The organism is Granulicella sp. S156 (assembly GCF_009766105.1).
Classification (GTDB): domain Bacteria; phylum Acidobacteriota; class Terriglobia; order Terriglobales; family Acidobacteriaceae; genus Granulicella.
On the sequence record NZ_LMUH01000005.1, the window covers coordinates 272,315 to 329,985 of the forward strand.

General features: G+C 59.4%; 49 protein-coding genes and 1 tRNA gene (1 of these 50 cut by a window edge). 27 read left to right on the forward strand and 23 right to left on the reverse strand.

Translation table 11 applies throughout. The features are described 5' to 3' along the window. Positions 1-10: 10 nt before the first annotated feature. Together GSQ91_RS03350 and GSQ91_RS03355 are read right to left on the reverse strand one after the other, a co-directional pair. Positions 11-880 carry a DUF1003 domain-containing protein gene (locus tag GSQ91_RS03350; protein ID WP_158819837.1) on the reverse strand — a complete coding sequence of 290 codons (870 nt, stop codon included), beginning with the start codon at positions 878-880 and terminating at the stop codon, positions 11-13. A gap of 81 nt (positions 881-961) precedes the next feature. After that, the gene (locus GSQ91_RS03355) at positions 962-2,980 is read right to left on the reverse strand and encodes a glycosyltransferase family 39 protein (RefSeq protein WP_254064342.1); all 2,019 of its coding nucleotides are present in this window, start codon (positions 2,978-2,980) and stop codon (positions 962-964) included. Positions 2,981-3,051: 71 nt separating this feature from the next. Between GSQ91_RS03355 and GSQ91_RS03360 the strand changes: the two genes are divergently transcribed. Then, complete coding sequence (locus GSQ91_RS03360) at positions 3,052-4,170, forward strand: Rieske 2Fe-2S domain-containing protein (RefSeq protein ID WP_254064343.1); 1,119 nt, start codon at positions 3,052-3,054, stop codon at positions 4,168-4,170. Between the two features lie 359 nt (positions 4,171-4,529). On the opposite strand, the gene GSQ91_RS03365 is transcribed toward GSQ91_RS03360, so the two are convergent. The 5 genes from GSQ91_RS03365 to GSQ91_RS03385 form a co-directional block, all read right to left on the reverse strand. Further along, positions 4,530-5,399 (reverse strand): TIGR03435 family protein, encoded by an 870-nt coding sequence (locus tag GSQ91_RS03365; RefSeq protein ID WP_158819839.1) that lies wholly within the window; start codon positions 5,397-5,399, stop codon positions 4,530-4,532. Between the two features lie 141 nt (positions 5,400-5,540). After that, the gene (locus tag GSQ91_RS03370; RefSeq protein ID WP_158819840.1) at positions 5,541-8,084 is read right to left on the reverse strand and encodes a DUF3536 domain-containing protein; all 2,544 of its coding nucleotides are present in this window, start codon (positions 8,082-8,084) and stop codon (positions 5,541-5,543) included. Between the two features lie 363 nt (positions 8,085-8,447). Continuing rightward, entirely contained in the window at positions 8,448-8,879 is a 432-nt protein-coding gene (locus tag GSQ91_RS03375; RefSeq protein WP_254064344.1) for a DUF2809 domain-containing protein, read from the reverse strand. After that, positions 8,876-9,259: a DUF4406 domain-containing protein gene (locus GSQ91_RS03380; RefSeq protein WP_158819842.1), complete on the reverse strand. Its 384-nt coding sequence runs from the start codon at positions 9,257-9,259 to the stop codon at positions 8,876-8,878. The genes GSQ91_RS03375 and GSQ91_RS03380 overlap by 4 nt, the downstream gene beginning before the upstream one ends. A gap of 1 nt (position 9,260) precedes the next feature. After that, positions 9,261-9,881, reverse strand: coding sequence for an NUDIX domain-containing protein (locus GSQ91_RS03385; protein WP_216845047.1), 621 nt, complete (start codon positions 9,879-9,881; stop codon positions 9,261-9,263). 58 nt (positions 9,882-9,939) lie between these two features. On the opposite strand from GSQ91_RS03385, the gene GSQ91_RS03390 reads away from it, so the two are divergent. Next, positions 9,940-10,695 (forward strand): DeoR/GlpR family DNA-binding transcription regulator, encoded by a 756-nt coding sequence (locus GSQ91_RS03390; protein WP_158819843.1) that lies wholly within the window; start codon positions 9,940-9,942, stop codon positions 10,693-10,695. Between the two features lie 24 nt (positions 10,696-10,719). Here the strand turns inward: GSQ91_RS03390 and GSQ91_RS03395 are convergent, their stop codons facing one another. Then, the gene (locus GSQ91_RS03395; protein ID WP_158819844.1) at positions 10,720-11,436 is read right to left on the reverse strand and encodes a DNA-3-methyladenine glycosylase; all 717 of its coding nucleotides are present in this window, start codon (positions 11,434-11,436) and stop codon (positions 10,720-10,722) included. Positions 11,437-11,476: 40 nt separating this feature from the next. Here GSQ91_RS03395 and GSQ91_RS03400 point away from each other — a divergent pair, with 40 nt between their 5' ends. From GSQ91_RS03400 to GSQ91_RS03460, 13 genes are all read left to right on the forward strand, one after another. Beyond that, positions 11,477-11,740: a hypothetical protein gene (locus GSQ91_RS03400; RefSeq protein ID WP_158819845.1), complete on the forward strand. Its 264-nt coding sequence runs from the start codon at positions 11,477-11,479 to the stop codon at positions 11,738-11,740. A gap of 372 nt (positions 11,741-12,112) precedes the next feature. Continuing rightward, entirely contained in the window at positions 12,113-12,982 is an 870-nt protein-coding gene (locus GSQ91_RS03405; RefSeq protein WP_158819846.1) for a cytochrome c3 family protein, read from the forward strand. Continuing rightward, positions 12,979-16,170 (forward strand): TAT-variant-translocated molybdopterin oxidoreductase, encoded by a 3,192-nt coding sequence (locus GSQ91_RS03410; protein WP_158819847.1) that lies wholly within the window; start codon positions 12,979-12,981, stop codon positions 16,168-16,170. The genes GSQ91_RS03405 and GSQ91_RS03410 overlap by 4 nt, the downstream gene beginning before the upstream one ends. A gap of 1 nt (position 16,171) precedes the next feature. Further along, positions 16,172-17,620 carry an NrfD/PsrC family molybdoenzyme membrane anchor subunit gene (gene nrfD, locus GSQ91_RS03415; RefSeq protein ID WP_158819848.1) on the forward strand — a complete coding sequence of 483 codons (1,449 nt, stop codon included), beginning with the start codon at positions 16,172-16,174 and terminating at the stop codon, positions 17,618-17,620. Further along, positions 17,620-18,162, forward strand: a complete 543-nt coding sequence (locus tag GSQ91_RS03420; protein WP_158819849.1) for a DUF3341 domain-containing protein — start codon at positions 17,620-17,622, stop codon at positions 18,160-18,162. Before nrfD ends, GSQ91_RS03420 begins: the two co-directional genes overlap by 1 nt. Before the next feature lie 41 nt (positions 18,163-18,203). Beyond that, a complete protein-coding gene (locus GSQ91_RS03425) occupies positions 18,204-18,959 on the forward strand; it encodes a cytochrome c (RefSeq protein ID WP_158819850.1) in 756 nt (251 codons plus the stop codon). 42 nt (positions 18,960-19,001) lie between these two features. Next, positions 19,002-20,354, forward strand: a complete 1,353-nt coding sequence (locus tag GSQ91_RS03430) for a hypothetical protein (RefSeq protein ID WP_158819851.1) — start codon at positions 19,002-19,004, stop codon at positions 20,352-20,354. Next, the gene (locus GSQ91_RS03435; protein WP_158819852.1) at positions 20,344-21,033 is read left to right on the forward strand and encodes a hypothetical protein; all 690 of its coding nucleotides are present in this window, start codon (positions 20,344-20,346) and stop codon (positions 21,031-21,033) included. Before GSQ91_RS03430 ends, GSQ91_RS03435 begins: the two co-directional genes overlap by 11 nt. A 54-nt stretch (positions 21,034-21,087) precedes the next feature. Continuing rightward, positions 21,088-22,017, forward strand: coding sequence for an SCO family protein (locus GSQ91_RS03440; RefSeq protein ID WP_371417078.1), 930 nt, complete (start codon positions 21,088-21,090; stop codon positions 22,015-22,017). Between the two features lie 9 nt (positions 22,018-22,026). Beyond that, positions 22,027-23,088, forward strand: a complete 1,062-nt coding sequence (gene coxB / locus GSQ91_RS03445; protein ID WP_158819853.1) for a cytochrome c oxidase subunit II — start codon at positions 22,027-22,029, stop codon at positions 23,086-23,088. After that, positions 23,085-24,767 (forward strand): cytochrome c oxidase subunit I, encoded by a 1,683-nt coding sequence (gene ctaD, locus GSQ91_RS03450; RefSeq protein ID WP_158819854.1) that lies wholly within the window; start codon positions 23,085-23,087, stop codon positions 24,765-24,767. Before coxB ends, ctaD begins: the two co-directional genes overlap by 4 nt. Further along, on the forward strand, positions 24,760-25,521 hold the full coding sequence (locus GSQ91_RS03455; protein ID WP_158819855.1) for a cytochrome c oxidase subunit 3 family protein: 762 nt from the start codon (positions 24,760-24,762) through the stop codon (positions 25,519-25,521). Before ctaD ends, GSQ91_RS03455 begins: the two co-directional genes overlap by 8 nt. Before the next feature lie 34 nt (positions 25,522-25,555). Continuing rightward, positions 25,556-25,903: a cytochrome C oxidase subunit IV family protein gene (locus tag GSQ91_RS03460; protein WP_158819856.1), complete on the forward strand. Its 348-nt coding sequence runs from the start codon at positions 25,556-25,558 to the stop codon at positions 25,901-25,903. Positions 25,904-25,989: 86 nt separating this feature from the next. Here GSQ91_RS03460 and GSQ91_RS03465 read toward each other — a convergent pair whose 3' ends face one another. Together GSQ91_RS03465 and GSQ91_RS03470 are read right to left on the reverse strand one after the other, a co-directional pair. Continuing rightward, positions 25,990-26,778 carry an RNA methyltransferase gene (locus GSQ91_RS03465; RefSeq protein WP_158819857.1) on the reverse strand — a complete coding sequence of 263 codons (789 nt, stop codon included), beginning with the start codon at positions 26,776-26,778 and terminating at the stop codon, positions 25,990-25,992. Between the two features lie 100 nt (positions 26,779-26,878). After that, positions 26,879-27,907 carry a YXWGXW repeat-containing protein gene (locus GSQ91_RS03470; protein ID WP_158819858.1) on the reverse strand — a complete coding sequence of 343 codons (1,029 nt, stop codon included), beginning with the start codon at positions 27,905-27,907 and terminating at the stop codon, positions 26,879-26,881. A gap of 191 nt (positions 27,908-28,098) precedes the next feature. Between GSQ91_RS03470 and dnaG the strand changes: the two genes are divergently transcribed. Beyond that, positions 28,099-29,892 (forward strand): DNA primase, encoded by a 1,794-nt coding sequence (dnaG, locus tag GSQ91_RS03475; protein ID WP_158819859.1) that lies wholly within the window; start codon positions 28,099-28,101, stop codon positions 29,890-29,892. Between the two features lie 218 nt (positions 29,893-30,110). Here dnaG and GSQ91_RS03480 read toward each other — a convergent pair whose 3' ends face one another. After that, complete coding sequence (locus tag GSQ91_RS03480) at positions 30,111-31,289, reverse strand: tRNA (adenosine(37)-N6)-threonylcarbamoyltransferase complex transferase subunit TsaD (protein ID WP_158819860.1); 1,179 nt, start codon at positions 31,287-31,289, stop codon at positions 30,111-30,113. Positions 31,290-31,502: 213 nt separating this feature from the next. Here GSQ91_RS03480 and GSQ91_RS03485 point away from each other — a divergent pair, with 213 nt between their 5' ends. From GSQ91_RS03485 to GSQ91_RS03495, 3 genes are read left to right on the forward strand one after another with little or no spacing between them, the layout of a single operon-like run. Then, positions 31,503-32,888, forward strand: coding sequence for a CCA tRNA nucleotidyltransferase (locus GSQ91_RS03485; RefSeq protein WP_158819861.1), 1,386 nt, complete (start codon positions 31,503-31,505; stop codon positions 32,886-32,888). Positions 32,889-32,925: 37 nt separating this feature from the next. Beyond that, a complete protein-coding gene (locus GSQ91_RS03490) occupies positions 32,926-34,485 on the forward strand; it encodes a hypothetical protein (protein WP_158819862.1) in 1,560 nt (519 codons plus the stop codon). A 21-nt stretch (positions 34,486-34,506) separates the two neighbouring features. Next, complete coding sequence (locus GSQ91_RS03495; protein WP_158819863.1) at positions 34,507-34,989, forward strand: nucleoside deaminase; 483 nt, start codon at positions 34,507-34,509, stop codon at positions 34,987-34,989. A 272-nt stretch (positions 34,990-35,261) separates the two neighbouring features. Here GSQ91_RS03495 and GSQ91_RS03500 read toward each other — a convergent pair whose 3' ends face one another. Then, positions 35,262-35,777, reverse strand: a complete 516-nt coding sequence (locus GSQ91_RS03500) for a cupin domain-containing protein (RefSeq protein ID WP_158819864.1) — start codon at positions 35,775-35,777, stop codon at positions 35,262-35,264. Between the two features lie 296 nt (positions 35,778-36,073). Between GSQ91_RS03500 and GSQ91_RS03505 the strand changes: the two genes are divergently transcribed. Further along, a complete protein-coding gene (locus GSQ91_RS03505; protein ID WP_158819865.1) occupies positions 36,074-37,381 on the forward strand; it encodes an NCS2 family permease in 1,308 nt (435 codons plus the stop codon). Between the two features lie 134 nt (positions 37,382-37,515). Then, complete coding sequence (locus tag GSQ91_RS03510) at positions 37,516-37,941, forward strand: OsmC family protein (protein WP_158819866.1); 426 nt, start codon at positions 37,516-37,518, stop codon at positions 37,939-37,941. Positions 37,942-38,032: 91 nt separating this feature from the next. Here GSQ91_RS03510 and GSQ91_RS03515 read toward each other — a convergent pair whose 3' ends face one another. From GSQ91_RS03515 to GSQ91_RS03535, 5 genes are all read right to left on the reverse strand, one after another. Beyond that, entirely contained in the window at positions 38,033-38,776 is a 744-nt protein-coding gene (locus GSQ91_RS03515; RefSeq protein ID WP_158819867.1) for a YIP1 family protein, read from the reverse strand. A 74-nt stretch (positions 38,777-38,850) separates the two neighbouring features. Further along, positions 38,851-40,227 carry a flavin monoamine oxidase family protein gene (locus GSQ91_RS03520; RefSeq protein WP_371417079.1) on the reverse strand — a complete coding sequence of 459 codons (1,377 nt, stop codon included), beginning with the start codon at positions 40,225-40,227 and terminating at the stop codon, positions 38,851-38,853. Further along, on the reverse strand, positions 40,193-41,548 hold the full coding sequence (gene pelA / locus GSQ91_RS03525) for a pectate lyase (protein WP_158819869.1): 1,356 nt from the start codon (positions 41,546-41,548) through the stop codon (positions 40,193-40,195). Before pelA ends, GSQ91_RS03520 begins: the two co-directional genes overlap by 35 nt. Positions 41,549-41,665: 117 nt before the next feature. Then, complete coding sequence (locus tag GSQ91_RS03530) at positions 41,666-42,451, reverse strand: septal ring lytic transglycosylase RlpA family protein (protein ID WP_158819870.1); 786 nt, start codon at positions 42,449-42,451, stop codon at positions 41,666-41,668. Continuing rightward, the gene (locus tag GSQ91_RS03535; protein ID WP_254064345.1) at positions 42,448-42,702 is read right to left on the reverse strand and encodes a hypothetical protein; all 255 of its coding nucleotides are present in this window, start codon (positions 42,700-42,702) and stop codon (positions 42,448-42,450) included. Before GSQ91_RS03535 ends, GSQ91_RS03530 begins: the two co-directional genes overlap by 4 nt. Before the next feature lie 293 nt (positions 42,703-42,995). Between GSQ91_RS03535 and GSQ91_RS03540 the strand changes: the two genes are divergently transcribed. Beyond that, positions 42,996-43,871 carry a hypothetical protein gene (locus tag GSQ91_RS03540; protein ID WP_158819871.1) on the forward strand — a complete coding sequence of 292 codons (876 nt, stop codon included), beginning with the start codon at positions 42,996-42,998 and terminating at the stop codon, positions 43,869-43,871. A gap of 665 nt (positions 43,872-44,536) precedes the next feature. Here GSQ91_RS03540 and bamA read toward each other — a convergent pair. From bamA to GSQ91_RS03555, 3 genes are all read right to left on the reverse strand, one after another. Next, the gene (gene bamA, locus GSQ91_RS03545; protein ID WP_158819872.1) at positions 44,537-47,503 is read right to left on the reverse strand and encodes an outer membrane protein assembly factor BamA; all 2,967 of its coding nucleotides are present in this window, start codon (positions 47,501-47,503) and stop codon (positions 44,537-44,539) included. 375 nt (positions 47,504-47,878) lie between these two features. After that, positions 47,879-49,480, reverse strand: coding sequence for an exosortase J (gene xrtJ, locus GSQ91_RS03550; protein WP_254064359.1), 1,602 nt, complete (start codon positions 49,478-49,480; stop codon positions 47,879-47,881). 52 nt (positions 49,481-49,532) lie between these two features. Continuing rightward, a complete protein-coding gene (locus tag GSQ91_RS03555) occupies positions 49,533-49,727 on the reverse strand; it encodes a PExPT-CTERM protein (protein WP_158819874.1) in 195 nt (64 codons plus the stop codon). Positions 49,728-50,087: 360 nt separating this feature from the next. Here GSQ91_RS03555 and frr point away from each other — a divergent pair, with 360 nt between their 5' ends. After that, positions 50,088-50,672, forward strand: coding sequence for a ribosome recycling factor (gene frr, locus GSQ91_RS03560; protein WP_158819875.1), 585 nt, complete (start codon positions 50,088-50,090; stop codon positions 50,670-50,672). A gap of 61 nt (positions 50,673-50,733) precedes the next feature. On the opposite strand, the gene folP is transcribed toward frr, so the two are convergent. Further along, positions 50,734-51,711 (reverse strand): dihydropteroate synthase, encoded by a 978-nt coding sequence (gene folP / locus GSQ91_RS03565; RefSeq protein ID WP_371417080.1) that lies wholly within the window; start codon positions 51,709-51,711, stop codon positions 50,734-50,736. Between the two features lie 177 nt (positions 51,712-51,888). Here folP and dacB point away from each other — a divergent pair, with 177 nt between their 5' ends. Continuing rightward, entirely contained in the window at positions 51,889-53,553 is a 1,665-nt protein-coding gene (gene dacB, locus GSQ91_RS03570) for a D-alanyl-D-alanine carboxypeptidase/D-alanyl-D-alanine-endopeptidase (protein ID WP_158819876.1), read from the forward strand. Positions 53,554-53,646: 93 nt separating this feature from the next. Here dacB and GSQ91_RS03575 read toward each other — a convergent pair whose 3' ends face one another. After that, positions 53,647-53,901, reverse strand: coding sequence for a hypothetical protein (locus tag GSQ91_RS03575; protein ID WP_158819877.1), 255 nt, complete (start codon positions 53,899-53,901; stop codon positions 53,647-53,649). Positions 53,902-54,179: 278 nt separating this feature from the next. Here GSQ91_RS03575 and GSQ91_RS03580 point away from each other — a divergent pair. Next, positions 54,180-54,266 (forward strand) — tRNA-Leu (locus GSQ91_RS03580). A gap of 137 nt (positions 54,267-54,403) precedes the next feature. On the opposite strand, the gene GSQ91_RS03585 is transcribed toward GSQ91_RS03580, so the two are convergent. After that, a complete protein-coding gene (locus GSQ91_RS03585) occupies positions 54,404-54,820 on the reverse strand; it encodes a DUF2251 domain-containing protein (protein ID WP_158819878.1) in 417 nt (138 codons plus the stop codon). Between the two features lie 168 nt (positions 54,821-54,988). On the opposite strand from GSQ91_RS03585, the gene GSQ91_RS03590 reads away from it, so the two are divergent. Continuing rightward, positions 54,989-56,191 carry a glycosyltransferase family 39 protein gene (locus tag GSQ91_RS03590; RefSeq protein WP_158819879.1) on the forward strand — a complete coding sequence of 401 codons (1,203 nt, stop codon included), beginning with the start codon at positions 54,989-54,991 and terminating at the stop codon, positions 56,189-56,191. Positions 56,192-56,413: 222 nt separating this feature from the next. After that, on the forward strand, positions 56,414-57,671 hold the 5' portion of the coding sequence (locus GSQ91_RS03595) for a murein L,D-transpeptidase (protein WP_158819880.1). The gene runs 569 nt beyond the window's last position; only the first 1,258 of its 1,827 coding nucleotides appear in the window; its start codon is at positions 56,414-56,416; the stop codon falls past the right edge of the window.

Below are 57,671 nucleotides of genomic sequence, written 5' to 3' on the forward strand. Positions count from 1 at the left end.
ATTTCCTGCCTTACCCCTGCAGATCATCCTCACGCCGAGCCTCATTCGGCCCCCGCAGATGGTCGTCGATGTCCCCAAGCTTCTCGGTAAGAAAGTGGATCTTGCGCGAGAGTGCCTGAATCTCCGTTTCAGCGCGGCGATTGACTTCGAAGTCGAGCTCACTGCGCAGGCGGTCCTTGGTGTCCTGCCGGTTCTGGCTCATCATGATGACCGGCGCCTGAATCGCCGCGAGCATCGAGAGAAACAGGTTGAGCAGGATGAAGGGGTAAGGATCCCACGACTTGCCGTGCATCGCTACGAGCACGATGCTGAGAATGACGTATCCGATCATCGAGCTCAGGAAGAGGATGATAAAGGTCCACGACCCGCCAAAGCTGGCGACGATGTCGGCAATGCGTTCTCCGAAGGTCTCCTGCTCGTCGATCAGCTCATTGGCATTACGCATGGCGCGGGTGCGGATGACGCCCTGTGCGGAGTGGATGTCGCGCGCCAGTACCGTCATCATATCCAGGCCGGCCATCGGCTTCTTGGTGAGTAGAGCCTCGATGTCGTTGCGGTCGACTTCGAGGCAGGTGGTGGCCTCGGTCGCGATAGCCGTGGTCTGGTGGGTCGTATTTTCCAGCATGGAGGCGAAGCCGAAGAAGTCGCCGTGGTGTGGCTCGGAGAACAGAACTTCCTGACCGTCCTCGTCGATCAGCGTAACCTCGACAGCGCCCGAGAGCATCACGAAGGCACGCGTACTCGGTTCGCCGGCTTTATAGATACGCTGCTTGGCCGTGAAGTCGCGCAGTTCGACCTGCTGGGCGAGCACAGCGATCTCGTCGTCATCGAGCAGGGAGAAGAGTGGAACGTGGCGGAGTTCGTAAGGTTTGCAGGCCATAGGTATCGATCAAGGGTGAAACGTGAAAGCAGAATAAAACAGGAGATAAAAAAGCAGAACAAAACGGAAGATAATTTGAGACTACCGGTTCGGCTGGTTGCTGACGATCTCCTTCCCGCCATTTTTCACGAGAATGTAAACAGGCCCCGGCAGCGCGGGCAGGTTGCGAGGTTCGTCGGTAAGCGACTGCCATAGGAAGATGCGCTGCGACCCCGTCCACTTTTGCGCGATGGATTGCGGCGTCTCAAAGATTGGCGGAGCGTCAGGAAAGAAGCTGCCGTACCAGAGGTTGGAGCTGCGGCCCTCGAGGATGTGGAGATCGTCCCTCTTGAGATAGAACCCAAGTGTCGATCCGGACTCATACTCTCCGTGGATCGCAATCATGTCCTGCGACCGCACCTGTGGCGCTATAGCCTTCGCCAGCTCTGCCGAACCGATCACTGGAGCGAAGGTCTGCAAGCCGAGATGAGCGGCAAGCAGGAAGCCAAAGGCTCCCCCAGTCAGTGCGAGGTTCGCGGAATGGAACTTGGACTTCTTATGCAGGAGCAGCGCTACGAGTGGCCCCAGGAAGAGACTCAGCGCAGCCAGCGCAAGCGGTATGCGAAACAGCCCAAGCGCCTGCGTATTGAGGTCGAGAAAGTGACCCATACTGAGAGCGTAATCACCGGGGTTTTGCTGCAGAAGCTGCGCCAGATCGGTGTTGGGCGCGGGCGCTTTCGTGTGGAACAGAAAGTAGACGCTGGCCGAGGAGAAGATTGCACCCAGGACGAGCAGAGCCGCGAGGCAACGGTTGGCTGAGCGCCGATGAGCCTGAGCCTCTGGTTTCGTGGGCATCTGATAGGCGAGCCAACCGGCAATGAGCATTGCGACCGCCGGAAGAGCGGGCAGCACGTAGTACTCCTGCCGCGTAGAAAGTGAGAAGAAGAGCAATACAAAAGCTGCCCACACGGTGCAGAGCAGAAGCCCCCTTCGCCTCAGTGGCAGGTCATGCCTCCGAAGCTGGCTCCGCCATTTGTCGTTTCGCCAGGGGAGCGCCCATTCGGCAGCCTTGAACACGAACGCCGACCACGGCATCATCCACACGAAGCACAGGCCCCAGAAGAGCCACAGCGGCGCGGTGTCGTAGTCGTGAGGCACACGCAGGTTCAGATAGCGCAGCACATGCTCGTTCATGAAATAGAACCAGAACCAGCCGCGCACATTGCCGTCCGTAGGCAGCGGGACCTGCCAGTGACCGTTGACGAAATGAAACGGCGTCGGGTGCCCCTGCGTAGGGTTTGCGAGTCCCGCGAGGATGTGCCACGGCGCGGCGATCAGCAGAAACGCCTCCAGAGAGGCCCACGGATGCAACTCGCGCAGCCGGCGCAGCGTTCTCCGCACTCCACGCGTCAGCAGCAGGTACACCAGCACGATGCCTACCGGAAAGACCACGCCGATCAGACCCTTGGTCAGCACATTGAGCGCACAGGCCGCAGCAAAGCCTCCACAGAACAGGCGTAGAGGTTGAGCGTGCGTCGCCTCGAGCTCCTCGGTGCGCCAGAAGCAGTAGAGCGCGAGCGAGATCCACAAACATACCCCGGCATCGGGGATGGTGATGCGTGTGAAGATGAAGATGCCGAAGCTCGAAAGCAGAATCAGCGCCGCATACAATCCCGCACGTGCGCTGTGCAACAGCCTCCGCGCAAAAGCCTCGAGGAGCAGTGCCAGTGCCAGCATGGCAAGCGCCAGCGGCAGCCGTGCGGCAGCGGCTGATACCCCAAAGACCTTCATGCTCGCCGCCATCGACCAGTAGAGCAGCGGAGCCTTTTCCAGATACCGAATCCCATTGGCGTAGAGCGTCACATAATCATGGCGCAGCAGCATCTCCCGCGCGACTTCGGCATGTACGGAGTCGGCGTCATCCAGCAGCGGCGGCGCGAACAGCGTGAAGCTCGCATAGAACGCCAGCCACAACAGCAGCACGCTGAACAGGGTGGAACGCGGTCGCGGGGTCACCTGAAGCATCGCCTCAAGTGTAAGCTGTGGGGCCACAGCATTTCTCCTGAAGGTATATCCGGGGCTGACGGTGTTCGCGCCGTTTTCCTGCGAAGAAAACGGCATTCACGAATCTTTCTGAGGCTGCAGCATCAGGAGAAATGCTTGGTCAGTTAGACTGAGGCCCGATGAGTAATATGCGGCCAATCCGTGCAGGACAACAGTTAGTGCAGCTCGCAGGAGCCCCAGCCAAAGACGGCCCACCTGCCGAGCTGATCTTTGGCGAGTGGTATCCAGCGCTGCGCGCGGACACGCTCCGGCGTGAAGACACGGCTGTGACGATGCTGCTAGGCATTCCCCTCCTGCTCGGCCGCAAGAGTGATGGCCAGCTCTTCGCCATGCGCGACCTCTGCCCGCACCGCGGCATACCGCTTTCGGCGGGCTGGTTCGACGGCGAGACCGTGCAGTGCAAATACCACGGCTGGCGCTTTGAACCCTGTAGCGGCCAGTGCCAGGAGATCCCTTCGCTCACCTCGCACGATTCGCTCGAGCCGACAAAGATCTACGCGAACTCATTCCCGGTAGCCGAGCGCGACGGTTATGCCTGGGTGTATGTGCCGGAAGCCGGCGCTGGCCGTGTGACCGACGAGGCCGCCTTGCCTCCTGTCCCGGAGCTCCCAAAGTTCGGCCCCCGCTTTCGCAGCGCCCATCTGCAGGCCGAACTGCCCTGCAACGTGGACCACGGCATCATCGGCCTCATGGACCCGGCACACGGCCCCTTTGTGCATCGCGCGTGGTGGTGGCGCAGCGCGGCGAGCATCCACGAGAAGACCAAAAAGTTTGAGCCCATAGAGAACGGCTTCAGAATGTCGCCGCACGCGCCGTCCTCCAACAGCGCGCCGTATCGCCTGCTGGGCAAGCCGGTGACGACCATCGACTTCGTCCTCCCCAACCGCCGCTACGAGACGATCCTCGCAGAGAACGCGCGAGGCAAAAAGCGCTGGTTCGCCTCACTGACGACAGTGACGCCGATCACAGCATCCACCTGCCGCATTGACGTCATCGCAGCCTGGGACATCGCCTACCACGTACCCTTCATCACGCCGATAGCCCGTTACTTCGGCGCAAGATTCGTCCAGCAGGACCAGCAGACGATGATCGAACAGGCACGCGGCCTACGCTCCAACCCCGGCCTCATGTTGATCGACGACGCCGACAAACCAGCCAAATGGTACTTCGCTCTCAAGCAGCGCCGGCTGAAGGGCATCGGCGAGCATCCGCTGCAAGGCCCAGTCGAGCTGCACTGGCGGAGCTGAGGACGGACAGCTCTTGCCGTCGCTCTTGGCGGGGAGGCCGGCGTTGCTTTTGCTTTTCTTTTTGTCATTCCCGTAGGGAATCTGCTTCTGTAGTTGTCGTTGCTGTTGCTGTTGCTGTTGGGAGTAGCAGCGGCCTTTAGGCCGCGGAAACAGAGCAAAACTCTCTTGGGCTTCAGCCCCGGGTTTTGCTTTTGTATCACCCCAAAATCGTCATCCTGAGCGAAATAGCCCGCGCACTTTGCGGGCTATGTAGTCGAAGGACCCCGAAGGACTTTACGTCACCTCAGCGGATTGCACCTTTTCGACCGATGCCTCCGTGGTGCTGGAGCAGCAAGAGTCTCTTGATTTCGCATAGGCTGTCAGTTCGGCGTGGGTGTCTGGACGTGATCGACAACGAACACGCTGAAGGATTCTTTATGAGGAACAAGCTTAAGACCAAGCTGCTCTTCTACTGCGCTAAAAATAGGCGGGGCGTCGGAGGGGCTTGAAGACGCATCCCCATCCGCGCGCAGGTCTGTTCGGGCCCACTGTAGATCGATATCGTACGTTCCCGCTAAACCCGTTTTGTCTAAGACCGGTCGGCCCAACATGGCCTGCAAAGAAGCTGCGAGATCCTGGATTGTTCTCGCTCCACCTGAAAGCCACGTCCGTGTGGTGAGCAGGTTGCATATAGGCCGTTTCCCCGTGACCGATACGGGGCTCTTCGGTATTCCATCGACCTCTGGACGGCCATTTGTGGCCCAGGCCGCGCAGTCCATGTTGGACTTATGAAGCTGTGGCCCGAGATGCTCGTCCTTCCTTGCGAGAACAAGGTCGTACGCTGGGATGACGCGTTGCTCCGCATGGAGCTTCAGGTCGAATCGCTCGGCGAGCAGTTGTTGCTCCATCAAGTGAACGTCGTGCAGTTGCAGGTTTGCCGTTGGAAACGTGCCGATGACGTCATAGGACTTGTCCCAAATCCAGTCTGGCGCACCGATGAGCTGATGAGCTTTGATCTCATAAGCATCCAGAATAAGAAAACCTAGGGGTACGTTCGATGCGATGAATCGATCCGGAAGCCGATGATTGAGGTTGGAATCGGTCGTCTCTGAAGGGTTCGACTTTACCGAGGCGACCTCGAACTGGGGCGTTGTGCTGGGGGATCGTGCCTGCGCCCCGCTTGGCAGCGTACTGAACCAAGCGAGCGAGTACACCGCGATGTGAGAAAGAGGGACTAATAGCTTTCGCATCGAAGTCTGCTCCAACAAACGTGAAGTTCGCGAAAATGGATGCCGATTTCCACTCGCAATTATCCCATCGGCGAAACTTACTTTTCGGGCAACGGCCACCCCGAAGACGCATGAGGACATCCATGCGTCTCAGCTCAGAAGCTAAAACGCCCGCACACCCTCTTCCACCACAAGATCATCCACGGCGATATTCAGCGCCAGCCCCAGCTTGCGAAAGCCCTCGCGCCACTCACGCGACCAGTAGTTGCTATCGCTGCGGCGCAGCAGGTCATTCCAGATGTTCTGCGCCTGCCACAGGTTTACCTCCATCGGCAGCGTGCGCAGGCTCTCGGCAATCGTGACGGTCTCATTCAGCACCGCCGTCGTCTGCTGCTCGACCGCACCCTCCAGCCGAATCATGGTGCGCTTCATGCGCTTGTCCGCCGTAAAGCCCAGCAGTTGCGCGTCGAGCTTTACCCCATCGAGCTCCGCGCTGCGCAGCAGCCGTGCAACCTCAGCCGTATCGTAGCTCTCCGCTTCGAGCGCCTGCCGCAGCCCTGCATTGAGCGCGAATCTCGCGGTCAATGCCAGCGCCGGCGGTGCGGCTACATTCGACTCCGCGAGGAAGTGCAGCAGCGTGGCATGTTCCTCGTAGATGCGTGTCAGCGAACTCTCCACCTCCGAGAGTGTCTGATCCAGAATGCTCTTCAGGATGCGGTGCTGCTCGTCGGCGAACAGCGAAGCCAGGGAGTAGAGCGTCCCGCCGAAGTAGCTGTCCATCAGCCGAATCAACTCCGGCAGATTGGCGCGCTGGACGGTCGCGCTCCCTTCTTCGACGAACGCCGTCCACGCCGCTTCGTCTTCGGGGACATACCGCTTCACTGCGGCAGAGAGGTTCTGGTCGCCGAGATGCAGCACCGCGAAGCAAACCTCTTCGGTCTCTTCGGTAATTCTGGAGCGCAACGCAGCCCTGCCCAGTGCGACTCTGCCTCGACCCGAGGTCAACAAGTCGTAGCTGTGGCGATGGATGTCGAAGCAGAAGAGATCGCCGGTGTCAGGATAGTTGCGGAACATCGAACTGATGGCGTAGTGCGCGCCCACATGTTCGAGATCCAGCCGCGAGCCGATGACGTAGCGGTTGTAGACCTCGGCACCGTCGCCAATATCCGGCACATTGCTCTTGGCGCGCGCGAGAATGGCAAGGAACTCGGCTTCGAGCGCGGCGGCGGATTCACCAAACAGCTGAGTGGCGAGCTGAATCACGCGTCCGGCATAGGCGATGATCTGCACGGTTTCAATGCCCGAGATGTCATCGAAGAACCAGCCGCAACTGGTGTACATCAATTGGGTATGGCGTTCGAGCTCCAGCAGCTCGAACGCGGTAACCCGCTCGGCGACCGTCAACTCGTGTTCGGCATGTTCGTCGAAGAACCTGTCGATGTTGGCCGAACTGCGCTCCAGCACGACCTTGATGTAGGCATCGCGAGCCTCCCACAGGTCTTTGAACAGCGGCTTCGCGACAGTCTCGGCGAGCGGCGCGGTCTTGTCGCGCAGCAGGTCGAGCGCTTCGCGCAGTGGGCCGCGCCACTGCTGTTGCCATCCCTGCCTGCCTCCATTGCAGCCGCAGTTCGAACGCCAGCGCTCGACGCCATGCGCGCAGCTCCACGAGGTGTTATCGACGACCTCGGCCTCCCACTGCGGCGGATACTTCGCGAGAAATTCGCCGTAGTTGGTGAGCGTGGCGAGCTTGTTCTCCTCGATCCAGTGCAGCGCGTAGCTCAGGGCCATCTCGCCGTGTTTGTGATGGTGGCCGTAGCTCTCGCCGTCGGTGGCGACATGCGCGAGTTGCGGCTCATTGGGAGCTTTATCTTTGCGCAGACCGCCGGCCAGGCGTCGCCCGAACTCTTCGCCGGAGTTCAGCAGACCCTCAAAGGCAATGGCGCGCGAACCTGGGCCGTCGTAGAAAAAGACTGCGATGGAACGGCCTTCATCGAGCTGGATCAGGTACGGATGGGTTGGGTCGACGATGGCGTTGGGCGTTTCGGTCCACGGCACGCCGGTCGCTTTGAAGAGGGCGGCTTCCCCTAACCTCCGCACCCGCGCGCACTGGTGCGGTGCGAGCACGGTGTACTTGATGCCCTCCTGCGCCATCAGGTTGAGTACGGAACGGGACACGGCGGTCTCAGCCAGCCACATGCCCTCGGGTTGGCGGCCGAAGCGATGCTCAAAGTCGGCGATGCCCCAGCGGATCTGGGTCCGGGCGTCGCGCTCGCTCGCCAGCGGCATGATGATGTGGTTGTAGACCTGCGCCAGGGCGGACCCGTGGCCCGAGTGGTGCTCGGCGCTGGTGCGGTCGGCGTCCTGGATCATCCGGTAGGTGCGCGGTGCGAAGTCGGCCAGCCAGCTCAGCAGCGTGGGGCCGAAGTTGAAGCTCATCCGCGCGTAGTTGTTCAGGATGCGAACGATCTCATGCTGTCGATTGGTAATCCGCGAGGCTCCGTTGGGGGCATAACACTCGCTGGTAATCCGCTCATTCCAATCGTGGTACGGAGCGGCAGAGTCCTGCACCTCGACCGTCTCAAGCCAGGGATTTTCGCGCGGCGGCTGATAGAAGTGGCCGTGTACGCAGACGTAATGTGGCGGCGGTGTAGAGATCTGGTCCTTGGGGTCGGTGGAACTCTGGATACGAGCCTTTGGCTTGGTCATGGCTCTGCTAAGGATATCGCGGGAACGTGCTCCATTTGTAGAATCAAGCGCATGAATCGTCGCTCGTTTATGGCTACTGGTGCTGCGTTGGTGGGGAATGAATTTGTCCGTCCAGGAGATGTCTTGGGTGGAATAGCTGTGGAAACAGAAGCCGCTGGGATCCCCATGAAACCGGTAAACCTCCTCGTGTCCACATTTGGGCCGATGGCCTCCTACTTGCTTATGGCAAAGACTTGGCGGTCGATTGCAAGCGGTGTGAGTGTTGGTTGTCTGTAAGGTTTCCAGTGTCGTGACCGGATAAAAGTTTTGTCGTTGTCGTTGTCGTTGCTGTTGCTGTTGCTGTTGCCTTTGTTTTTCTAGTTGTCATTCCGAGCGTAGCGAGCGAACCTGCTTCCTCCCGCTTTTCGCTCGTGCCACCACAAACGCATCGAGACAGACCGCAACGACAATCGCCATCCAATAAACCGCAATATCCTGCACCGAGAAAACCCGCCCCAGCAGCAACTTCCCCGCAAGCGTAAGCCGAAACGCATCAAGCCCCGGCGAGTGATACAGCTTGAAGCACTCAACCACCGCCGCTACGGCCGCTGCCAGCAATCCCAAAAAACGCGGTGCTTTTTGAGGCAGCAGAAAAGCAACAAGCCAATAGACCATAACGGCCCACAACGCCGAGCCACCGTACTTAACAAGGACCGCGGGAAGACCAAGCGGCGCCATCCTCCAGACCAATCCACAGACGACTGTGACGAGTGCCAAGACCCCGCAAACGACCCGACGATGTGTGACTGGCGTCACGATCTGCTTTCTTCGCATCCCGGAACGTCAGCCAGACTCTCAAACACCATCAGACCCCGCTCCTTCGCAAGACGAACATCTTCATCGGCTCCCTTCGAGGCGCCTGGAAGTCTCAGCACGGCATCACACCGGCTCAATAACCGGTTCGCGATCGGATACAGGATCTCATCGTAGACAGCATCCCCAGGCCGTTCCGAACCGGCTTCGCGAAGCAAAGGCAGAGCAATCCACTCCCCAATCATCGGAATGTGCCCCGCACGATAAAGCGGCAATGCAACAGACTCGAGCGCGCGAAGGTTTTTCGCCATCCGTTCGGGATCGTCACCAGTACCGGAGCGGTAGGGACCTGCGATGAGAATCATGAGCGAGCGTGCAGCCATGTTATGCGGCCTTTCTCGTTGGTTCGAACAGGTGAATGCAGGCGTACTGCAGTAGCATGATCGTTTTGCCGTCGACGATGTCGCCGCTCTCGATAGCCTTCATCGCGCTCTCCATAGAGAGCTCAAGAACTTCAATGTCCTCGCCCTCGGCATGTTTGCCTCCACCGAGACTGGTCTTATCGCCGCTGTCGTATTCAGCAACAAAGAAGTAGAGCTTCTCGGTGACAGAGCCAGGACTCATGAACGCTTCGAAGACCTTCCGCACGTGGTCCACGCGATAGCCAGTCTCTTCTTCCACCTCGGCCTTGATCCGTTCTTCTGGAGTGGCCTCATCCAGGAGACCCGCCGGTGTCTCAATCAGCAGGCCCGGATGACCGTTCGCAAACACCGGAAACCGGAACTGGCGGACAAGGACAACGGTGCGCCGCGTCAGGTTGTAGAGCAGGATCGTCGCGCCGTTGCCCCTGTCATACGTCTCTCTGCTCTGCTGCTGCCAGGTTCCGTCTCTGCGTTGAATCTCAAACGTAGTTTTCTTGAGTACGTACCAATCGTCAGCGAGCGTTTCGACCTTCTTGATTCGCAGGCGCTCTTGCATCGATGGCGGAACTAACGAGTTCGTCATGCTGTCGACAATATCGTGCAATTTCGTGCAAGGTCAAGTATTATCGTGAATAGCGCCTATGTTAACCACTCATCGAAAGCAGCAGATCCTATCGCTCCTCAAGCGAAACGGGCAGGTCATCGCGAAGGATGTAAGCCAGTCCATGGGCGTGTCGGAAGACACGATTCGACGCGACTTGCGAGAGCTGGCGCAGGAGGGACTCCTCCAGCGCGTCCACGGCGGAGCTCTCCCCTCATCCCCCGCCATCGCGGATTTTGCAGGACGTGAGCAGCTCACCCCGGACGGCAAAATCGCGATCGGCCGCGCGGCAGCAAAGATGATTCAACCCGGACAGGTGGTGATCCTCGACGGGGGTACGACGGCAAGGCAGGTGGCCCGGCACATCCCGTTGGACTTAAAGGCAACGGTCGTCACGCACAGCCCGACGATTGCCCTGGAGCTCGTGAATCATCCTGACGTGGAAGTCATCCTCATCGGCGGGCGCATGTTCAAGCATTCTGTCGTTGCGGTCGGAGCGGTCGCCATCGAGGCCATCGCCCAGATCCACGCCGACACCTACTTCATGGGAGTCACCGGCATACACCCGAAGACCGGCTTGACCACAGGCGACTACGAGGAAGCCGCCGTGAAGCGAGCCCTGAGCCATGCTGCGGCAGAGACGATCGTGCTGGCATCCTCTGAAAAACTCAACGCCGCCTCGCCGTATGCCGTTATCTCCCTCGCAGAGATCAGCGGCATCATCACCGAGCAGGGCGCAGCCGCAGCCCTGACACGGCCCTACGAGAAGCTGAAGATTGTTGTCACCCGAGCTTAGCGATCCAGTGATTCCACGTGAGGCTTACTCCGGCTGCACCGTCTTGCCTGCCGCAAGGTCGCAAGCTCGATACATATACCAGCTTGCGACCGAGCACCACGGAGCCCACTTCTTCGCCCGCTTCTCGATCTGCTCATGCGTAGCCAGCAGGTCAGGAGTGACCTTCTGCGCAGGCTTGAGGCCGAGATAGGTCAGCGCATACCCTTTGCGGATGCCATAGTCGCTCACCGGCAGGACATTGGGACGGCCCAGGCGGAAGATCAGCATCATCTCGACGGTCCACTTCCCGATGCCGCGCACCTGCGTCAGGTGCTCGATGATGTCCTCGTCGCTCATGCGGCGAATACGAGCCATCGTGGGCACGGTGCCGTCGAGCGTCTTGGCGGCGAGGTCGCGCAGCGCCAGCGACTTATTGTGCGAGAGTCCCGCCGCGCGAAGCTGCTCATTGGGGCAGTCGAGCAGGTGCTGCGGCTCAGGATGATTGCCGATGCCACAGATCTCCGCAAACGACGCCAGCAGCCGCGCATGAATCGTCGCCGCCGCTTTCCCGTGCAACTGCTGGTAGATGATGGACTCCGTCAGCGCCTCGAACGGCGACTGCTGTCCCGCCAGCCGCATCGTAAACGGCCCCGCTTTGGCGATGAGTTTCGCCAGCTTGGGATCGGCAGCCGATAGCGCGGCGACGGCTTCGGCAGGATCGTAAGGTAGTTTGCGAGTAGGGCCGGAGCGTGGGCGAGGCATCCGAGAATCATAATAGTGATTCGCACAGTAAAATCTGCGCATGATCGCCCGAGTGCAGGAAACTACAGAAGGGTTCGTGATTGTGATTCCTCAGGCCGAAGCTGAAGCATGGCAACTGAGGGAAAACTTTCCTTTGGAAGTGCATCGTGTTGGGTCAACCTCGGAAAGAGATACACCAGAGGCGATCAAAGCGAATGTTGAACAAGCGATGCAAGCCTATCAAGACCCCCTGCCTCTTCATGAAGAGGCCTATCGCGAGCTCGCGAAGGGCCCCGAAGGTCTCGGTCCTCATGACGATCTGTAACCAAAAAAATCCTCAACCGAACTCGGACCATTGTGGACGGAATTTAGAAATCTGGTTCCGCGCGATTAAGCGCGAATCGCCCCGTCATTACTGGAGATTCTGCTCGAATGTAAATCTAAACTGCTCGTTTTCCCGGTCGATAATCGCTGTTTGTTTCGACTATCGAACGTAAGTGCCGCGCAGACAACCTTTGCGTAACAATCCGGCTGTTATACTCGATTTTTCACAGGCTCGTTTTCACCCTTTGGAAACACCTAGTCGCGGTATCTTAGTGAGTGAGTGCAAGTTCCGAAGGCGCAGGTCCCCCAGGCAGTCGGTTTGTTAGCTCAAACTCCACAGTTTTTTTGATGCAGAGGAAGCAGGAACGCACTCATGGCGCAAGTATTTGACCGCAGTTCGAACGCACTGGCTCGCGCGAGCTTGGTGCTGACGGGCTTGATCGTCATCGCGCTCGGTGTGGCGCTGAACTCCTTGCAGCGGTCGCCCTGGGTGACCAAGCAAGGTCAGCGACCGGACCAGCCCGTCCCTTTTAGCCACAAGCACCACGTTGAGGGTCTTGGGCTCCAGTGCCAGTACTGCCACGTGTCCGTGGAAAAGAGCTCGTACGCCGGCATCCCGCCGACCAAGACCTGTATGAACTGTCATTCGCAGATCTGGACCGACGCGCAGCTTCTGGAGCCGGTACGGCACAGCTGGGCTACCGGCGAATCGATCAACTGGATTCGCGTTCACGATCTTCCGGATTACGTGTACTTCAACCACGAGATCCACGTGAACAAGGGCATCGGATGCGCAAGCTGTCATGGACGCGTCGATGAGATGCCGCTGATGTATCAGCAGAACACCTTGCAGATGGAGTGGTGCCTCAACTGCCATCGCAACCCGGGAGTGAATCTCCGGCCCGCCAGCGAGATCTACAACATGGCATGGGCTGGCCCCTCGTCTGACAAGCCAGTTTGGTGCACTACGACCGGCAAGGGTGGACCGACAGCACAGGGCGTATCCTGCGTCACCAAAGACCCCAACAATTCCAATCCTGAAGTTGCGCAGGTGGAAGCCCCGAAGGTTGGTGCTTCAGGCCAGTCGCAGGTTGTGTCCGATGCCCCGGCTATGACAGCAATGTCGCCCGCCGTCAGTTATCAGAGGTTCACCAGCCAGGCTGACCTCGGTCACTTCCTGATGGACAAGTACCACATCCGCACAGCCAACGAACTGTCGAGCTGCGAGGTGTGCCACCGATGAAAGAACTAGTTGGAACCACACATATGGGAACCGAGCCTACGATGGCAGAGGGCAAGCAGGCACAGGTCATAACGACCATTGCGCCTGCAAAGATGACGCTAGCCGAGGTTCGCGCCAAGCTCGAAGGCAAGACCGGCAAGCGCTTCTGGAAGAATCTGGACGAGCTCTCCGATTCACCGCAGTTTCAAGAGCTGATGCAGGAAGAATTTCCCCGCCAGGCGGGAGCCGGCGAGTGGGTTGATTCTGTCAGCCGCCGCGGCTTCCTCAAGGTCATGGGCGCGAGCTTTGCGCTCGCCGGCCTCGCTGGTTGCACCAAGCAGCCCGATGAGCCCATCTTCCCCTACGTCAAGCAGCCCGAGGATCTGATCCTCGGCAAGCCCATGTACTTTGCGACCGCACATCCCTTCCCGACCGGAGCAGTTCCCGTGTTGGTCAAGTCGGATGCGTTCCGTCCCATCAAGATCGAGGGCAACCCCGAGCACCCGATGTCCAAGGGCAAGTCCGACGCCTATACTCAGGCGACGCTGCTTGACCTGTACGATCCCGACCGCTCGGTGCAGCCGAAGTTCCGTGGTGAGCCCGCCCAGTGGGGCCAGTTCCAGCAGGAGTTTGCCAAGGCAGTCGCTGGCACCAAGACCGGCGAAGGCGTCTACTTCCTGAGCGAGACCATCACCTCTCCGACGCTTGCCGCCCAGTGGAAGCAGGTTGCGGCGAAGTATCCGCAGGCTAAGCTGGTGCAATATGACGCCGTGAACGGCGACCATGCTCGCGCCGCTTCGAAGGCCGCCTACGGCGACTACCTCGACGTGCAGTACAAGCTCGAAGAAGCCGATGTGATCCTCGCATTGGACGCCGATTTCCTCGGCGGCATCGCATTCCCCGGCTTCCTGCCGATATCGGCGGCATACGCCGAGCGCCATCGCTTTGAAGCCGGCAAGACGATGAATCGTCTCTATGTCGTCGAGACGATGCCCACGGTGACCGGCTACAAGGCCGACCATCGCCTCGCGCTGAAGCCCAGCGAGATTGAAGCCTTCTCGGCTGCGTTGGCTGGCGGCGGTTCTACTCTCTCCAACCCCGATGCCCAGAAGTTCCTGACCGCCGTCCTCGACGACCTCAAGAAGTCTGGCGGCAAGGCTGTCGTCGTCGTCGGTCCGCAGAGCCCGGCCTCCGCTCACGCCGCAGCGCACGCATTGAATGCGAGCCTCGGTGCGGTCGGCAAGACCGTTGTCTACACCGAGTCCATTGCGCCGATTCCAAGCGAGCAGGGTGCTGATCTCAAGTCACTCGTCGCCGACATGTACAACGGCAAGGTACAGTGGCTGGTACTGCTCGGCGTCAACCCGCTCTACAACGCGCCCTCCGATCTCGAGTTCACGACGGCCTTCAACAAGGTGCCGGTCACGGTGCATCTCGGCTCGCACGTCGATGAGACAGGTTTCTACTCGACCTGGCACATCAACAAGTCGCACTACCTCGAGAGCTGGTCGGATGCCCGTGCCTATGACGGCACCATCTCGATCGTTCAGCCGATGATCGATCCGCTCTACGGCGGCAAGAGCGCGCACGACGTGCTGCAAGCTCTGCTCGATCCTTCCGTCAGCGCGTACGACGCGGTTGTGGCGAACGCCAAGACCTACATCACCGGCGACTTCCCTACCGGCTGGAAGAAGGCGCTGCACGACGGCTGGGTTGCAGGAACGGCCTTCTCGCCCAAGTTGGCGGGCGTGCCTAAGACTGCGCCGATTACAACCTCCGCTCCAACTGCCGGTGCCATCGAGATTAGCTTCCGCCCCGATCCTTCGATCTACGACGGTCGCTACGGCAACAACGGCTGGCTCCAGGAGCTTCCGAAGCAGGTCACGAACATCGCCTGGGACAATGCTGCGCTGATGAGCATGGATCTCATGGCCAAGCTCGGCATCGAAGAGAACGAAGCCATCGAGCTCAACCTGAACGGCCGCAAGGTGATCACGCCCGTCCTGATGACACCGGGCCACCCCGACGACGCAGTCACCGTTCACCTGGGATTTGGCCGCCGTGTTGAAGCCGGACGTGTGGGTGCGGGTGTGGGCTTCGATGCCTATTCCTTGCGTACCTCCGACGCTCCTCTCTCGGCTGCCGGTCTTACGGTTGCCAGAGGCAAAGGAACCTACGATCTCTGCGTCACCAAGGTGCACAACATCGAGCACCGCGGCTCCTATGCGCAGCGCGATCTCGAGCACCCACTATCGGATAAGGAAGGCACCTACTCGCTGGCTGGGCATGAGGCGATGGAGCGGTCGATCATCCGCTACGCCACAGTCGCCGAGGCTACTGCCAATCCGAAGTACGCCTCTGAGGGTGCCAGCGGAACCTGGGTCAACAAGGTTGGTTACAACCCACAGGGTGAAGCGCCGGAGCACGGCGACAGCTTCTTCCCCGACTCCTGGCGCTATGACCACACCGCAGTTGTCGGTGCCGGTCAGAAGGTTCTCCAGAACTCCTGGGGCATGTCGGTTGATCTGAACTCCTGCATCGGCTGCAACGCCTGCATCGTGAGCTGCTACGCGGAGAACAACATCCCCGTCGTTGGCCGCGAACAGGTCAAGATTGGCCGTAACATGCAGTGGCTGCGCATCGACACCTACTTTGAGGGCGATCTGCATGCTCCCAAGGCGCACTTCCAGCCGATGATGTGCCAGCACTGCGAAAACGCGGGCTGCGAACAGGTCTGCCCGGTCGGTGCAACGGTTCACACGCCCGAAGGCCTCAACACGATGGTCTACAACCGTTGCGTAGGCACCCGTTACTGCTCGAACAACTGCATGTACAAGGTGCGCCGCTTCAACTTCTTGCTGTACTCAGACTTCGACACCGAGAGCCTCAAGTTCATGCGCAACCCAGACGTCTCGGTTCGTTCGCGCGGCGTCATGGAGAAGTGCAGCTACTGCATCCAGCGCATTGAGGCCGTCAAGATCGAAGCCGACAAGAACAATCGCGCCATTGCCGACGGAGAGATCGTCACGGCTTGCCAGCAGGCATGCCCGACAGACGCGATCATCTTCGGCAACATCAACGATCCGAACAGCCGCATCGCGAAGAAGAAAGCCGAAGAGCGCGAGTACCAGGTGCTGGCCGATCTGAACTTCCGCCCCCGCACGACGTATACGGCAGGCGTTATCAACCCGAACCCGGAGCTTGCATAGCATGGCAACCCAAGGTCCTATCCACGATCCTGGTCATGTAGACCCCATGATCGACCCGCAGACGGGTGAATATGCCGTCATCGCGCCGGGCCACAACTTCACGAGCGTGACGCGGAAGATCGCCGACATCGTCCTGACGGCCAATACGCCCTGGGCGTGGACGGGCGGCCTGTTCCTCGCCGCGACCGTAGCGCTGGGTGTCGTCATCGGCGTTACCTGGCTCGTCCTCAAGGGCGTCGGCATCTGGGGTGTCACCATCCCTGGCGCCTGGGGATTCGCCATCATCAACTTCGTCTGGTGGATCGGTATCGGCCACGCCGGAACGTTGATCTCGGCCATCTTGCTGCTCTTCAAACAGACCTGGCGCAACTCGATCAACCGCTTCGCCGAAGCGATGACGATCTTTGCCGTCTGTTGCGCGGGTCTCTTTCCGCTGCTGCACGTCGGTCGTCCGTGGCTCGGTTACTGGCTGCTGCCGTATCCGAACACGATGAACATCTGGCCGCAGTTCCGTTCGCCTCTGGCGTGGGACGTCTTCGCGGTCTCGACCTACGCGACGATCTCGGTGGTCTTCTGGTACATCGGTATGATCCCGGACTTCGGCACGCTGCGCGATCGCGCCAAGCTGCCGCTGGCCAAAGCCTTCTACGGTTTCCTCGCACTGGGCTGGCGCGGTTCGACCCGGCACTGGATCCGTTATGAGTCGGCTTCGCTCCTGTTGGCCGGTCTTTCAACGCCTCTCGTGCTCTCGGTGCACACCACCATCAGCTTCGACTTCGCGGTCGCAGCCATGGCTGGTTGGCATACGACGATCTTCCCGCCCTACTTCGTTGCCGGCGCCGTCTACTCAGGCTTTGCGATGGTGCTTACCCTCGCCATCCCGATCCGCAAGTTCTATCACCTGGAAGATCTGGTTACGCTTCGCCATCTCGATAACATGGCGAAGGTCATGCTCACGACCGGCTCCATCGTGGCCTACGGTTATGGCATGGAAGTCTTCATGAGCTGGTACTCGGCCAGCCACTGGGAGTTCTTCATGATGTGGAACCGTATGTTCGGCCCCATGGGCTGGGCCTACTGGATCCTCATCCTGACCAACATCGCGATTCCGCTGACCACCCTTTGGTCCCGCAAGCTGCGCGTCAACGTCGGCTACCTGTTCTTCCTGTCCTTCGTGGTGAACATCGGTATGTGGTTCGAGCGCTTCGTCATCGTCGTGACCTCGCTCTACCGCGACTATCTGCCGTCGAGCTGGGGAACGTACCGCGCTACCAAGTGGGATTACATCCTGTTTCTCGGAACATGGGGTATGTTCACCTTCCTGTTCCTGCTGTTTGCGCGCTTCGCTCCCATGATTCCGATGTCGGAGATCCGCATGATGCTGCCGCAGACCAAGGTCCACCCCCCTGGCGTGCTAACCGCCGATAAAGTTGTTGAGGAGGCCCTCTGATGCCGGTTTACGAGGGAGTTTACGGTCTTATTGCTGAGTTCAATACGCCCACCGAACTGGTGAACGCGACTAAGGCGGCACACAACGCCGGCTACCGCCGCATGGAGTGCTACACCCCTTATCCCGTGGAAGAGGCAGCGGAAGCGCTGCACTTTCACAAGACGGGTGTGCCGCTGATGTGCCTTCTTGGCGGCATCATGGGACTCATCACCGGTTACGGCATGGAGATCTGGGTCAACGTGTGGGGCTATCCGCTCAACATCGCGGGCCGTCCGCTGTTCAGCTGGCCGGCATTCGTGATTCCAGGCTACGAGTGGACGATTCTGTTCGCGGGTCTCTCGGCAGCGTTCGGCATGCTCGCCCAGAATGGCCTTCCGCAGCTCTACCATCCGCTCTTCAACGCGGCGAACTTCCGCGATGGCGCGACCACCGATAAGTTCTTCCTCTGCCTCGAGGCACACGATCCGAAGTTTTCGGTGACCGAGACCAGGGTGTTTCTCGAAGGGTTCTCTCCTGTCTCCGTTGTGGAGGTGGATCACTAATGCAGAGTCACGACACAGCGAACAGGAAACAGGAAACAGCGATGCGGGTAGCACGTGCAGTGACGGGGCTTTCGGCGATGGCGGCGATGCTGGTTCTCGCCGGCTGCCGCCAGGACATGCACGATCAGCCCAAGTTCTTTCCGCAGCGCGGAACGACCTTCTATACGGATGGCCGCTCTGCGCGTCCGCAGGTAGAAAACACCGTGGCGCGTAATCAGCTTCATCAGGATGCCTACTTCTTCACCGGCCTGCAGGACGGCAAAGAAGGCGATGGCCTTCCGATTCCTCTGACCACCGAAGTCATGCAGCGCGGCCAGGAGCGGTACAACATCTACTGCACGCCCTGCCACTCACGTGTAGGCAATGGCGACGGCATGATCGTGCAGCGCGGCTACCGCCCTGCCGGCGACTTCCATACCGATCGTCTCCGCAATGCGCCGCTCGGCCACTTCTTCAACGTCATGACCAACGGCTACGGTGCGATGCCGGACTATGCCGCACAGTTGACACCCGAAGATCGCTGGGCAGTTGCAGCCTACGTTCGGGCGCTGCAGCTCAGCCAGAATGCGAAGCAGGCCGATGTTGCAGCGGGCCAGCACGTGCAGGACCTGCACGATATCGCGAAGGACGAAGGCATGCAGCCTGGGTTTGCCGATCCATGGGGTCTGCCGTCCACGGCAATCTATGGAACGCCGAACAATCAGGACAACGGTATTCCGGGACAGAACATTGGCACGGCTCCGGCAGCAGCGGCAAAGACTGCGCCGACAGCACAGCCGAGCGGAACCAAGCAGTAGAACAGATTTCGAAACTTCTGGAACTTTGAAGGCGACTGACGAATGTCACTTGAACACGAACATCACGGAGCGGATTTGACGCACGGAAACTCGGGGCACCACGGCCCTAATGGGCCTAAGCAGCTGCCCAGCGTGTTGGCCACGCCTGCCGTCGTGGGCGCCTGGCGCACCCGCGCCGCCATCGTTGCGGTCGTCTTTGGACTTCTCTCACTCGTATTTCTAGGCAGTCATGAAGGCCGCAATCACCTCCTGCGCGCCTACCTGATGGGCTACATGACATGCTTCAACTTCTGCGGCGGCGCGTTGGCCTTCCTGATGGTGCAGTATGTGTCCGGCGGTAAGTGGGGCCAGATCCTGCGTCGCCCGCTCGAAGCCATGACCCGCACCTGGTGGCTACTCGTCGTATTGTTTCTGCCAGTGCTGTTTCTGATGAAGCACCTGTATGTCTGGGCAGCCTTCCCGAACAAATCGGCTCTCTTGAACGCCTACCATCAAGGCCTCATCACTCACGAACAGCAGCTGACTGCCGCCTCGAAGCTCACCATGCTGAGCCCGACAAGCGCCGTGGTCGAATTCTTTATCGTGTTCGCCTTTATGGGCCTGGTCATCACCCTGCTCAACCGCTGGTCGGTGCAGCGCGATGCCGACCCGCAAGCCGGAACCGTGGCGAGCTTTGACAAGTGGCGCGTCCGCTTTGAGAACCTCTCCGGCCCGTCGATCCTGCTCTACGTCATCCTGATGTCGATGTTCGTCATCGTCTTCGTCAAGTCGCTGGACGTCACCTGGTACTCCTCGGTGTACGGTCTCCAGTTCCTCGTCGCACAAGGCTACGCGGTCCTCGCACTCGGCATCCTGACCCTCATCCTGCTCTCGCGCTACGAGCCGATGAAGACGATGTTCCGCACCACCGAGCAGCACGATATGGGCAAGCTGGCCTTCGCCTTCGTGATGCTGAACATCTACCTCACCTTTGCGGAGTTCCTCATCATCTGGTCGGGTAACCTGCCGGACGAGATTCCCTGGTACCTGCACCGCATTCATGGCGGCTGGTGGTATATCTGCACGGCAGACGTCATCTGCCACTGGGTTATCCCCTTCTGCATCCTGCTCTCGCGCGACATCAAGCGCTCCAAGAGCAAGATGATCTGGGTGACCGCGTTCATGATCTTCGCCCGCTTCATCGACATGTTCTGGCTGATCGAGCCAAACTTCAACGATGCCGCCGGCAACCTGCACCTCGCGGGCAATTTCGGAATTCTGGCCTACGTCACAGTGCCGATCGCGGTCGTCGCGGTCTGGGTGTTCTTCTACCTGACCGAGCTGATGAAGCGGCCGCTGATCAACGTGAACGACCCGCACACGGAAGAGCTTTTGGAGCCTGAGCATGCACACTAAAGGAAACGATCCAGGTCGCCCGGAGGGCACCAGCCCGCATCCGCCGCATTCGCGCGATGCGGAACATCCCGGCTACGAAGTACAGGACGTCAACTCCGGCGGTATCGCCACGTTCCTCGCTGGTCTGTTTGGTACGGTGCTGATCTTCTTCGTCTTCTGCTTCTTCATGGGCAAGGCGATCAACTACTTCCTGTTGGATCAGGACAAGGCACACGGCGCAACGAACAAGTGGCAGGCGAATCTGTCGCAGCCCGGCGCAACCCCTCACGGTGACAAGCGCGAAGACCTGAGCTCGAATGCTGAGATGGAGCAGAAGGGGTTGCAGAGCATGACCCAGGCCTTCCCGACACCGCGGCTGGAGACGGATGACGGAAACCAGGACATCGCCGATCTGCACGCGAAGGAAGACCTGCTGCTGGATCACTACAGCTCATCGACCGATCTGCCTCAGGGTGCAGTTCGCATTCCTATCGATCGCGCGATGCAGTTGATCGTGCAGCGCGGCCTCGGTTCGGCTCCCGCAGCGCAAACACCACAGTCTCTGATGGCTGGCGAGAGTGCGCCGGTCGTTCAGGCTCCGCTAACCAACGGCTTCGCCCGTACCGGCTATGAGCTGGAGACGATTCAAGCCCGCGAAGAGAAGAACGACTTCAATCGGGCAGAAGCAAAGAAAGACTAGCTTCTAGCTAGAAGCTAAGAGCTAAAAGTTAGCAGTACCGAAAGAGAGCAACGAGTGAATGCAGGGCGCACAATCCGGAAGCAGGCAGGCAACGCAAAGACCTTTGCGTTGATGCTCGCCCTCGCGTGCGCTCCACTCTCGGCGCAGGTTTCGAGTTACGGGGACAAGTCCACCGGCCAGAACACCGGCGACCAGCTTCCACAGGTCTTGCAGAAGGTGCAGGTTACGCAGCACCTCAACGCGCAGCTCCCGCTGGACGCGCCCTTCGTCGACGACACCGGCGCTCCTGTAACGCTGGGCAAGTACTTCGACGGCAAGCACCCGGCCATCGTTTCGATGGTGTACTACAACTGCCCGATGCTGTGCTCGGAAGAGATGGACGGCCTCGTAAGCGCGTTGTTGATGGTGCATCTGGTTCCGGGCAAGGACTTCCAGATCGTCGTGGTCAGCATCGATCCAAGCGAGACACCACAGCTTGCAGCTCAGTACAAGGCGCGCTACGTAAAGCGCTACGGACATCCGGAGACGGCTGACGGCTGGCACTTTCTTACCGGGCAGAAGCCGGCCATCGATGCGATGACGGGCATAACTGGCTATGGCTATACCCGCGTCCCCGGTCCCGACGGCACGCTCTCGCAGTTTGCGCATGCCAGTTCTATCGAGATCGCCACGCCGCAGGGCCGGCTGGCGCAGTACTACCTCGGCGTTGAATACTCGCCCAAAGACATTCTCCTGGGGCTGATCGATGCCTCAGGCAACAAAATCGGTTCACCTGTCGCCAACATCCTCACCTACTGCTATCACTACGATCCGCAAATCAACAAGCACTCGCTGATGGTGGCGCGGGTCGTGCAGTTGGGCGGCATGATGACAGTGGCGGGCTTGGGCGGCTTCATGTTTCTGATGTTCCGGCGCGACCTTCGTCTCGGACGCGACCACGACACACCTCAACCGGATGACAATGACAACCGGCGGAACGGATAAAGGCTAACGATGGGAATTAGTCCAGTACTGTGGCAATTTTTGGTGAAGTGGCTTCACGCCTCGGCCCTCTTTCCGGCTGAAGCGTCAACCATTTCGCCGTACACTGACGCGCTCTATTTCTTTTTGCTGTTGATGACGATCGTCGGCCTCATTCTCGTCGGCGCCCTCATCTTCGGCTTCTCGGTTCGCTATCGCCGCGAGAAGAACCCCGTCGCCACGCAGGTCGAAGGTTCGACTCTGCTCGAGGCTACGTGGACGATCATTCCGCTGGCCATCTTCCTCGTCACCTTTGTGTGGGGCGCGCTGCTGTACTTCCGCATCTACGATCCACCCGCCAATGCGATGAACATCTACGTCGTCGGCAAGCAGTGGATGTGGAAGGCCGAGCACCCCGGCGGACAGCACGAGATCAACGCGCTGCACGTCCCCATGGGTCGTCCGGTCCAGCTCACCATGATCTCGCAGGACGTGTTCCACAGCTTCTCGATCCCCGACTTCCGCGTCAAGCGCGAGGTCATCCCGGGCCGTTACACCACGGTCTGGTTTCAAGCCACCACGCCCGGCACCTACCACATCTTCTGCACCCAGTACTGCGGCACGCAGCACTCCGGCATGATCGGTGAAGTCACCGTGCTCTCGCCGGATGACTACCAGAAGTGGATTCAGCAGTCGACCAGCGGCATGAGCCTGGCGCAGAACGGCGAGCGGCTATTTGCCAGCATGGGTTGCAACGCCTGCCATAGCGGCAACGCCGCAGCTCGCGGTCCGAACCTCGCTGGTGTCTACGGCTCCAAGCTGACGCTCACCAACGGCAGCCAGGTGCTGGTGAACGATGCCTATCTCCGCGATGCGATCCTGAGTCCGTCACAGCACATCACGGCAGGATATTCTCCAATCATGCCTACGTACCAGGGGCAGATCAGCGAAGACGGCCTGATCGACCTGGTCGAGTACATCAAGAATTTGCAGTCGAACTTCCGGGTGCAGCAGACTCTGATGACATCGGAGTCCAATCAGGCAGCGCCCACAACGCCCACCGAGGGCACAACGTCTGAAACGGTGAAGCCATGAGTACCAGCGTCCCCACTTTGCACACCATCGTCTCTCTGCCTGACCAGAGCACGGCCACGCTCCCGAAGAAGCACTACATCAACAACGAGCACGGCTTGTTGAGCTGGCTGCTGACCGGCGACCATAAGCGCATCGCGATGCTGTATCTGATCTCGATCACGTTCTTCTTCTTTATTGGCGGAGCGTTCGCGGGTCTTATCCGGCTGGAGCTGCTGACGCCTCAGTCCGATCTCGTCGCGGCGGATACGTACAACAAGTTCTTCACCATGCACGGCATCATCATGATCTTCCTGTTCCTGGTGCCGTCGGTACCGGCGACCCTCGGGAACTTCCTGATTCCGATCATGCTGGGTGCCAAGGACCTTGCGTTCCCCAAGATCAATCTTCTGTCCTGGTACCTCTACCTCATCGGTGGAACGCTCACGCTGGCTGCGCTGGTGCTGGGCGGAGTCGATACCGGCTGGACCTTCACCACGCCGCTCTCGACGCACTACCTGAACACCCACGTCCTCACCGCGGCAACAGCCATCTTCATCGCTGGGTTCAGCTCGATCTTCACCGGCTTGAACTTCATCGTGACAATTCACCGTATGCGCGCCCCAGGCATGACCTGGTTCCGCATGCCGCTGTTCGTCTGGTCCAACTACGCAGCCTCGATCCTGATGGTGCTCGGAACCCCCGTACTCGCCATCGCTATCGTGCTGGTCGCTCTGGAGCGCTTGGTCGGCATCGGCGTCTTCGATCCCGCCAAAGGCGGCGATCCGCTGCTGTTCCAACATCTCTTCTGGTTCTACTCGCACCCGGCCGTGTACATCATGATTCTGCCCGGCATGGGCGTGATCTCCGAGGTCATCTCGACCTTCAGCCGCAAGCGCGTCTTCGGCTACACGGCGGTCGCCTTCAGCTCGGTGGCCATCGCGCTCTTCGGCTTCTTCGTGTGGGCGCACCATATGTTCATCATGGGCGTGTCGAACTACTCGGCGCTGGTCTTCTCGCTGTTGACCATGCTCGTCGCAGTCCCGTCGGCCATCAAGATCTTCAACTGGGCGTTCACGCTGCAGAAGGGCTCGATTACCTTTGAGACCCCCATGCTGTATGCCTTCGGCTTCATGGGGCTGTTCACCATCGGCGGCCTGACGGGCGTCTTCCTCGGCTCGCTGGGTATGGACATTCACCTGACCGAGACCTACTTCATAGTGGCGCACTTCCACTTCGTCATGGTGGGCGGCATGTTGATGGCGTTCCTCTCGGGCATCCACTTCTGGTGGCCGAAGATGACCGGGCGCATGTACCCCGAGTCGTTGTCCAAGCTCGCCGCTGTCGTCACCTTCATCGGCTTCAACCTGACCTTCCTGCCGCAGTTCATCCTGGGCTACCTCGGCATGCCACGCCGCTACGCAGCGTATCCGCCCGAGTATCAGGTGCTGAACGTGCTCTCGACTGCAGGTGCTACGGTGCTGGGCGTCGGCTACATGCTGCCTCTGCTGTACCTCGGCTGGTCGCTGAAGTACGGTGCGATCGCGGGCAATAACCCGTGGCAGGCAACCGGTCTCGAGTGGCAGATCCAGTCGCCGCCATTGACCGAAAACTTCATTGAGACGCCGATCGTAGACTATGAAGCCTACGACTACGAGTGGCTCGAGAAAAAGCAGAGAGAAGAGGTGACGACCGTTGGATAACGTGATCGCGACCCACCCCCACACGCACGAGACCGCGGTCCCAGCCGAGCACGAGCACGTCGTGCTGCCGCAGCACCGTCACCACTTCGAGACGGAAGAGCAGCAGCGCGAGGCCGGCAGCTTCGGCATGTGGCTCTTCCTGCTGACCGAAATCATGTTCTTCGGCGGCATGTTCTTCGCCTACTTGCTCTACCGCAACTGGTACTACCCGGCCTTCACCGTCGCTTCGAACCAGTTGAACGTGCCGGAAGGCGCGGCCAACACGGCCATCCTCATCACCTCGGGCTTCTTCATGGCGCTGGGTGTATGGGCCGCCGAGGTTCGCAAAAAGGGTCTGCTCGTCGTCATGCTCATTCTCACCACGCTCTTCGGCGTCGCCTTCTTAGGCGTCAAGGCAGACGAGTATCACGAGAAGTACGAGAAGCATCACATTCCGGGTGCCAGCTTCAGCACCGCGATGTTTACCAACCCTGCAGCCTATGGGTTGAAGGAAGAGCCGCTCGCACCGGACATGGCCGAGCACACGCAGATCTTCTTCTTCCTGTACTTCGCGATGACCGGCATGCACGCCCTGCACATGATCATCGGTATCGTGATCTTGTTCTGGCTCACATGGAGGGCGCATCGAGGCGAGTTCAGTGCCGGATATGTTGCGCCGATTGAAAACTTCGGGCTGTACTGGCACTTCGTCGATATTGTGTGGCTGTTCCTCTTCCCACTGCTCTATCTGATCAACCGTCACCCGCTGAAGTAACGCCGATCTATTCGAATTGATTAAGGAAAACGCGATGGCACACGAGACCGAGATCTACCACGATCCCTCCAACGTCACCAACCCGGAGCACTCTGAGCACCATATCGTGTCGCCGCTGCAGTACTGCATGGTCTTCGGCACGCTGCTGGTCGGCACCGCCATCACCGTGATCGCAGCCTACATCGATCTGGGCTGGCTGAACCCGGTGATCGCCCTCGCCATCGCCTGCTTCAAGGCGGTGATCGTCATCCTGTTCTTCATGCATGTGAAGTATCAGTCGAAACTGATCAAGATGACCGTCGGCGCAGGCTTTTTCACCTTCATCGTCCTGATCACCATGACCCTGAGCGACTATATCAGTCGCGCCTGGGGTATGTGGTAGAAAATAAATAACTTATACGTAAAAAGATGCGCCTCTTGGCGCATCTTTTTTATGTTTTGCCGCTCAGAATCGCGCCGGATACTGCATTATCCAACACCCTGCTGTTCCCGCCACAGCACCTGCTTTAAAACCCCCATCCAGGTCATCGCCTCCCGATGACTCTCCCCAAGCTGCAGAGCAAGCTGCCGTACCAGCGGCTCACTCGCATTGGCCGGGAAACGCCGCGAGTAGCCCGTAGCGTGCAAGACATCGAGCAGAAGCTGCGTAAGCCGTTCGCGGTCCTCAGCAGTCGCCGCCGCCTCGTGCAGTACGGGCAGCTCCTTGGCGCCCTCAAAGCCCTCCCGCGTCAGCTCGTACAGACAGACCGCAACGGCCTGTCCCAGGTTCATCGAAAGATGCCGTGCCGCCTCAGGAGCGAACATGGGAATCGTCGTCAGCAGCGAGCAGTAACTTAGCTGTTCCTTGGTGAGGCCGGTCTTCTCCGAGCCAAAGAGCAGCGCCACCCGCGGCCCGTCCTTCTGCAGCTCGCCGAGCACTCTCGGCGCAGCCTGCTGCAGCGACACGACATCCTGCCGGATGTCCCGTTCCCCGATGGCAGTAGTACCGGCAACAAGTGTGCAATCCGCCACGGCTTCGGCGAGGTTGGAGAACCTGCGGGCCTCCGCCATAACGGACGCCGCACCCACGGCAGACTTGACAGTAAGCTGCGAGTCCTCAAGCTGTGCGGCCTCAAAGGGTGCGGCGTAGTCGTTGACGATACGAAGATCGTGGAACCCGAAGTCCTGCATAGCCCGCGCCGCCGCCCCAATGTTGCTCGGATTGCGCGCTCCAACCAGCACGACAGTGAGACGAGATCGATAGGCCGCTGAAAGCATGACCCAATTTTAGTAGTGGCGCATCGGCAACTGCGGATAGGATTGCAAAAGTAAAGGGCCAGCCGCATGCGGCTGGCCCTTTCGGGTAAAGAGGACAGGGTTACTTGCCCTTCTCCTTCTGTTTGGAGATCTGACGGCTAGCCTTGTTCTGCTCTTTGTTGACCTGTTGATGCTCCTGCTGGGTGAGATGACCTCCATTGGCTGACCGGTCATTGGCGACCTGATGGTCGATATTGGCCTGGCGCTGGTTGTCATTAGCAGCTTCACGGGAGTTGATCGCCCCGGAATGTTCCCCGTTGGCGATACGCTGGTCCTGATTGCCCTCACGTTGGTTGACGCTCGGCCTATAGCTCTGGCCCGCCGAGCGGTCCGCGGCCGAGATCGGCTGCGCAGACGAGTGCTGCTGCGCTACCTGGTGGTACGAGTTGACGCTCGAGGCAGCCGGAGTTCCTGGGCGGCCATGGTTGACGGAAGCAAGCTGCGAGCGATCCTGCGCTGCGAAGTTCTGGTGCTGCGTCTGGTTTGCAGTGGGCTGGATGTGGCGTTCGTTGGCGAACTGCTGCTCCTGCGGGCTGGCCTGACGGTTGATGCCGCCGGCTCCGCCGTTATAGGAGACATGAGTGTTATTGATGATGGTGTTTTGCTGGACGATAGTCCTGTTCACATACACGTTGGTCACGTGAACACCGCCAAAGTTATTCACAGCACCGTTGTAGGCGAATACGCCACCGCGCCACTCACCACCGGCGAAGCCGATACCGCCATAGCCGAACCCGTAGTTGACGCCACCGTAGAAGCCGACGTGAGCACCCCAGTAGCCGCCGTGCCAGCCATAAACGCCGCCGCCAAAGCCCCAGTAGCCAGGAGTCCAAAGAAAGCCAGGGGTAGGCGGTTCTACCCAGACGCCGGGAACCCAGTAGTAGCCAGCATCACCGTAGCCCCAGTAGCCAGGCGTCCAGAGGTAGCCGGGAGCGGGTAGAGGGGGCTGAACGTAAACCGGCAACGCCGGGGGCGCGAAACCTACCGAGATAAAGATCCCGGCATGAGCCTGTGCGACCGGCAGCATAGCGACCGGAACGGCTAGTGCGGCAGCAATCATGATCTTGCGAAGTATTTTGAAGGAAGCCATTTCTTATTCTCCTTAGTGCCCGCTTAGCCAAAATTCTAGCCAGAAACCTGCCGGGTGCCCAAATTTGGGGCTCGCTTAAGTGAAACCCAGGTATGCGGCGCATGTTGCTGTAAAGTTCGAGGGCTCAGGGCCCAGGGGGACAGAGGAACCTAAACCCTATACCCTAAACCCTGGGCCCTAAACCCTCGCCTATGGCCGACAACTTTGCCCAGACCGTAAAGCAGCAGACTGACGTCGTTCGCGTCGTCGGCGAGTACATTAAACTGCGCAAATCCGGAGCGAACTGGTCGGCGCTGTGCCCGTTTCACAAAGAGAAGTCGGGCTCGTTCTATCTCTATCCCGCAACAGTGAGTTACTACTGCTTCGGCTGCCACGAACACGGCGATGTCTTTACCTTTGTGATGAAGATGGAGAACCTCAGCTTTCCTGAGGCCGTGCGGTCGGTCGCCACGAAGATGGGCATCCCGCTGCCTCAGCGCGAGTTCAACTCGCCGCACGAGGCTCAGGCAGCCGGGCTTCGCAAGCAGTTGATCGATGTCCACGAGGCCGCCACGCAGTACTTTCAACAGAGCCTGCACTCCCCCGAAGCTGCCCGCGCCCGTGAGTACATGACCTCACGCGGAATCACGCCGGATACCATTGCGAAATTCCGCCTCGGCTACGCGCCTGAGAGCTTCAACGATATGCGCGACCGCCTGGGCAAATTTTTTACAGAAGAAGTGCTTCGTGCCAGCGGCCTATTCAGTTCCAAGGAGCAGGAGGATGGCTCGCCCGGCCCGATGTATGCGCGCTTTCGCAAGCGCATCACGTTTCCGATCTGCAATGAGCAGGGAAAGCCCATAGCCTTTACGGCTCGCGCCCTCGATTCGGCCGACGCCGATGCAAAGGCCGGGCCAAAGTATCTGAACTCGCCGGAGACGCCGCTCTATACGAAGGGGCAGGTGCTCTTCAATCTCGATAAGGCAAAGGCCGCCATCAAGAGCAAGGACGCGGCGCTGCTGGTCGAAGGGCAGATGGATTGCATCTCGCTCTTCATGAACGGTGTCGACAACGTAATTGCAACCAGTGGCACGGCCTTCACCGAGCATCAATTGCGTATCCTGAGCCGTTTCAGCAAGCGAGTTTGGCTCAACTTCGATCCTGATAACGCGGGAGCCAATGCCGCGGAGAAGACCCTCGGACTGCTCGTGGAAGAAGACTTCGATGTGCGCGTGATTACGCTGGAAGGCGGCCTCGATCCTGACCGCTTCGTCCGCGAGCGCGGTGTCGCGGAGTATGCGACGGCTGTGCGCGGCGCAGCTCGCTATCAGGAGTTCCTGATCGAGCGCGCACGTGTGCTCTTTCCCGCGCGAACGGCAGAGGCAAAGGTGAAGTCGCTGAACTTTCTCCTGCCGCACATCCGCCGCATCCCAAATCCTATTGCCCGCAATGACTTTGCTGAGAACGCTGCACAGAAGCTCGGCATCGAGAGTTCGTTGATGCGTCAGGAGTTGAAGCAAGCCGCACAACAGCGCCTGGAGAGCGTGCGCGCGCCGCAACAAAAAGCGGTGTCGGAGATTGAGCGCATCCTGCTGTGCGCTCTCGTACTGCCCGACGCGGACTCGTCGCGAGCGCTTGCCGCAGATCAGCTTGCGGCGAATCCAGAGTGGTATGCGGAGCTGCCTTCAGCGCCTCTGATCGAGGTGTTCGCAAACGCTCCTGCACCGGACAATCCGCTGCAGGCCGCGCCCGACGACGCCTCGCGCCTGCTACTGGCAAGCGTGCTGCATCAAGCCTCGGGGGAGAGCGAGGCCTCGCGTGAGACGCTGCAGGAACAGGTGCAGAACGCTCTGCATACTCTGCATGAGCGCCGACTCGATAGACGTCTGCGTGAAATTCGGACACTGATTGCCGAAGCCATGCGTCAGGGAAATCAAGAGATGCTCATGCAGCTGGCGCACGAGAAAATGCAGTTGGAAGCCGAACTGCGCCGCTTGGATGGCTAGCTCAAATTTCTATGACTTGTAGGCAGAGCCCCAATCGGGTGCCCCATCCTTTGCCGTACCTTGGCAAAGGGTGGGGTATCGCCCGCAGGGCGACCGCTCCTGCTCATGTGTGTTTTGTCTCAGCTCTCTATGTTAACTAGACCATTGTTCTCCATTAGGTCACAGTCACGCCTACAGGCTGAAGGCGATCGCTGACTCTCTATCTGAGAGAGGTAACTCTACCCCAGCCGCAACTGCGGCGTAGGCTCCAGCGTCTCCAGCGCGAACTCCTCCGCAAGCAGCTTCGGCCAGGCGGCTGCCGCGATCATCGCGGCATTGTCGGTGGACAAGGCAATCGAAGGAAACGCAACCGGCAGATGTCGCCGTGCAGCCTCAGCAGAGATACGCTGACGCAGCTCGCTATTGGCCGCGACGCCTCCGCTGACTAGCAATCCACGTGCGCCGAAGTGTTCAGCTGCCGCGAATGCCGTGCGTATGAGATATCCGGTCACTGACGCTTGAAAGCTGGCAATAATGTTCAGTGTCTCTGGTTCGAAGAACGCCAATGCGCGCGCAAGCGTCTCCGGATCGCTGGGCTTGCCCTTGGCAAGGCCGGACTCCTGCAGACTCCGCGCACGTGCGTCGATGCGTTCGCGCATCGCATGCAGTTCCACGTAACGCCGCACAGCCGTCTTGATGCCACTGAAGGAGAGATCGAATCGCCGCGTGTCATCCGCAACTTCGCGGGCCAGCTTCGGCGCTGTGTTTCCGGTGGCTTTCGTCTTGATCTGCGCAAAGCTAAAGGGCACAGCCTTTGGGTCGCCATGCTTTGCGAGTGCGTCCATCCACGGGCCGCCTGGATAGGGTAGGCCCAGCAGCTTGGCAGCTTTGTCATAGGCTTCGCCGGCGGCATCGTCGAGCGTCTTGCCTACGTTCCGGTAGCGCCATGTATTCTGCGGTGTCTTCGTCGCGAGGTACAGATGGGTATGCCCACCGCTGACGACCAGCGCGAGCAGCGGCGAGGCGTCGGTGAACGAAGACTCCGAATCCATCAGGACTGCGTGGATGTGTCCCTCAAGATGGTTCACGCCAATCAGCGGAAGCTCCGCCCCAAACGCCAGCGCCTTCGCGAACGTAAGCCCCACGAGCAGCGCACCTGCCAGCCCCGGGCCTTCGGTGACGGCGACAGCATCAAGGTCGCTATAGACCACACCAGCCCGCTGCATGGCCTCCTGGACAACCGGAACGATAGCCCGCAAGTGCTCGCGCGACGCAAGCTCAGGAACTACGCCGCCGTAGTCGCCATGCACCAGTTGCGAGGCGACCACGTTTGACAGCGCCTCGCGTCCGCCACGCACTACAGCTGCAGAGGTTTCGTCACAGGAGCTTTCAATGCCGAGGATGAGGCGGGAACGCACAAGGTCTATCTTAGAACTTGTACGAAATTTGTGATGGCTTACGTTATTGTTGCTGTTGCCTGTTTTTCGCCGTCATCCTGAGCCATCGGCGAAGGACCCCCGAATTTGGGGTAGCACCAATGCGGGGGGTCCTTCAGCTACGCTTCAGGATGACGGCGAAAACAGGCAAGAGCATAAGCAGCAACCGCGAATTTTTACAGATACCAATCATCTATGCCCAGGCTGAACAATCCACACTACGAAGCAGCCCTCGCTATCACACGCCGCTTGCGCGAACTTGGCCACACAGCCTACTTTGCCGGAGGTTGCGTGCGAGATCTTCTGCTCGGCGCCGATCCCCACGACTTTGACGTAGCGACCTCCGCCACTCCGGACCAGGTGCAGGCTGCTTTCCCTCGCACCGAGTCGGTTGGAGCGCACTTTGGCGTGGTGTTGGTGATCGAGATGGTTCTTGGTGAACGTACCGCAACCGAAGTTGCCACCTTCCGCAACGATGGCGCCTACAGCGACGGCCGCCGTCCGGACGCAGTTCGGTTCTCGCTCGATCCACGCGAAGATGTTCTGCGCCGCGACTTCACCATCAACGGCCTTCTGCTCGACGTGATTGCCTATGAAGAAGGCGATCGTCTGCACGATTGCGTGCACGACTTCGTTGGCGGCCAGTTCGATCTGGAGCACAGGCTGGTGCGCGCTATCGGCAGCGCGGCCACACGCTTTGCCGAGGACAAGCTGCGCATGTTGCGGGCTATCCGCTTCGCTGCAAGGCTCGACTTCGTCATAGAACATCGCACCATGGCCGCGATTCAGGCGCAATCCGCCAGCATCGCACAAGTCTCCGCCGAGCGCGTGCGCGATGAGCTGACGAAGATCCTTACCGAAGGCGCAGCGCGGCGAGGCTTCGAACTACTGGATGAGAGCGGCTTGTTGAGCCAGGTGCTGCCGGAAGTCGCTCGCATGAAAGGCGTCGAGCAGCCGCCCCAGTATCACCCTGAAGGCGATGTCTGGATCCATACCCTGATGCTCCTCGAGCATTTGCCCAGGAACGCAAGCCCAACCCTGGCCTGGGGCATGCTGCTGCACGACATCGGCAAGCCTGCGACCTTTACGCCACCTGATCCCGCCAAACCTGGCGACCGCATCCGCTTCAACGGTCACGTGGAGATAGGGGTCGCCGTCGCGCACTCTATCCTCACCCGCCTACGCTTCAGCAACGACGATACGGAGCAGATTCTCGCGCTGGTAAAGCACCACATGCAGTTTGGCGATGTAACGAAGATGAAGCAATCTACGCTGAAGCGTTTTCTGCGGCTGCCAAAATTCGACGAGCATCTGGCTCTGCATCACGCCGACAGTCTCAGCTCCCATGGGGAGCTCGGCATGTACGGTTTCGCGAAACAACACCTTGAAGAACTGGGCGAGGAGCAGATCAAGCCGAAGCTTCTGCTGGATGGCGAAGCCCTGATCGCCGCAGGCTACAAGCCCGGTCCACGCTTCCGCGAGATGCTGGAAGCCGCGGAGGACGCGCAACTGGAAGGTGTAGTGTCAACGCCTGAAGCAGCTTTGCGATTCATCGAGGACCGATTTGGAGCACCGAAATAACGGAAGAGAGCCGGCAATTCCAGTAAGATTCGAGTTAATGTCTACTGGCGTGCTCTCCGACCAATCCCTTGCGCGTCTACGCTGGATCGCGAGCGCCGTCTTCGTTGGCCTGTTCGCCTTCTATGTGGCCAGCACAGTGCATTGGCCGATGGTGTGGGATACCCCCATCATGCACTACGTCAACTTCCTGATGAGTCGCGGACTGCGCCCCTACTCCGAGATCACGGACATGAACCTGCCCGGCTGTTATCTCACGGAGAGATGGGGCATGGCCGTCTTTGGCTGGGGCGACCTGTCGTGGCGGATCTATGAATTCTTCCTCATGGCGGTGCTCACCGTCAGCGGAATGGTGATTGGCGGATCTCGCCGCTGGTTCGCCGGCATCTATATGGCGACGTTCTTCATCATGATGCACGGCTCCGAGGGGCCCATCGTGGCGACAGAGCGCGATGAATTGATGATGGTGCTGCTGGTGGCGGCCACGGCCATGCTGTTTCTCTCTCTGCGGCGGCGCACGCCTGCGCTCATGCTTCCGTTCGGCTTGTTGACTGGGCTTGCGATGTCTCTGAAACCCAGCGCCCTGCTGCTCGATGTGGCGCTGCTGGTGCTGTTGTTCGTCGTCCTTAAGCGAAGCGGCGAACGCATAGGCAAATACCTGTTGTGGGGACTCGCGGGAAATGTCGCCATTGCGGCGCTTATGGTGGGGTTTCTCCTGCAGCACCAGGCATGGGGAGCGTTTCTCTTTATCTGCACTAAGATCGTGCCCTCGTATGGGCAGCTCAATCAACGCAGCTATGTCTACATGTTTCGCCATCTGATGCCGATGGCGCTGGTCCTTCCGGTGGCTCTTGGCATCGTGGCCGCAGCGTTGGGCAGGCGGCGTGTGGGCTGGGAGCGGTGGGCGCTCTTTTGCGCTATGGCGATGGGTGCTCTCTCGTACTTCGCGCAGGGCAAAGGATACCTCTACCACCGCTACATGTTCGTGGTGGCCATTCTTCTCTGGGCAGGCTGGGAGCTGACAGAGGCGATGCACCGTGAGGACAAGCGTTCCCGCATAGTGGGCGTGGCCGGCGTGGCCGCTCTATTCCTGGTGATTGTGCCCTACTACGGAAGGATCATCCACGGATCTCCACGCGTTGGGGAACAGACGAACGCGCTTCCCCACGCGCTTCAGAGTGATCTTGTACAGCTCGGTGGCGATAGCCTGCAGGAACAAGTGCAGTGCATGGACCTGATCCAGGGCTGTATCGGTGCTCTCTATCGAATGCGGCTGGTCCAGAACACGGGGACTACGGGCGATCTGCTCTTGTTCTCTCCTACAGCAAGCCCAGCCGTCGACTACTACAGGAACTGGTTTCTGGCGCACGACCGGGAGCATCCGGCTAATGTTGTGGTTCTGGGGAATGAGTGGTTCCAGCACGGCACGGTGACCTTCGACAAGCTGGACGCATGGCCCCAGTATGCCGCCTATCTGCGTTCCACATATGTTCCGGTCATTGAGCGGCACTTCGGCGACGAGAGCGCGCCGGCTTACCGAATCTATCTGCGCAAGGGCAGCAAGGTGCTGGCAGAGGAAGAGCTCCACCCGCTCCACTGATTCCGATATGCTGGGCTGCATATGTTGAAAGAAACACCACACACAACACCCAATTACGCCGCGATGCTGCAGGTCGCGATCGAAGAGGCTCGCACAGGGTTGGCGGAGGGCGGTATCCCCATCGGCGCAGCCATCTTTCGCGCTGACGGCTCGCTGGTCAGCCGCGGCCACAACCGCCGTGTGCAGCAGGACGACCCCTCCATTCACGGCGAGACGGACGCCTTTCGCCGCGCCGGGCGACAGAAGAGCTATCGCGACCTCATCATGGTCACCACGCTGGCTCCGTGCTTTTACTGCAGCGGCCTGGTTCGTCAGTTCGGCTTCCAAACGGTAGTCGTAGGTGAATCGCAAACGTTTCAGGGCGGCATCGATGAGCTGCGCGGGCTCGGTATCAATGTCATCGACCTCCACTCGCCGGAGTGTGTCGAGATGCTCAACAGCTACATCGCCACGCATCCCGAAGTCTGGAACGAAGACATCGGCGTGGTCGAAGTGGTGGAGTAGATAGAGGCGATAATCCGGGTATCCATCGGTGACAATCCGGGTGCCCCATCTTCGACGCGCGTTCTTTGCGCGGCTAAGGTGGGCATTCGCGAAGCGAACTGCTTCTGCCCATCTCTGCTTTGCCTGTGATGTTCGTATCACTACACCGGATGTACTGACGCGAAGAGCCCAGGAAGAGAAAAGATGGGCGGGAGCGGTCACGCATCCGCGCGATGCCCACCTTAGCAACGATGAAACCGTCGCGAAGATGGGGCACCCGGATTTGTAGCTCTCTAACCTCGCGTTAGCTTCGCGATCAACTCAGCCTCATGCGGCCACTTTGCAACCAACTCTTCTCGTGGCACGGCCTGATAATCCACAAACTCAAACCCCGGACTAACCGTACACCCAAGCAGGGCGAAACCCTCAGCATGCAGTAATCGAGATCCCTGCCAGACACCGCGCGGAACCAGCACCTGCGGACGCTGGCCTGCTGCGAGGTCCGGGCCGATGAGAAGAGTCTCGCTGCGGCCATCCGGGTGTAGCTGCAGCATCTCAACCGCGCCGCCAAGATAGTGATGAAACACCTCATCGCTGGCGAGGAGGTGCATCTCGCTGAAGGTATCCGGCTCGAGCAGATAATAGATGGCCGTTGAGGTGCGCCGTGGGCCATCATAGCGGCCGTCCGCGAACTGATCTGCTGCAACCGTCTCCGTTGCTTCATAGGTCCGAACGAACCACCCACCCTCACGCGGATGTGGCGCAAGACCCAGCATTTCTTTCACTTGATTTGCGGTAAGCGAATTCATTCAACAATTCTAAGTGGGCCTCCAAAACAAAGCCGGTTGCTCCTATCGTCATCCTGGCCGTTTTCGTGACCCACTTAGAATTGCTGGGAGCCATCGAGTCTCCTCCAGCGATTCTCAAGTTATGCTGGAGACTAACCATCTTTCATCACAATCTGATCCACGAAGGGGACCCAGCAGCCTCAAGTGGTTCTCCTATAGCTGTATCCGGAAGCCAATGCTCTAAACGCCGCTTTTTCCCAAGAAAAGCGGCACTCGTTTGAACGTATCCGATATGTAGGAACAGGAGAACTGCTTTAATGCGCAGCCGTCTGGAGCACTACTTTCGTTTTGCCGAGCACTCCACCAACTGGCGTACAGAGTTGCTCGCAGGGCTGACCACGTTCATCACGATGGCCTATATCATCTTCGTGAACCCCTCGATCCTGTCCCAGACCGGGATGCCGCTGGCTGCCGTGACCACATCTACCTGCCTGTGCGCGGCCTTCGGGTCGATCCTGATGGGGGCGCTGGCGAACTATCCGCTCGCGCTGGCACCAGGCATGGGGTTGAACGCCTACTTCACCTATACCGTCGTAAAGGGCATGGGAGTGCCGTGGCAGACGGCGCTGGGCGCAGTGTTCCTCTCCGGCGTTATCTTCCTTCTGTTGACCTTCGGCGGTATCCGGCAGAGGCTCGTCGGCGCCATTCCGTATCAACTGCACGCAGCGGTCGCGGGTGGCATTGGCCTGTTCATCGCCTTCATCGGCCTGCGCAACTCGGGCATCATCGTGCCCAGTGCCGCGACGACCGTAACGCTCGGCAACATGCACTCTCCCGCAGTGCTGCTGGCGATCTTTGGAATTGTTTTAATCGCTGTGCTGCAAGCCCATCGCGTAAAGGCCTCGATGCTGATCGGCGTGCTAGGGACGATGCTCGTCGGCATCCTCTGTCATCAGGTCCACTGGCATCCTTCGACCTTCAACCCTCTCGCCATCCGCCAGACAGCGTTCCACCTCGACTTGCGCGGCGCGCTCCGGATGAATGCGCTCGAGATCATCTTCGTCTTCCTGTTCGTCGACCTCTTCGACAACATCGGCACCCTCGTGGCCGTCACCGAGCGCGCTGGGCTCATCTCCGCAGACCATACCATCCCGCGTCTGGACAAGATCTTCTTCGCCGACGCCACCTCAACCGTAGTGGGCTCGCTCGCCGGAACATCCACTGTGACGAGCTATATCGAGAGCTCCGCCGGCGTAGCCGCAGGAGGACGCACAGGCGTTACCGCAATCACAACGGGCGTGCTCTTCCTCCTCGCAATCTTCGTCGCGCCGGTGGTTGGCGCAATCCCCGACTTTGCGACAGCCCCGGCGCTGATCCTGGTCGGCGCGCTCATGGTTGCGGGCTCTGCCCGCATCGACTGGGACGAGCCACGCGTGGCCATCCCTTCGTTCCTGACGCTCATCACTATCCCGCTGACCTATTCCATCGCCACAGGGCTGTCGTTCGGCATCATCAGCTTCGCCGTGCTGGAGGTGGCGACCGGCCGGGGCCGCCGTCAGCACTGGATGCTCTATCTGCTTGCGCTGCTCTTCCTGGCGCGCTTTATCTATCTTCACGCGGCATAAAGTAGTCTGAGACCAACCGAAGCGTACCGTTGATTGTGACTTTTATGTCAATCGGTGTAGCCTTCTGCAGAAATGCGCATCAAACTCATCGAGACAAGCCACCCTCGGGCGGGGCGTCTCCCCAGGAGAAAGCAATGGATCGTAAAGCAACGGCAATTTGGCACGGCGATTTGAAGGCTGGCAAAGGCAGCATCACCACGCAGAGCACCACCCTCAAAGACGCGCAGTACAGCTTCAAGACACGCTTTGAAGATGGCGTAGGCACCAACCCGGAAGAACTGATCGCGGCAGCCCACGCAGGCTGCTTCAGCATGGCGTTCAGCAACGAACTCGCCACCGCAGGCCACGTCGCTGACACTGTCGATACCACCGCTGTCGTCACCCTTGAGTTCCTCGCCGACGGCCCTACCATCACGAAGATCAAGCTCACCACCAAGGCCACGGTTCCCGGCATCGACAAGGAAACCTTCGACACGATCGCGAAGAAAGCCAAAGAGGGTTGCCCAGTCTCGCGCGTTCTGAAGGGCGCCGAGATCACTCTGGACGCGCAGTTGGTCTAACTCTGTACACAGCTTTCTAAAGTGCTTGTTGATTACAAAAGTGAAGGGCTCGGCACATAGCCGAGCCCTTCACTTTTGTAATCAATCTTTTTCAGCCGAACGCGGCCGCGACTCCTGTGAAGATCAGCAGGAAAATGACCCACCAGCCGACGATGATTGCCGCGGCCTGCCCTATGCTCTTGCGCGAAATGATGGCCATGCCGATGACCAGCAGCGCCAGCGACCAAAGGCCGAAGACATCGAAAAAGGCGCCCGCGGCCTTCACTGCCGCCGAGGAGTCCTGAAGGAAGTAACCAATGTTGGTGCCGACAGGGTTGTTGATATCGAAGCCGTCCGTACCCACTCCGGCAAAGAGCAGGATGATAGTCAGCAACGAAATAAAGAGGCGTGGCAGACCCGCGTACATGATGACGGCGAAGACCTGGCCGAAGGTGGTTCGGGCACCAAGTCCAAAGTTGAAGCATCCCCAAAGCACCAGCGCTTCAATCGCGATAATGATGAGAAATGGAATAGCAGCGCCATAGGTGAAGATGCGAGTGAATTTAGCAGCTCCGTGCAGCCTGGCAGCCCGTTGATCTGGCGGCAATTGCTGCAGTTGTTCCGCGGCTGCGGGAGTTTTCGTCATCTGGTGCTCGGCAATGCTGTCGAAGCCGACCTTCTTGTCGATAGCGAAGCAGGAGCCGATAGTGGCAACGACCAGCAGAATAAACGGCAGCCACCAACTGGTGTTGCGCAAAATATCGTTAAACGTCTTGGAGGGGGCGAGGAAGGTATCCACCACACGCTCGGTTTGAGTAAGCCCTGGGGTTTCAGGCAGGCTAGCAGCATCAGTCATGAGACAGGCTCCTTCGGGGTCGCTGAACGATTGACCGCAGTGTATCGCGAAGGAACGGATATAGGGAAAATCCTTCAGTTTTCGCCGAGTACCTGTTGTGCCGCGCGCAGTCCGCTGCGAAGAGCTGCATGCACCGTGCCCCAATGTCCGGTCGTATCGGTATGTTCCCCCGCAAAGAAGAGCGTCTCGTCCTCCGGCTGCGTCATCGCCGCAGGAGCGTCCATCGCACCGGCAGGAACGTAACTATAGGCGCCGCGCGCGAATGGGTCGCTTGACCAGTCGTGGCTGTGGGTTTCCAGGAGCGAGGCGCGTACCAGGCTTTCGTCTACCGAGAAGACCTGTGCGAGCGTGGCACAGGCTTCGCGCCCCAGTTCACCCGCGCTCCTGCCTTCGAGCGCTTTTGCGCGCGGGCCGCCGATCCAGCCGGTAAGGGTGGGTGCGGCCTCCGCTTCCGGGTGCATCGTCCACCAGACGGGAGGCAGGTGTTGTGCGGTGAAGAGAAAGCTCATCGCCCGCAGCGTCTCTGCAGGCAATGCGCGCAATTGCTCCCACCAGCGCTCGCGAAAGACCATCGTAAAGCGGACGGCATGACCCATCGCCAGGCGCCGCGCCTGCACGATCGCAGCAGGTTCGGGAGTGATCTTTAGCCCAGCCTTACTGTTGACGCGCTGCAGAACTCCGAGTGGCAACGTGATGATGCATCGCTTTGCCCGCAAAATCCCCTGATTCGTCTCGACCTCAACGTTGCTCGTGCTCCAGCGTACGGCGAGGACTTCAGCGTTAAGAAGCACATTGCCGCCGTGCTCTTTGACGCGCCCGGCAAGGTGCTCTGCGATCTGCGCATAGCCTCCGTGAACATGCCACGAGCGGTCGCCTTCGGTGGCCTCTTCGGCCTTCTGCTGCACACCCAGCGAGCGCACACCGATCGTGTGCGCATCGGCGGCGTTGAAGCCTTCGACGTACCCCAGCAACGCCGGGCGGTCTTCCTCTGGAACATCGCTCGTTGCGAGCCAGTCGGCAAAGGAAACATCCTCACCCGTAAAGTCTTCGAGGTCTTCCAGCGGCGCAAACCTCTCCTCATCCTGCGGGTCGTCCTCGACGAGGCCTCCGTTCCCGTCCTCGCGCAACATAGTGCCTTCGCGTTCCGTAGTCTGGGCCTCGCACTCCGCGAGCAGAGCCCACAACTCCTGCGCCCGCCCGTGAACGAACTCCGCGCCGAGTTCCACGACGTCTCCCCCTGCGGCCACGCGCGAGAGCAAGCGGCCACCCACGCGATCACGAGCCTCCACCACAGTGACCCGCACCCCGCGTTCACTCAGCGCACGCGCCGCCGTCAACCCGGCTATGCCGGCCCCAAGAATCAGAACGTCGATGTTGTCGTCAGTCATTGCATCCCGCATGAACGATTGGATGCGCTCACTTCGCCGTGTGTGCAGACTTCCATGCGGCATAGGCCTTCAGCGTCTTCTCTGGTCCGCGACCGTACCACGCATAGCCATTGCGGCGTTCGACCGAGAGCTCCATCACGTCGTCATGAATCGTCTTGTCGCGGTCCCCGAAGATCGGCTTACCGGTCGTCAGAGAATAGTAGCGAGCCCACAGCGGCCCCGCACCTGGCGAGCTCGTCAGCTTGCGCCCGCCCGCAGTGTCACGTCCTCCGCTCCACGTATAGCCCATGATCCTGTGGGCCTCGAACCACGCAGCAGCAGCATCCACGGAGCGCACCACAGCAGGCGAAGGATGGTCGAGCGACATCAGATACTCCATCACGCTGGCCGATTCGCCCGAACTGAGCGCAGCTGGCTCGAAGTTGCGCGCCGCGACGGGAGCCAGCGTCAGTGGATCATGCTGCTGTGCCCACACCGTGAGCACCGTGCCTTTGCCATCCTCTGCGGGTACGCGAATCTGCGTCGCCAGAATGCACTCCAGCGCCTTCGCCGCCGCCGTCCTTGCTCGCATGCGCAACGTCGCAGGAACGAAGCTGTAGTCTTCTATCGGCTGCTGCGACTCCACTGCTCCCGCAACGCGTTCGCCCTTCACCGCCAGCGTCAGTATCTTGGCCGACTCCGTCACAGCGTCGTCATTGAAGGTAATCGCGTCATGATAGCCTCCCTCCAACGGCCACACCTGCGGCCATCCGCCGTTCGGAAACTGTGCATGCAGCAGATACTCGAGGCCGCGCAAAAAGCTGGCACGATACGCATCGCCTTCGTGCCCAGGTAGCGCCGCGGAGAGCTCCGCAAGAAAGTGCAGCTCCGTGTTGGTAGCGTCGTTGTCCAGCGTGCCGACGTAGTGCCAGCTCTCGTCCCCGGCTTCGTCGAAGTCCCCAGGCCCGCTGCTCACCGGCGCAAGATTCGCTGTGGCATAGCTCTGCCCACGCATTCGCGCCGGGCCACTCATGTCGAGGTTCTTCGACCACCCACCGGCAGCCGTCTGGAACGACAGAATCACATCGCCGATATGTCGCGCCTCGTCGCTCTTGTAGAACTCCGGCGTACTGTGCAGTGGAATTGACCGTGCAGAAAAATGCTGCTTAGGCAGCGGAAGAATCTCTTTCACCCCCATACGCTCGACAGACAGCACAGCTTTGTCGGTGCGCATCTGCTCTGCGGAGCGCCTCAGGTAGTCGAGCCACGGCCCCCGCTGTGCCACCGGCAACGCCATCACGCGTGCCTCGGTCAGCGATTCGGCGGGCTTGCTTACACCAATCACGGAAGCATGCAGGGGAAGCAGGACAAAGAGAGAAAAAGCAAAGGCGCGCACGGACAACATCGTACACCTGTCTTACAGGATTAAGCCAAGGCAGCAAACAGGAAACGGGGATACTCCACACCCGTCCTAGCTGCAGGTCTTTTCTGTTTGCTGTTACCTGTTTGCTGTTTCCTGCTCCTAATCAAGTCGCACAAGATAAGGCAGCGCTGCCGGATCCGGCGTACCGATCCAGTCGGCAATCTCTGCGGCCTGGGTCTTGCTATGTTGCGCGGGGTCGATCCGTACCCAGAAGCCGGTCGGCCCGGAGAACTCGATGACCTTCGCCGTGCTGTAACGTTGCAGCAGTCCAGCCTTCAACGCGAGCGCGTCGTCCTCGTTCTTGAATGCGCCCGTCTGTACACACCACTTGCCCTCTGGGTCGGAGCTCGTGTGGGCAAAGGCTTCAACCTTCACCTTCGCCACGCCCGCGCGGTAGATGCCCACTGCTTTCGCGGCGCCCATCGAAAGGTCCAGCACGCGGCCGGGGGCAAACGGTCCGCGGTCGGTGATCCGCACCAGCACCTGCTGACCGGTGGCGAGGTTGGTCACGCGCACCGTCGAGCCCATCGGCAGCGTGCGATGAGCGGCGGTCATCTCGTTCTGGTCGAAGATCGTGCCATCAGCCGCCGCATGATGGTGATAGACCGTGCCGTACCAGCTGGCGGTGCCCTCTTCGGTAAAAACGGGTTTGCCTCTGGTGTCGTCAAAGAAGCCCGGTGGCGCGTTGGCAGCCTCTTCGCCTAAATCAATGGGTGGCGTTGCGGTTGCAGTGTTCGCGGTCGAGTGATGTTCCCCTGCAGGAGGTGGAGGCGGTTGGTAGGCAACAGCCGTCCGATGATGACAGCCCGTCAGGGTGAGAGCGGAAAACCCTATCGCTAATAATGCCGCAGTATGGCAACCAAGGCGTTTGCTGAGCCTGTTCATCGTGCCTCTCCATCGGATTTGCCGTCCGGGCTGGAGTGCTTCGCGTCGTCCATGTGTTCTGCGAGTTGTTGCAGCCGTGTAGCAGCAGCTCTCAGGGCCGTAGACCCATGCCGCCGCACCTCGGGAGCGACCTCGGTATCGATAAAGCTCACGACGCGTTGCAACTCATCCTGAAACTCATTGCGAAGCCGCGCGCCAGCCTCGCTCACACGCTCTTCCCAGGGACGCTTCGTTCCACTCTGCTGATCCATTGGCGACACCCTTTCGAGAATTCGTTTGTGCTTCAGCCTGCAACGATCGTCAATCCGCGCAACTGCCAACGCTCTTCTTTCGATGATTCGTTCGTGAAGGCCGCTAGTCAATGGACATTGCAGCGTGCAGTGCCCAGCTGGTAACGGCCCTTGCCTCATGCGGGCTAACTTCTCTGAATACAACCGCAGGGACGCGGCAGGCGTCCTTTACAGAGGGGCCCCATTCCCGGCGGGGCAGAGTTCAGCGCCATAGCAGCGCAATCGGTTGCCGGAAGAATGGAATAGAAGGCTCGATGACTTTAAAAAATCTGCGTATGCAAGGCACCTCATTTTTTTTCCCCGTGATATTCGGGTTCACTCTGCTCTCGATCAGCGCACAGGGCCAGGAACAGCTAGGCCAGCTATCCACGCCTGACACGACCCAGGCCAATCCAATGTTGCTGGCTTCGACGGCTTCTGCGGAGGAGTTTTTCAAGCCCGCAGAGTCTTCCGCTGCTGTCTCAAGCAGCGCGGACGAGTTGCCCGACGCGCCCAGTGCGATAGCCTCTCGAGAATCGGCACTCGAAACAAGCCATGGTCCGGCAGCGCGCGCGCACATTGCGCCAGCGCTGATGAAAAGAATTCCCGATGGGTGGACGGCGCAACCCATCACGTCGCACCAAAAATTTCTCCTCGGCCTGCGCGAGCTCGCCTCACCGATAGGTATTGCCGGGATGGTGGGTGCCGCAGGCTTCTCACACATCACAAACGGACAGCCGAACTATGGCACGGACAGCGGAGCCTTTGAGCAGCGCCTGGGAGCGGTGCTTCTCCGTGATACGACGGAAGCGGTCTTCTCCGATGCCGTCTTCGCTCCGATCATGCATGAAGATCCGCGCTACTACGTGCAGGGCCCGCAGCACAATCTCTTCTATCGCGTAGCCTATGCGGTTTCGCGACCGATCATTACGCGTACGGATAGCGGAAACTCCACCGTAAATGGTTCCCTGTTGGTCGGCTATGCCGCGTCCAGTGTCTTGACCAATGCCTACTACCCGCAGAGCAATAGGAACTTCCATGACACCGCGGCGACTTTTGGAGGCTCTATCGGCGGTGCAGCGGTCGGTTTTTTCATCAGCGAATTTCGCGATGAGGTGCTGCAGGCCATTCATCTCGAAAAGAAACAGTAGAGCAGGAACCAGGAACCAGGAACCAGAGAACAGAGAACAGAAAACAGAAAACAGAGAACGCCGCGAGCCGGCAACTCTTTGCAACTGCCTTTCTTTTTGTCATTCCGCAGGGAATCTGCTTTTGTTGCCGTTGCTGTTGCTTGTTTTTCGCCGTCATCCTGAGCCGTACCGGGGTGGTTTGGCGAAGGACCCCCGCATTGTCGCCACCACCGCCGTTGTCTTTGCCGTTGCTGTTGTTTCTGAGATAGGTCCGGGCTTTAGCCCGGACATTAAGGGCCACCACAGAATGGGCTTCAGAGGTTGCTGAAAAAGTCGATGACTTCACTGAAGACGATTTTTGCTGTGTACTTTGCGTATGTAAAACCCTCAAAGATTTCGCAAACGTCGTTTGTAGGGCCTTCTGGAGAGTCGTTATTTCGAAGCAATTTCTAACTGCTCACAAAGCTAGACTTTTTCAGCACCCTCTTCAGCCCCTGGGACATGCTCTCCTGCCCGCAAACCGGAATGCCATCAAGCAAGAAGGCATACTCGAGCCGACGGAGGCCTGTTTCAGTTGATGCCGGAGACGCCTGACTCCACGCGAGTTCTTTGACGCAACGCAGCGAAGCCCGGTCTCTCGACCGGGCCTCGCTGTTTCCTGTTTTCCTACTTGTTGTTTCCTGCTCTTAGAACGTCGTCGCGACCGTAAAGCGGAACGTCTTACGCGGTTCGCGCAGCTCGTAGTTTGCACCGTAGAGCTGTATTGCTTGCTGGTAGCTGTACTGGCCGGCACCCGTGGTGGGGAAGAAACCCTGGAACTCCGACGATGACACAGCCAACTGTGGCGGCAGGTTTCTGTAGAGACGTAGCGGGTTGTACGCGTAGTAGATGCGGAACGGTGCGTTTACGATCGGCAGAATGACCTGCAGCTCGGCGCCGCTCGACATACGCGGAACGAAGTTCGTATGAGGTACCGTGCCCAGGTCGAGCGGGAAAGTCACCTTCTGTCCGCCGAAGCATGCGCCGTTGGTGATTGTCGGGCAGCCATAGAGCGGCGTGTTGAGAATCGACTGGCCAAGGATGCTCTGGCGCAGCTGTGACTTTTCCGTGTCGAAGGTCATGCCGAAGTCTGTGAAGACCGCAAACGTTACCTGGTTGACGATCGGGATACGGTACTCGAGGTTCGACGTGATAGCCGTGTCGCCGCCGATGGGGGCCAAGCGATAGATCGGCAGTGGAATTTGAACGTTGCCCAGCGTGGAGTTGGTCGGATCGCGCGGAACCAGTGTGCCGTCGGGATTTGTAAGGTTGAACAACACGCGCGTCGGAATGAAGCTGTACGGCGAGTTCGAACGGATATCGAAGCCGCGTACTTCGCTTTCACCACCGCCGTAGATACGATCGAAGGGCGGTGCAACCTGCCCGCCAAAGCCGGCGACGTTTTGGAGCTGGATGCGATAGCCCAGGACGTTGTGTCCTTCACGATCGACCTTCAGGCCTTTCATCGGGAAGTATTGGCGCCAGGTTGCCGTCGGAGCGTAGTACTTGGTGTTGCCACCTACACCCGCAACCTGGAAAACAATGTTGAAGTCCTTGCCGTGGTGCGGACCCACAGCGCGATCCAGCGTCGAGAAGCTGAAGCTCGGGGACACGATGGAGGTGATGATGCCGGAGAGCTGGCTCGACCCCGCAACACCCGAACGGAACGCCAGTGATTGGAAGACGTTGCGTGTGGTGTCGCTAAAGGTTGTGACGCCCGACCGCGACAGCGAGTACGAGATGCCGATCCTGGCTACGCCCGACCGCCGGAACAACTTGCGCAGCGGCGTGCCGGTCGAAATCGTCAAGCCGGTTGAGGACTGGTTGTAGTTGCTCGACAGCGACTGTTGCTGGGCGGCCTGATTCGAACCTGCCGTTGTCCCGGTAATCGAGTAGCTCTTGGCCGGGTTGTAGTCGTACTTGCTGGTGAACACCTGCACGCCCAGCGAAACGGGCTTGTTGCGCAGATACGGCTCGTTGAAGCCCGCGCTCAGGGTGCGCGAGAGATCGCCGATGTTGGCGGTCACGTTCAGGGTCTCGCCCAGGCCGAGGAAGTTGTTGGTCTGATAGTTGAGTCCGATGAAAGAACCCGAAAGACCGCTGATACCGCCGTTCAGTCCGATGGAGTTCTTGCCCTTTTCCTTCAGCTTCAGCAACAGGTCGACCGTGCCGGCATCACTGTTCTGCCGCGTCTCCACGGACTCTTCGGTCTTCAGCGTGTCGAAGTAGTTGAGCTGGTTCAAGCGCAGCAGCGAGAGATCGACGAGGCGGCTGTTATAGACCTGGCCTTCTTCGACGAGGATCTCGCGGCGGATGACTTTGTCGCGGGTGATGGTGTTGCCTGAAAATTCGATGCGCGAGATATAGAACTTCTTGCCCTCGTCGATGTCGATGTCGAAATAGACAAGCTTCTTGGCTTCGTCGAAGCGGGGCGTCGGAGTGCCGATCATGTTGATGAAGCCGCCCTCACCGTAAGCCTTACGCAGTGCATCAACGCCTTTGCCGAAGAGCGTTGCATTGAACCAGTCGCCGTCCTTCACCGCGAATTGTGCGCGCAAGGCCTTGACGTTGCTGTATTCCTTGTTGCCGCTAAACGTGATGCCGCCCAGGCGGTAGCGTTCGCCCTCTTCGACCGGGATCAGGATGTCGACGCGCTTGCCGGTTGAAGGGCGCAGCGTGAACGGGTTGATGCCGCCGGCGTTGCGAACATTGGTCTCCGGCTCGGCGGTCAGCGCTTTGATGTAGCCCCTGTTGCGATACTCCTGGCGCACCAGATCGGCATCTTCATCCAGCTTGCTGGCATCGAAGGTGCGTGGAAGAAGATCCTCTAAGAAGATCGAGTGGGGAATGCCAATCGGCTTGGAGAAGTGCATCGCGGCGCGCAGATCGCGCGAGGGAATCTTCGTGTTGCCCTGGAAGGCAATCTTGCCCACCTTTACGGTCGGGCCTTCCTTGATGTTGAATGTCAGCGCTACGGCAGCAGGAGGAATCGTCTTGACTTCTTCCTTGATGGTCGCGAACTGGTGGCCATGCTCGCCGAGCATCTCCTGCAGTACGACCTCGGCGCGCTTGATGCGCGTCTCGTCGAACTGGCTCTCCACGGAGAGGCCGACCTTTTCCTTCTTGAAACGATCGAGCACGTCGGAGACGGTGACCGCGTTCAAGCCCTTGTAGTTGATCTCACGGATGGTGGGCTTTTCGCGCACGTACACGATGAGTTGGACGCAGGTCGCCTCATCGACGCGCTCAATGCGCACGTCGTCGAAGTAGCTGGTGTTCCAGAGCGAGTTGAAATCGCGCTCCACCACCGCCGGATCGAAAGCATCTCCGGGCCGCGAGAATAGTCGCGCAAGGATGGACTCCTTGGGGATGCGGCGATTGCCGATGACCTGTGTCTGGCACAGAATCTGCGGTCCCGCTGCAGCCGCAGTGAACTGCGGCTGGGCCTGCACCTGCGCTCGAAGCGCGGGTGTGAGAACTGGAGTCAATGCCATTGTCGTCAGCGCCAAAAACGCGTTGACTGGAATGCGGATGCGCCTCGAGCGCGCGCGCACAGGCTGGGGCGTACTGTTCAGGGAGCTTGCGCTCACTCGCGTTCCGGTAAAGATAACCACACCCTCACTGCTCTTTGAATCTCTCAAAGCTTTTTGAATACCAAGCCCCGCGCGAACGTAGGGGAATCTTGATTATAGGGGATGCGCCGCAACTCGGGAGAAGCGAAGTTCGATGGGTGACTCTTCGGTGTATATAAATCCCGCCTGCTCCAGGAGAGACTTGCCGTTTCGCCCTATCCGAATCTCTCATCTCGACCGGCGATCCGTGTTTGCCCGTAGCTGCAATGGTGCTATGGGCAGCCGCAAAAGCCTGGACGCAAGGCGCGCAAAAGGAGCAAAGTTTCGCCACGGATGCCTTTGCGAAACTTGGCGTTTCTCCTTGGCGCGCTTTGCGTCCAGGCTTTTGCTTGTTCTTCGTCTGTGCTCGAAACCGCTCTAGCGCCTGCTATAAGGAACGGTCAGGCCCACAAGATCCGCGTTCTTCAGAAACTCCTGCAGCCCTGCTGCCAGCTTTGGTTCGACCTCGCTCACCGGAGATTCTGTGTCGGCGGTCTCAACCTTCAGCAGCACTGGAACAGGCCGTGTCGTATCGGATTGCAGGGGAAGAGTACGGTGCGGCTTGGCATATACCACGGTGAAGCGTTGATTTGTCTGTGAATACTGTCTGCATATTCCGCCGTCGCATACCGTGGAGGCTTCCAGCTTCTGCGTCTGGCCATCGTTGTAGGTCGCGGCCGTCAACGCAACCGCTCCCACCGCTCCCTGGGACGAGGGTACTTCGATCTGTCCGTGCCAGGTTGGATTCTCACCGCGAGCGATGTGGCAGACCTCGGCATCGTGCACGCCCAGCTCTGGAGAGATTCCGAGCGATACATGCGTTCCATCGGGAGTCTCGTACTCGCCCCACACGTAGACTACAGTTCCGTCGACCAGGCCCTCAGACCACGTGCGTACCAGTGAGAAATTGCCAATGTGCTGCGGCATGGGAGGAGGCGTAGCTGCTGCCGTCGCGGACTTTGCCTCGACATGCGCGGCATGCACGGCTTCAATGCCAAAGACCGTCGAAAGCAGGAGAATCGCCATTACCTTTGCAAGGTAGGGCACTGCGACTGGGCCGAGGGATGGTTTTTCTTCCGCGGGTGCGGCATTCACGTCTTCAGGATCGCGGCGCAGCTTTTCAATCATCGTAAAGAACAGGAATGCCGCCAGTAAAAACAGGCAGCCCCCGACGATGTGATCGGCCAACTGCTCGTGGGCCTGTAGTCCTGGGAAGAAAACCGCAATCCTGTCGTAGATCACCAGGCTGCACAGCCGCAGCAGATTGAAGACATAGCCCAGCAGCACCGCGCCGGCAACCAGAGGCGCAAATATAAACCAGCGAAAACGGTACACATAGCTGACCACAATCGCGGTGAGCCCGAGGGTGATCGATCCGCGCAGTCCATCGCAGCCTGGCGCAATGAACATCCCAAACTTGGGAGTGAACAGGATGGTGAGGTCCTGCGCGCTAAGCTTCGCCCCAATGAGATGGGCAAAGCCACGTGCTACGGTCGCCCCGGCATGTTGAAGAGGAAGGTCGACGTAGTGGCTGAAGGTCTGTGGAACAGGGATAACGGCCCACATCAGAAGGACGGGGAACCATGCGGCCCGCAGAAGGCGCTTGCCGCCGAAGAGCAGAACCATGGCGGTTGCATAAATTACGGCTACCAGCGGAAGCGGTGGTAGCTGCAGCAGCCAGTCTTTGTTGACGGTCACGATCAGGAGCATCTGATCGCGCAGAAACATCAGAATGGACGAGATTGCCAGGACTGCGAAGCCCCACCAGGAGCCTTCAGTCTCCCATCCTATGGAACGCCAGGCTCTCAAAATGAGAGCGAAGCAAATGATAGGAACCACCATTCCTATCTGCTTGAGGGCGTCCGTCCTCCAGATGCCTAGAAGAGATTGGACAGAATCATAAATGGTAAGCAGGCCGACCGCTGCGCACGCCGAAGCGAACGCGACGGCAGCCTGCGGCCTAAATCGCTCTGGAAGCATGCTCGACACAGAAAATTACCTGCAGCGTTCGAGCTGCACCCCGTTCGGAACTTTACTTGTTGTCTGTCTTCCGGCGGGCCCGAAGACGCGTCCTGAGTGCGGACACAGCGTACGCGCCACCGGAGAGGCCTGCCAGAATCAGGGTCGGGTTCTCTGGAGTGTCAGTGCAGCCGGCAACCTGCGCATGCGCAGAGCGGACCGCTACAAGGGCGAGGGCGAGGGTCGCGAACAAGAAGGTCTTCTTCATAAGTAATATGTCCCTATTCGTTGTGTGTGCGTTCAGTTTTAAAGATGCCGTTAGCGCTCAGTTTAGATGCTTCAGGCCCTCAAAAACGTTCGGGATAAACTGCTCAGAACATTATTGCTTAGGAATCTTATAGTTCTGGCGATTGGTCCTATCGTATTCGAGCAGCCGGTCTCAAGTCAATCGTAAAGCGAATCCCTGAAGATACGGACGCTGAATCTCCGAATATTCCGCATCCAGCGTTTCCTACCCCTTGAGTTTAGCTCATAACTGGCAGAGAGCAGGACATTTCGCCACTTTTTCACATTGAGCCGCCAACGTCTGTAAAATCAGGCGTTGTATTCAATGGAGGGCAGCACCACAATGGCATCGGCAATGACGAGCATAGTTGCACTGAAGGGCGTGTACGAGGAGTTGAAGTCGCGCATGGATAAAACCGTGGAAGACTTCCGCGCCAACCTGTTGAGTGTCCGCACCGGACGGGCTTCGGTCCATATGCTCGACAACGTGAAGGTTGACTACTATGGTACGGAGACGGCGATTGCACAGGTCGCCCAGGTCACCACGCCAGAGGCCAACCTCATCGTCGTTCAGCCGTGGGAGCAGTCCCTGGTGCAGGCGATCGAAAAGGCCATCCGCACCAGCGGACAGGGCTTCAATCCCATGCACGACGGCAAGATCATCCGCGTGCCCATCCCCCCCATGACCGAAGAGCGCCGCCGCGAGGGCATTAAGCAGCTTGCCGGCGTCCTCGAAGACCACAAGACCTCCATCCGCAACATCCGCCGCGATGGCAATGAGTCGGTGAAGAAGGCCGCGAAGGAAAAGCTGATCTCCGCTGACGATGAAAAACGCGCCAACGACGATATTCAGCAGCTCACGGACTCCGAGATCAAGCGCGTCGAAGACCTCTTCAAGGCCAAGGAAAAAGAAGTAATGACGCTGTAAAAGCGAAAAGCGAGTGATAAGTGGCAAGTGATAAGTGACCAGTGAGGCAATTGGTGACCTGTCACTTGCCACTTATCACTCGCCACTTATCACTCGCTTTTACAGCATCTGCCACTGCCGCCGCCTCTCTCGCGGCCTGCACCTCATGGACGCGCAGAATATGCGCTCCATTCAGCACTGCCGCGACGTTCGCAGCAATTGTCGCCGTGCGGCGTGCCTCTGCGATTGGCAAGCCCTCCGGCTGGACCCTCCGTACCGCCTCCCCGAGAAAGCTTTTGCGCGAAACTCCGGCCAGTACCGGATAGCCAAGCTCCCCCAGCTGTTGCAGGCCTGCCAGCAGTGCGAAGTTCTCCTGCCCCATCTTGCCGAATCCGAATCCCGGGTCCACAACGATGCTTGCGCGGGCGATGCCGGCGGTCTGGGCAACTGCGATCCGCTCGCGCAGCCCCTCCAGCACCAGTGGAACAACTTCTTCGCCGCCCAGTGCGGGCAGTGAGCGCCAATCCTGTGGGCGCCCCCGGGTATGCATCAGCACCAGGCCGCAGCCCCCGAATGCGACGGCGCTAGGCATCTGCTCGTCCCACAGCAAACCGGAGACATCGTTGATGATCTCTGCCCCTGCGCGGATTGCCTTTTGCGCGGTAGCCGCATGGTAGGTATCGACCGAGACAATCGCCTTCGGCCGTTCGCGCAGTAGACCTTCGAGAACGGGGAGCAGGCGCAACTGCTCCTGGTCGGGCGTGAGCGGCTGGGAGCCAGGCCGCGTCGACTCCGCGCCCAGGTCAACGATGTCCGCGCCCCCGTCGATTGCGGCGATGGCTGCGGCAAGGCCTGCGGTCGTCGCCTGGCCGTCGCCGGAGAAGCTATCGGGCGTCAGGTTGACGATGGCCATAACCAGCGTTCGCTCCCCCAGCGCGAGCGTTCGTGTGCGAAGCTTCCAGTCGAAGCGCGGGCGTGGAGCAAAGGCCATTCGCGAATTGTAGACTCGCGCTTCGGTGTACTTGTTCTTCGTACGCTCCAGCACTGTCAACTCGACCAAAAGTGAAGCTAAAGGTGCTGCTTTTGCCTTTGCTTTTTGAATTTGCCCTTGTTTTTCTGGTTGTCATTCCGAGCGGAGCGAGCGAACCTGCTTCCTCCCGTTTTTCGCTCGTACCATCAGCGAATCGTGTAGTGCTCGCCCCGCAGTGAGCGGACGCATAGATGTAAACTTGCCGCCATGCGTGCCTCTTTCGGTCGTTTGCCTGTCTTCGTACTTGCCGTCGGCCTTGCAGCCTCCGCACAAACGCCCACTACCGCGCCGCCGCCCATCGTCCATCTCCCATTCCCGACAGGCGCGAACACCCCGCTGGGCGCGAAGATTGAGACCCTGCTGGCGGACCCAACCGTCTCCCGCGCACACTGGGGCATTGCCGTCACAACACTCGATGGCGAGCCCCTCTATGGCCTCGACGAGGGCAAGCTGTTTCGTCCGGCATCGAACGCGAAGCTGTTTACGACGGCAACGGCCATGGCTCTGCTGGGGCCGCACAAACGTTTTGAAACGCAGGTCGTCGCCGAAGGAGACCTGAACGCGAAGGGTGTCTTACGTGGAGACCTCGTCCTCGTTGGCGGCGGGGATGCGAACTTTGCAGGTCACACCTTGCCCTATCTCCCACCGTCGAAGCGCCCCGCCCAGACCGGAGTGACACCGAATCCGCTGCAAGCCGTCGAGGACCTGGCCGACGCCGTCGTAGCCAAAGGGCTCAAAGTGGTGGAAGGCGATGTCATCGGGGATGACACCTACTTTGCCTGGGATCCCTACCCTCAGGATTGGTCGGCTGACGATCTGCTCTGGGGCTATGGCGCTCCGGTCAGCGCACTCACCATTCACGATAACCAGATCAATGTGACGATTACGCCCACCGCCAAAGACAGCAATACTGCGGAGTTGAGTCTGAGCCCTGACTTGCCCTACTACCATCTCACCGCCGATTCAGCGCTCCTGCGGACACAGGATGTTGGCGATGGCAACTCGGTGCTGTTCGAACGCGCGCCCGGATCGAGAGAGTTGAGCATCACAGGCCGCGTCTCCTCGAAGGCTGGCCCCGAACAGGAAGAGATCGCCATAGAAGACCCTGCGGAGTATGCCGCACTGGCTTTGAAGGCAGCGCTGGAGCGCCGAGGTGTGCGCGTTGCCGGCAAGGTGAGCGTGCGGCACTGGGACCCCAAGAATAGTGCGCCGTTTCTGTCCAATCCCGATCCACAGATACCGGTCCCGTTCTTCGAGCGCATGCTGAAAGCAGGGCCCGCCGACTGCGTTGCGGAGTCGGCGGGAGGTACGACAAAGCCCCAAACGATCCTGGCGACCCATCTTTCGCCTCCGCTCAGCGAAGATCTTGTGCTCACCAACAAGATCAGTCAGAACCTGCATGCCGAGATCATGCTGCGCAACATCGCTGCCCAAAAGGAGTGCGAGCATACCGCCCGCAAAGGCGTCCAGTGGATCCGGCAGTACCTGCTCTATGCAGGACTGGATGGTGATGATTTCGTCTTCTTCGATGGTTCCGGCCTCAGCGGACATGACCTGGTCACGCCACGCGTTGCGGCGCAGTTGTTGGCTTTTGCCGTAAAGCAGCCGTGGTTCTCCACATGGAAGGCCTCGCTCCCAGTGGGGGGCGAGGATGGAACGCTGGCCTCGCGCTTTCCCGCCCCTCCGCTCAAGGATCATCTCTTCGCGAAGACAGGAACACTGGGCGAAGCGCGAGCCCTCTCGGGCTACCTCGACTGTGCCAGCGGGCGGCAGGTGATCTTTTCAATTCTGGTGGATGACCACTCCCCGCGAACTTCAGCGGACAGGCTTGCGATGGATAAAATTGTCGCGGCCATTGCGGCAGCGGAGTAATGAACGTGCGATAATCGCCCACATGTCGGACCGAACTTAATCGTCTTTTACGGCATTCTCCAACACCGCAAACCACCTGGAACGGCTGCCTTTTTATTGCGGCGTATTCTTCTTCACGTATTCGCGCAGTTCCAGGTTGAGGCCGAGCGCCTTCTGTACGCCGGAGTCGAGCATCCTCAACCAACTGCTGGCTGGTTCTTTGAGTTCGGCCATGCTCAGCAGATAGCTGGTCTGCACGATGATCTCGAGCGAATTCGAGAGATCGTGCGCCAGTCGCCGGATCTCGATGGCAACTTCCTCGGGGATCTGCTGCTGGCTGGACAACGTGTTCGTTGTGGACTGACTCATCAGGCTGTCGACCGCCCCTCCTGCATTGGAATCGGTAGTGGTTAGTTCGACGGGTACCGTGTGGGAAACGATTCGCCAAGTGTAACGCTAGACCGGTTTCAACGTACGGCTTTTCCTATAGATCATGTGATGCGGTTTTTAGCCAGAAAACCGCACAAAAATCTTATAGGTATCCAGACGTGTCCTGAACCTACTCGAGCCGTGCAGATTGACACCCGGTGCAGGCTCTGGGAAACTAAGAGTTCACGCAGTTGGCGCAACGCGCCCGGCTGAAGTGAGCCGAAATGGCGGAATTGGCAGACGCGCATGGTTCAGGTCCATGTACTCGCAAGGGTGTGGAGGTTCGAGTCCTCTTTTCGGCACCAAGTTTTAGGAATCAACGCGCAAGCAGCGTGGAGGTTCGAGTCCTCTTTTCGGCACCAAATTTCAGGTAACAGAAAACAGAGATCAGATTCGAGGTTACGACCTCTCTGATCTCTGTTTTCTTTTCTCTGTTCTCTCGCTAAGCGTAGATTGCTGCTTCAAACCGCCGAATCGCCTCTTCATCCCAGGCGTGCGAATTCTTTCTCCAGGTCTCGCCTTGCCCCTCTAAAAAGTTGGGAAAATTAGACCGGCAGAAGCTCTGTTTCGTGCTGAAGTCGGCCAGGGCCTGCGCACTGCCGTCCAGGTACAGCACGGCCTGCTGTCCATCGCGCGACCACTGTATGCTGGCCAGGCGCTCGCGGGTCCGGTCGTCAAGTGCTGCGCCGTTATAGATCAGCATGGAGTCAAGAATGCTTGCCTCCTGAGTCTCTTGCGAACGGTCGCACGCATAGAAGTAGCCTGCGGGGCCCTCATCCTCAAACACCACAGTCCACGGGACCGTCGGAGAGTTTGAGGAAAGAAAGGCGCGACCGGGGGTGAAGTTGAGGGAATCCATATAAAGCAGGTTACAACCAACAGAAATTAGCAAACAGGAAACAGGAAACAGGAAGTGCAAAAGGCAGGAGCTGCAGGCAAATGCCGGCGCGATTAAGGCTCATTGGCGGTCTTTCTGTTTCCTGTTTGCTGTTTCCTGTTTGCTCCCCTAGTACACTTCATCCAGACGATGCGATTGAAAGGCTTCTACATTGGGCGTGGGCAGAGGGTCGCCGCGCTATTGCTGTTTGTACTCCTGGGCGAGTGTCTCTGGTCGATCGCGCACCGGCCGCTCGACGCCAACGACTACCGCTACGCGCGCTGCGGCCGCGAGATCTGGGAGCGGCCCTCGCCGGTCGCCGGCTACTTCACCACCTGCGGCAATCTGAATGGCGATGGAACCCTTGCCTACCGGCTTGCCGGCGCGCCACTGACCGCCCAGCGATTGGTGATGCTTGCAGTCGACCACTTCCGCAAGCCTGAGAATCGGCTCTATGCGAACGGCGGTCTAAGCGGAACCACCTGGGAGACTCGTCATGAGCTCCTGTGGGTGAAGTATCTGCTGCGACTGCCATTCTGCCTGTTTGCGGTATGGCTCGGTGGAGGCCTGTGGTGGGTCGCGAAGCGGCTCTTCGGCAATGAGGGCGGCGCACTGGCACTGGCGCTCTACTGTTTCTGCCCGGTGATCGTGCGTTACGCGACCACCCCCAACAACGAGATTCTTGCCCTGTGGGGGCTTTACGGGCTCGTCTATACGGCGATGGGCGTCGCCCACGCGCTGCAGGGGCCCAGGCGTAAGTGGCGTCCACGGATTCTGCTGCTGACGGTCGCTCTGGGGCTCACGGCGGCGGCACATCTGCTGGCTGGCATGGTGGGGTTTGTCTCCGGTCTTGTGTTCTTCTTCTATCTCGCGGAGCGGCGACGCAGCCATGTGTCGCAGATTATGGTCTTCGCGGGACTCGGCGCACTGGCGATTGTGTTTGCGTCGTTCGGGTTCCACCCCGCGCCGTTCAGTTATGTCTTTACCGGCGGTAGTGGGCGATTCTGGTTTTCGCTGGAGAGCGCATGGCACTTTGCGACGACTCCGGCGAATGCGGGGATTCTCGTTGCCACGGTCGTAGCGCTGGCAGTCTATGCAACGTCACGCCGCAGCCGCTACTTTGGCAACACCGCACCGCTGTTGATGACTTTGGCGCTCCTTCCTCTGTACACAACTCAGGTCGTGAGTGCCCCGTGGCTGTGGGCGCTCCCTTTCCTCTTTACGTTTATCGGCGGCGTCTTTGCGGATGCTCTGGAGACGCGGCAGCGCAAGCTGTTTCTGTTCTTGTCGGGGGCGGTGATACTGACACAAGCGGTCTTCTGCTGGATGTCCCTGGCTGGGCTGCTGGCCTAAAGCAGAATTCCTATAGCTGCACCCAGTGGCGATCCTTTCAAGGGCATTTTCCCCCAAGAAAAATGTCGCTGCTAAGCTCTCTCCAGGGGATAGTCATAGGGATTCTGCTCTAGCGAGCCGTTCGAAAGCAGAGCATCGTGAGATAGAAATAAAATTAGTGGATACTGCTAGCCAAATCCTGTTCTACTCAGCATCATCAAGATGCATTCTGAGGCACCTTCCGTGACGAAGTTTCGTTCGACTACCGTCCGCGCCGGCCTGGCGCTTTCGTTTGTTACCCTGACGCTTCTCGCCATGTCCGGCTGCAGGGGATGCCAGTCGGCCCACGTCTCTCCCGCTCATCCCGGTGTTGTGCTCCCGCAGCCCAAAGGCGACGCAGGCGCTGAGGTACAAAAACTGCTCGACTCGCCGCAGCTTGCGGTTCTTAACAGCGCCAACTATGCCGATTATCAACCGCAAGTGGAGAAGTTCTACATCGCCCGCAGCTACGATCCTGCGTGGCTGCGCGATGGCAAGCCGACACCACAGGCCACAGCGCTGATTGCGCTCTTTGGCGATGCCGTGAAGAAGGGCCTCAAACCGGAGGACTACGACGCTTCGCGCTGGCCACAGCGTGTGCAGCAGTTTGCAGCGGGCCATGCGTCTGCGGACAAGGAGGCAGAGTTCGACTTAGCAATGACGATTTCGGCGATGCGCTATATCTCCGACCTGCATGTCGGTCGCGTAAATCCGCAGTCGTTGAACTTCGACATCGATGTTCCGGCGAAACGCGCTGCGTTCGATCTGCCGGACTTCCTGAGTGGCCAGATCATCGATGCCGCCGATGTGTCGGCTGCGATCGACACGGTCGAGCCGCAGAACGCGATGTATGCCGACCTGGAGAAGGCTCTGGTTCAGTATCTCGATCTGGCCAAGCAGCAGGCTGACAACCCACAACCGCCTCTGCCTTCCATCGGGGAGACGGGCGCGAAGCCGATCGGATTGGGCGGATCGTATGCCGCGTTGCCAGAACTATTGGCGAGACTGCAGCTAGAAGGCGATGTGCCTGCGCCTGCGGCTGATACGACGGGTACGACAGATGCTCCTACGCCAACAGTTCCGAAGAGCTATAACGCGAATCTCGTGGCGGCGGTGAAGCACTATCAGCAGCGTCACGGCCTTACGCCCGATGGCAGACTCACGCAGTCCACAGTCGACTCGTTGAATGTGCCGATGGCCACACGAGTTCAGCAACTCGGCAACTCGCTCGAGCGCTGGCGCTGGATGCCGGAAAACTTTGTGAACCCACGCCTGATGGTCAACCTGCCGGAGTTTATCGTGCGGGCGTACGACCCCGACCACACGCTTGCTTTCAAGATGAAGATCGTCGACGGTCAGGCCAAGGGCAACCACGACACGCCGATGTTTGTTCGCACGATGCGCTATGTGGTCTTTCGTCCGTACTGGAATGTGCCGCCATCGATCATCAAGAAGGAGCTGG

Coding starts and splice junctions, on each gene's coding strand:
- pelA (WP_158819869.1), bottom strand. CDS start 41,548: ATGTTGTCCGTGCGCGCCTTTGCTTTTTCTCTCTTTGTCCTGCTTCCC.
- GSQ91_RS03470 (WP_158819858.1), bottom strand. CDS start 27,907: ATGGCTTCCTTCAAAATACTTCGCAAGATCATGATTGCTGCCGCACTA.
- GSQ91_RS03530 (WP_158819870.1), bottom strand. CDS start 42,451: ATGAACAGGCTCAGCAAACGCCTTGGTTGCCATACTGCGGCATTATTA.
- GSQ91_RS03365 (WP_158819839.1), bottom strand. CDS start 5,399: ATGCGAAAGCTATTAGTCCCTCTTTCTCACATCGCGGTGTACTCGCTC.
- GSQ91_RS03485 (WP_158819861.1), top strand. CDS start 31,503: ATGCCCAGGCTGAACAATCCACACTACGAAGCAGCCCTCGCTATCACA.
- nrfD (WP_158819848.1), top strand. CDS start 16,172: ATGGCAACCCAAGGTCCTATCCACGATCCTGGTCATGTAGACCCCATG.
- dacB (WP_158819876.1), top strand. CDS start 51,889: ATGCGTGCCTCTTTCGGTCGTTTGCCTGTCTTCGTACTTGCCGTCGGC.
- GSQ91_RS03395 (WP_158819844.1), bottom strand. CDS start 11,436: ATGCCTCGCCCACGCTCCGGCCCTACTCGCAAACTACCTTACGATCCT.
- GSQ91_RS03420 (WP_158819849.1), top strand. CDS start 17,620: ATGCCGGTTTACGAGGGAGTTTACGGTCTTATTGCTGAGTTCAATACG.
- GSQ91_RS03390 (WP_158819843.1), top strand. CDS start 9,940: ATGTTAACCACTCATCGAAAGCAGCAGATCCTATCGCTCCTCAAGCGA.
- GSQ91_RS03590 (WP_158819879.1), top strand. CDS start 54,989: ATGCGATTGAAAGGCTTCTACATTGGGCGTGGGCAGAGGGTCGCCGCG.
- frr (WP_158819875.1), top strand. CDS start 50,088: ATGGCATCGGCAATGACGAGCATAGTTGCACTGAAGGGCGTGTACGAG.
- GSQ91_RS03355 (WP_254064342.1), bottom strand. CDS start 2,980: ATGCCGTTTTCTTCGCAGGAAAACGGCGCGAACACCGTCAGCCCCGGA.
- GSQ91_RS03425 (WP_158819850.1), top strand. CDS start 18,204: ATGCGGGTAGCACGTGCAGTGACGGGGCTTTCGGCGATGGCGGCGATG.
- GSQ91_RS03540 (WP_158819871.1), top strand. CDS start 42,996: ATGACTTTAAAAAATCTGCGTATGCAAGGCACCTCATTTTTTTTCCCC.
- GSQ91_RS03435 (WP_158819852.1), top strand. CDS start 20,344: ATGCACACTAAAGGAAACGATCCAGGTCGCCCGGAGGGCACCAGCCCG.
- GSQ91_RS03465 (WP_158819857.1), bottom strand. CDS start 26,778: ATGCTTTCAGCGGCCTATCGATCTCGTCTCACTGTCGTGCTGGTTGGA.
- GSQ91_RS03385 (WP_216845047.1), bottom strand. CDS start 9,881: ATGACGAACTCGTTAGTTCCGCCATCGATGCAAGAGCGCCTGCGAATC.
- GSQ91_RS03515 (WP_158819867.1), bottom strand. CDS start 38,776: ATGACTGATGCTGCTAGCCTGCCTGAAACCCCAGGGCTTACTCAAACC.
- GSQ91_RS03460 (WP_158819856.1), top strand. CDS start 25,556: ATGGCACACGAGACCGAGATCTACCACGATCCCTCCAACGTCACCAAC.
- GSQ91_RS03500 (WP_158819864.1), bottom strand. CDS start 35,777: ATGAATTCGCTTACCGCAAATCAAGTGAAAGAAATGCTGGGTCTTGCG.
- dnaG (WP_158819859.1), top strand. CDS start 28,099: ATGGCCGACAACTTTGCCCAGACCGTAAAGCAGCAGACTGACGTCGTT.
- GSQ91_RS03360 (WP_254064343.1), top strand. CDS start 3,052: ATGCGGCCAATCCGTGCAGGACAACAGTTAGTGCAGCTCGCAGGAGCC.
- GSQ91_RS03520 (WP_371417079.1), bottom strand. CDS start 40,227: ATGCCGCATGGAAGTCTGCACACACGGCGAAGTGAGCGCATCCAATCG.
- xrtJ (WP_254064359.1), bottom strand. CDS start 49,480: ATGCTTCCAGAGCGATTTAGGCCGCAGGCTGCCGTCGCGTTCGCTTCG.
- GSQ91_RS03575 (WP_158819877.1), bottom strand. CDS start 53,901: ATGAGTCAGTCCACAACGAACACGTTGTCCAGCCAGCAGCAGATCCCC.
- GSQ91_RS03380 (WP_158819842.1), bottom strand. CDS start 9,259: ATGGCTGCACGCTCGCTCATGATTCTCATCGCAGGTCCCTACCGCTCC.
- GSQ91_RS03400 (WP_158819845.1), top strand. CDS start 11,477: ATGATCGCCCGAGTGCAGGAAACTACAGAAGGGTTCGTGATTGTGATT.
- GSQ91_RS03370 (WP_158819840.1), bottom strand. CDS start 8,084: ATGACCAAGCCAAAGGCTCGTATCCAGAGTTCCACCGACCCCAAGGAC.
- coxB (WP_158819853.1), top strand. CDS start 22,027: ATGGGAATTAGTCCAGTACTGTGGCAATTTTTGGTGAAGTGGCTTCAC.
- GSQ91_RS03350 (WP_158819837.1), bottom strand. CDS start 880: ATGGCCTGCAAACCTTACGAACTCCGCCACGTTCCACTCTTCTCCCTG.
- GSQ91_RS03505 (WP_158819865.1), top strand. CDS start 36,074: ATGCGCAGCCGTCTGGAGCACTACTTTCGTTTTGCCGAGCACTCCACC.
- GSQ91_RS03535 (WP_254064345.1), bottom strand. CDS start 42,702: ATGGATCAGCAGAGTGGAACGAAGCGTCCCTGGGAAGAGCGTGTGAGC.
- GSQ91_RS03495 (WP_158819863.1), top strand. CDS start 34,507: ATGTTGAAAGAAACACCACACACAACACCCAATTACGCCGCGATGCTG.
- GSQ91_RS03490 (WP_158819862.1), top strand. CDS start 32,926: ATGTCTACTGGCGTGCTCTCCGACCAATCCCTTGCGCGTCTACGCTGG.
- GSQ91_RS03555 (WP_158819874.1), bottom strand. CDS start 49,727: ATGAAGAAGACCTTCTTGTTCGCGACCCTCGCCCTCGCCCTTGTAGCG.
- GSQ91_RS03430 (WP_158819851.1), top strand. CDS start 19,002: ATGTCACTTGAACACGAACATCACGGAGCGGATTTGACGCACGGAAAC.
- GSQ91_RS03510 (WP_158819866.1), top strand. CDS start 37,516: ATGGATCGTAAAGCAACGGCAATTTGGCACGGCGATTTGAAGGCTGGC.
- GSQ91_RS03585 (WP_158819878.1), bottom strand. CDS start 54,820: ATGGATTCCCTCAACTTCACCCCCGGTCGCGCCTTTCTTTCCTCAAAC.
- GSQ91_RS03405 (WP_158819846.1), top strand. CDS start 12,113: ATGGCGCAAGTATTTGACCGCAGTTCGAACGCACTGGCTCGCGCGAGC.
- GSQ91_RS03410 (WP_158819847.1), top strand. CDS start 12,979: ATGAAAGAACTAGTTGGAACCACACATATGGGAACCGAGCCTACGATG.
- ctaD (WP_158819854.1), top strand. CDS start 23,085: ATGAGTACCAGCGTCCCCACTTTGCACACCATCGTCTCTCTGCCTGAC.